Below are 57,671 nucleotides of genomic sequence, written 5' to 3' on the forward strand. Positions count from 1 at the left end.
AGTGTTGTAAGCCCAAAATAGAAATGTCCGCTTTTAGAATGTGCACTTTTGCAATTTCCTTAGCGGACGGTTTGATATGTTGGTGTCTATGTCGGATAAAGAACTTAAACGATTGTCGGTCTTGCAGGAAATCTGCGATCAACGCATAACTCAATCCCAGGCTGCTCAGCTACTTCTACTTCATATTTCAGAATGTCAGGTCAGACGCTTACTGCAGAAATACAAAGTTCAAGGTCCAGCTGTATTAGCCCATACGGGTCGTGGCCAAACCAGCAATTCCAGGCTTTCTGAAGAACTCAGACTCAAGTGCCTCAATATTGTTTCTGATCAACTGCATGGTTTCGGACCAACCTTGGCGCATGAAAAGCTTATTCAACAGGAGTTATGGTTCATTCTGACCAAGGCAGTCAGTACTGTAGTCGTGCTTTTAGAGCGCTATTATTGACGAATAACTTTATTCAAAGTATGTCAGGCAGTCTTGCGCAGTACACTGCTCATGTTGGGACAATGCAGTGACTGAAAGCTTCTTTCATACATTGAAAGGTCATGTAATCCATGGCAGTGTGTTTGCCACTCGAAAAGAAGCGAATGCTGTCCTGTTCGACTATATCGAGATTTATTACAATCGAATCAGAATACATTCTGCAAATGGCTGGTTAAGTCCTGAAGCCTTTGAACAAAAATATTGTAAGAATTTAGAGGGATCGAATGTCCATAATACTGTCTAGGATCAGATAAAGGATTCTGCATCTGAAAAAAAGGCCTTTAGCTTAATTCTGAGCTTCGACTAATGACAAAATATAAGACTTCTACCTCTGAAAATTGTAAAAAATCAATTTTTTTGATCTTTAAAGAATGAGGATATAGTATTTGTAAAATTACTTAGCTGCTTAAAACTTAATTCTAATTGGTTAATAGGTGAAAAATGAAATTAGCAGAAGCTCTCTTACTTCGAAGTGATCAACAAAAAAAAATTATTTCACTAAAACAACGTATCAATGCAAATGTATTGGTACAAGATGGTGATAAACCATCTGAAGATCCAAATGAACTATTGAAACAAGTATTTTCTTTAATTCAAGAATTTCAAAAATTAAGTTATGCAATTCATGAAACTAATGCTTTAACAAAATTAAATGATGGTCGTTCTCTACTTGCTTTATTGACTTTGCGTGATGAATTTGTAGAACAGCACAAAACCCTAACTGCAGCAATAAGTAATACATCTCGTGAATCTGATCGTTATAGTACGCGGGAAATAAAGTGGCATAAAGTTATTCCAGTTTCATCATTACAAAAACAAGCTGATGATATTAGTCTTAAATTACGTGATTTAAATGTGTTAATTCAGTCGAATAATTGGAAAATTGATTTGATTGAAGCCTAATAGTCCTTTAGATATAATCAAGTTGAACATACTGGGCGAGTACAAGATCCCTTACTTCCACAACATAGGATTGTAAATAAAGTGTAGTGGCTTGCAAAGCAAGTGGATAAGCTTAAAATTTTAAGTACAAATCAATCCATCACTTGGCATAACTCAAATCTTTGTGCGAACAAAGTTACACGTTACTTATAACTACCATGTACTGACAGTATGTTCACCTCAATTACTAAAAATAAAGAAATGAGCAAGCATCAGCTCAACTACATTTCTATTTTTAATTCGGTTCGGCTTTGTTGCATAACGAGCTGAAAAACAGATTTTGAAAACAGCAGATTCAAATCACAAGTTGAACCGTACCGGGTTTGTCGGAGACTTTTTTATTTAAGTTAGGCCACCTGACCTAACGGGTTAATCTTGTCATAGTACATTGCTTCAAACTCAAAAGGTGATACAACCCAGTGCACTGTGTACACGCTTTTTATTGAACCAATCTACCCAGTTTAGTGTTGCAAGTTGTACATCTGCTAAACCTTGCCAATCTGCTTTTAGATATTCAATCACCTCTGTTTTGTATAAGCCATTCACCGTTTCAGCCAGAGCATTATCGTATGAATCACCAGTTGTACCGACTGATGCTCGTAAATTTGCAGCTTCTAAACGATTGGTATAGCGAATAGAAAGATATTGAACACCTCTATCGGAATGATGAATCACATTCTTTGGCATGCCTCGATCGTGCAATGCATTGCTCCAATGCATCGAGCACCATATCTGTATTCATTCGTGTAGATACTTTCCATCCAACTATTGCTCGTGAGAACACATCAATAACAAATGCGGTATATACCCAGCCTGAATGAGTTTGAATATAGGTAAAGTCACCCACCCATAGTTGGTTTGGATGATCAGCATTAAAATTACGTTTCACTAAATCATCTGCCCGTTTTTGGTCATCTCGGTTACGGGTGGTTTGTTTATTCTTACCACGCCAAACACCTTGTATACCTAGCTTTTGCATCAATCGAGCAACAGTACAGCGTGCAATAATATAGCCTTCACGTTTCAGTTTTTGCCAGACTTTACGTACACCATACCGACCTGAACTTTCCTTCCAAATTCGTTTAATCTCCTCAGCATGATGCAAGTCATGTAAATCTCGCTTTGCTCGATGTTCTGGATTTTCGCAGAGATCTAGAGTCCGGTAATAGGTTGAAGCTGCGATCGGTAAAATCCTACAAATCGCATCAACACCATATAAGTCTTTATTGTTATGGATGAAATCCACCATTATTTGTGTGGGCGGTCGAGCTCCGCCTGGGCGAGAAAAGCGGCTGCTTTACGTAGAATTTCATTGGCACGCTTTAATTCTTTAATTTCACGTTCCATTTGCTTCATTTTTTCTTGATCAGATATCTGTTGTACTTTAATAGGATTTTGCTGATCTAAATGCTTTTGATGCCAGGCACGAAGTGTTTCAGGAGTACAACCAATCTTAGGCGCAATTGCTGTGATTTCAGCCCAAGTAGAAGGATAATCTTTTTCAGATTCAATCAATAATTGAACCGCTCTTTCTCTGATTTCAGGGGTATATTTTAATTTTGTCATCGGGACACTACGCTTCGCTACGTCTTGCGAAGCAATGCTTCTCATCTCAGAATATTGAGTCTCCGACAAACCCGGTACGGTTCAGCCTTCTGCATGACCACACCATAGCGATTCAGATATGGAACCGTCAGACTTCCACCACCAATACCAAAGATTGCTGATGCAACCCCAATCACACTACCTGCAGCAACTTGTTGACCTGATGAGGGTAACGTTTTCGTTGGGTCAATTGCTTTTTTGGCACCTGTAAACATCGTATATGCGACCCAAATCAGAAATAAGCCAACAATGATTTGTAGATGTAATCCTGATATCAAACCAGCAACACCTGCCCCAAAAAAACAACCAATCGCCATAGGTGGCGCTAGATTTTTAAAAACAGGCCAAATCACAGCACCAGTTTTATGATGCGCCATCAATGAGCTAATCGAGGTTACAACAATGGTTGCCAAAGATGTGCCTAATGCGAGGTGCATAACCACATCGGGGTCATAACCCATTTGAGTAAAGACAATAAAAAGCAGTGGCACAATAATCGTACCACCGCCGACACCAAACAGCCCTGCTGCAAAACCAGCAAAAGCACCGATGACTAAAAAGGTTATAAGTTCCACAATAGACTAACTTTAAAAAATGAAAGGATTAAGGCGTTGAATTAAGCGTGTTCCAACTGACCCACTTGATGATAAGCACGGTTAAAATACACCAGGCTTTCTTCTTGATCGCTTTGTTGAACTTGAAGCACACGACACATGAAAATACTGTGTGTACCCACTTGCTGAATGTCCTGAATTTCACAGTCAAAACTGACCAAGGCATCTTGCAAAATAGGTGAACCAGTTTCCAACGCACTCCACTCACCTAAGTTGAAACGCTCTTCAGAACTGAATTTACTTGAAGCAAAAGCATTTGAAAGCTGTTCATGCTGAGTACTTAGTACGTTTACAGCCAAGACTTTATTTTCAACAAAATGGGCATGTGAACGGGAGGATTGATTCATACAGACCAATAACGTTGGCGGTGTATCCGTCACGCTACATACGGCAGATGCAGTAAATCCATGCATACCTGCTTTACTCGCAGTCGTAATAACATTCACTGCTGTGGTGAGTAAAGACATTGCATTTCTAAAGTCTGTTGCTTCAATCATCTCTTTCATCTCAAATGTACATATCACGTGCTCGTGCTTTAAGTAGAACAAATCATCTTGCAATAATTTGCCCCTGCTTCGCACGAGACTACGTTTGATTAAGCTTCTAGCTCTTTACGAACAATGGCAGCACCTGCGCTTAAAGCCTCAAGCTTGCCACGTGCAACTTGGCGAGAAAGTGGTGTCATACCACAGTTGGTTGAAGGATAGAGTTTATCTGCATCAACAAATTGAAGTGCTTTACGTAAGGTATTCGCCACTTCTTCTGCAGTTTCAACTTTGCTAGTTGCTACATCAATGGCACCCACCATCACTTTCTTACCACGGATCAATTCAATCAAATCCATTGGTACACGTGAGTTTTGGCATTCAAGTGAAATAATATCGAGCTTAGATTGTTGTAGTTTCGGGAATGACTCTTCGTATTGACGCCATTCATTACCTAAAGTTTGTTTCCAATCTGTATTGGCTTTAATGCCGTAACCATAGCAAATATGAACTGCAGTTTCACATTTTAGACCTTCAAGTGCACGTTCTAAGGTTGGTACACCCCAGTCATTCACTTCATCAAAGAATACGTTAAACGCAGGTTCATCAAATTGGATAATGTCTACGCCTGCTGCTTCAAGTTCTAAAGCTTCTTGGTTCAAAATTTTGGCAAATTCCCAAGCCAGTTTTTCACGGCTCTTGTAGTGTCCGTCAAAAAGTGTATCAATCATGGTCATTGGACCAGGCAACGCCCATTTAATTGGCTGACTGGTTTGGCTGCGTAAAAATTTCGCATCGTCTACAAACACTGCTTTTTTACGAGAAACTTCACCCACAACTGAAGGTACACTTGCATCATAACGATTACGAATACGCATGGTTTCACGCTTTTCGAAATCTACACCTTCAAGATGTTCAATAAACGTGGTTACAAAGTGCTGACGGGTTTGCTCACCATCACTCACGATATCGATACCTGCAGTGACTTGCTCATGTAATGATAATTTCAAAGCATCACGTTTAGCTTCTAATAATTCTTCGCCTTCAAGCTTCCATGCAGACCATAATTTTTCAGGTTCAGCTAACCAAGACGGTTTTGGCAAGCTACCCGCAGTTGAAGTTGGGAGTAAAAGTTTCGGTTGTGTAAGCGCCATGTCTAATCTTCTTTGTCTAAATTCGTAAATCTGTTTATCAATTTAATGGATTAAGCAGCTGTTTCGACTTCGAAATTTGCAGCCCATTCATTTAAAATGTCTTGATAAGGCTTAATGAAGTTTTCTTCCGTCCATTTACCTTGTTTAACTGCAAGCTCACCACGTTCCACACGGTCATAGACCACACGTGTAAGTGAATAATCGCCATAGCTTAGACTTGGTTGATACACCACACCTGCAGGAGAGTTGGTGTTGTAAATTTCAGGACGATAGATCCGTTGGAAACTTTCCATGGTCGCAATAGCACTGATCAATTCAAAATCAGTATAATCACGGACTAAATCGCCAGCGAAATAGAATGCTAATGGTGCATTACCACCTTCTGGTTTAAAGTAGCGTACACGTAAACCCATTTTGGCAAAATATTCATCGGTACGTGAATATTCATCATTTTTGTATTCCACACCCAAAATAGGATGTACGTTGGCTGTACGGAAATACGTTTTAGAGGTTGAAACGCTTAAGCAAATGACAGGTTGTTTTTTAAATTCTGCTTTAAATACATCTGAATTGACTAAATGTTGATAAAGCTTGCCATGTAGATTGCCAAAATCTTCAGGTTTTTCACCTACACCACAACCCAATTGTGGCAATACCACGCTGAAGTCGTAATCACGCACATAAGATGAGAAACTATTGCCGATCATGCCTTCAATACGCTCACCTGTTTGATGGTCAATCACAACACTTTTAAGTGTTTCAATAAATGGGAAAGTTTGACCATTACCTTCAATATCAATTTCCGCAGAAATAATGTCAATCTCAAGTGAATAGCGATCACCTTTCGGGTTATCAACGGTTGCCAAGCTATTAAAACGGTTGTTGATCATCGCAAGGGTACGACGCAAGTTTTCTTCACGGCTTTCCCCACGTGCCAAATTGGCAAAGTTTGTGGTTAAACGTGTGCTTTCTGCTGGTGTATAATTCTCATCAAAACGGATACGTTTAATTGAACACTCAAATGCTGTACTCATGGAGATTGCCACCTAAAAATTTTATAAAAAGCTAAATTTCTGAATGGCTATATTTAAACGTGAATAAGAAAGTGAGTAAAACGATATAAATTCAGCTTAAGATGAGAAATACTCATCTTAATAAATTAAAGATGCTGAGGATTTTTAGTTATTCAGTAAGCTAAGCGGCTATCTAAAATCTTTATCTGAAATTGGTAATGTTTTTTGCAACTCTACCAAAGATAATAAATCTCCAACTATCAAGTATGTGTAAATAACATAACGATCAGCTTCTTGCCTAGAAGTAATAATATCATGAGAACCTTTCTGAGCAGCTTTGAAAATAGCATCTAACCGCTCGCCCAAATATTTCATCTGTGAACCAACGATTTCCTCAAATCTTTTAGAGTCTGACTGCTCATCAACATATGCAATAATTCGATTTATATAATTATCCACACCTAATTTAATAATTTTAGTTTTACCATTGTCTAAATTAATAGTCTTATCCTCTCTAGCAGGATAAATCACATCAGCAGTATCTTGTAATATTCGCCTACAACTATGAACAGCATTTGACCAATCCTCTGAATTTTCGGACGTTAAATTCTCATAAACAGATGCAAATTTTTGTGCTGATAATGGTACTAAATCTCCAATTTTTCCGTCTACAAACTTTCTTGTTCTAGAAAAAATATCTGACGTAATTTTTGAATATTTTAGCTCATAATATTTATTAGACACGTATTCGTATACAAAAGCTTGTCGTTTAGTTAGAAATTGAGAGTTCGTGCTAATACCATCTCTTAAACTCTTTCTTTCTAAAAAATTACTAGTGCCACCTGATGAAACAAATTGATTCGGATTAGCTGAACTTATTGAAACATTAGGATCATGTGCAATTTTTAGACTATCCTTCATTGCTTCCAATTCAATCTCCATCGCTCCGATTGACCCTAACTTAGCTTTCTCTACGGTTTTTCCTTCTCCATCTTTATCTATAAAAACTCTTCCAGCTTTTTTACATAAGTCCCATATATCGGGTGTTAAACCATTTGGGCTTGAAGGATAACCACTACTTTCAAAGATAAAAATTCTTTGGTAATCGAATTCATTTAGCAATCTTGCCAATCTACTCGCCTTTAATGCGCAATTAGATAAAGAAGAGGTACTTAACTCAATATTACTAATAATTTCTTCACTTAATTTTAAAGCTTCATTCAATGACTCTTGATTAACTTGCAATGTTCTGATTCCAAAGCATTATTGTAGTTATTCTCTTATATACTTTAGTTCTTATTAAATTTCAATTAGTGAATTTCTTTCATCTTAACCTTAGAAAATATCAGTATATCAAATCCTTACTATCTAATTAAATCGTTAAAATATAGGGTTTAGATTTAAACCCATATAACTATGTCAAACAAACTTGAACGTCAGAAATTGACTCTCCCAGCAGGTCACGACAAGCTTCTGCTTCACTCCTGCTGTGCACCATGCTCGGGTGAAGTGATGGAAACCCTAATTGAATCAGGCATCGACTTTTCGATCTTTTTTTATAATCCCAATATTCACCCTGTCAAGGAATATGAAATCCGTAAGGAAGAAAATATTCGCTTTGCAGAAAAACATAATATTCCTTTTATTGACTGTGATTACGATACAGACAATTGGTTTGCACGTGCCAAAGGCATGGAAAATGAGCCAGAGAAAGGTATTCGCTGTACCATGTGTTTTGATATGCGCTTTGAACGCACTGCCCTTTATGCAGCTGAAAATGGCTTCAGCCTAATTAGTAGCTCATTGGGTATCTCTCGTTGGAAAGATATGAAGCAGATCAATGATTGTGGGCATCGTTCTGCTTCACATTATGAAGGTATCACCTATTGGGACTACAACTGGCGTAAAAATGGTGGTGCTGTTCGTATGCTTGAAATCAGCAAGAAGGAAGAATTCTACCAACAAGAATATTGTGGCTGTGTATACTCCTTACGTGATACCAACCGTTGGCGTATGAGCCAAGGTCGTGATCGCATCAAATTGGGCGTGAAATTTTATTCGAATGCCATGGATGATGAAAGCTAAGCTTCAGTCGCCAGATACCAATTTTTCCAGGAACTGGTTCCACGGACTTCAATGGGTACAGTTGGAATCAGTTTTTCTTTTAGAACGTCAGTCTGTCCCACGGCTTTGGCAAGTCGGGCTTTCACAGAATGAATGCATTCACGATCTCCAAACTCACAGCGATCCAATGTCGTACCACCACAAGGACCATTCGCCAATCCTTTGGGACAAGTTTCAGGGCAAATATATAAAGTATCTCCTAACCTACATTGACCACAACTTTCACAACCCACGATCCCTTGCTTAGAGATAAATTCAGTTTTTAACAATGCTTTTGCTGCAGGCGCATTTTCCCAGAATGAGGCTTTAAAAATAAAATGCCCCACACCTTTGGCAATTTTGGACTCAAATAGAGCCTTGTGCATGAAATGCAATTGCTGATATTTAATAAGCTGGCTAGAGGATAGTTGGCGGGAATAATAAGCTAATTCTGGCACGAGTTCATTTTTAGTCTTCACTTGCCACAGTGCATTCCAGAGTGCTTCGAGTTCCTGTAAACCATAATGTCGATATTGTTCAATATATTTTTCTAAAAGCTTTTGCTCTTCAGGCTTATGGCATGCTGAAAGATGCACACCTGCAAAACCCAAATACTTACACATCAATATTTGTATAGCACAACGTTTATAAGCATTCTCAGTTCGTCCATCCTGTTTTTCCTGAGCCAACACTCGTAACATGTGTGGTGTAATCACAATTCCTGCGACCTTATGTTTCACCATAAAATTGGCACGTGCCAAACTAAGTGGCATAACACAAGCAAGTATATTTTGTGGGTATCGATGACGATTTAAAAAAGCCTTGGCTTGTTTTAAAGCCTCCATATCGTAACCCAACTGGGTAACGATAAAGTCTGCTCCTGCTTTAATCTTTTTGTGAAGTTTTAAATATTGTGCATCACGTTCAGCTTCAGCATATTTAAAGGGATTAAAAGCTACACCAATATGAAATCCACCATAACACTTTGCGGCCATGACCGCATTTACAGACTCTAAATATCGGGTGCGATTCGTTCCATCTTGACCATTTGTATGCCCTTTTAACTTATCACCTGTGAGAAGCAGTAAATTTTTTTGTCCCGAAGCTTGAGTTAATTTTAAGAAGGTCTCAAAATCAGTAATATCCCGACCTTTCCCTGAATAATGGATGATTTTTTCCACTGATGAAGGAAATGTCTTCGCACATTCAAGTGGTGGCAAATCACTATCGGCATGCACTCGATCTGCCAAAGTGATCGCACATGGAAATTCTGCTAAAGACATTGGTACGGCAATGCCCTTAGCAGAACTTAAATATTCCAACAAAATACAAAACTGATTGTGCTTAAAATGAGAAGCAAGCTGTGACATAAAATAAAGTTCAAATAAAAATGATTAAAGCAGGTCGCTATTATATTCGACCTAACAGAATCAGCCCGATTAATCTTAAACAGGCTGATATAGAAAATTTTAGTCAACAATTATGCAATGAATCTATTCACTACATTCAATCAGGCAACTTTCTCATTAGATTCTCGCTCTAATGTGAAATGAAATGCCTATTTTTCAAGAATATTTTGATACGACTTAATGAAGTTCTCTTCTATCCATTTACCTTGCTTAAGATTCAATTGAACACGTTCAACACCGTCATAAACTTTACGAGTTAAGAGAAATCATTATTGTGAACAGACTATTTCTCTAAGGTGATTCATCACAACATGTAATTTATAGCCATAGAACCGGCCCATTGAGCTTTTACCACGAGATGCAATTTTAGATAATGATTTATGGCGGTGAATAGGTTTGTGCAACAAAGCCTATTCTAATTAAAACTTGGATTTCATAACCATTAATTTACAGTACAACTATCAATAAAATCGCCCCACCATTGCATCATTTCCATACGCTGATTAAAATATTCTGCATGATTATAACTTGCACGGGTTTTATTTTTATCAGTATGAGATAGCTGTGCTTCAATCCAATTTGATTGAAATAAACCGGATTCATTTAATATGGTACTAAATGTCGATCGTAACCCATGAGAAGTTAATTCATTTTTAGTATATCCCATTTTTCTGATAATCAAGTTCAGGGTATTAAAATGAATAGGTTTATTATTATTTCGGGGGCTAGAAAACACATATTTCTCGCCATGAGACCAAACGAGTGCTGATTTCACAACTTCAAGTGCTTGATCAGATAGTGGAACAAAAAAATCAGGGATATCATGACCTAAAATAACCTTTCTTCTATATTGTTTAATATGTAAGGCTGGTATTTTCCATATTTTTTTATCTAGATCGAAGTGATGTGGTTCACAAAGCAATAATTCTCCACCACGGACGCCTGTATATAATTTAAATAACAGGGCTTTTTTAATAATAGGATCTGTATTAATCTGATTTAATTTAGCTAAGAAATTAGATAGTTCATCTGAATTCAAATGAGGATAGTTTTTCTTAATCTTATTGTTGACTAATATTTTATGAAGTCCATGTGCAATATTATATTCACAATACCCCATCGCTACCGCATAATCATAAATCTGATTTAAATAACTATAGGCTTTCTTTACAGGTTCTTTTACATTTCTAGATTCTATCTTTTTAATAATCTTAACTAGATCATATCTTTTAATTTCAATAAATGGGATTAGTCCAATATTTGGATAAACATCCTGATCTAAACATTTTTTTGCGAGCTGAATTACACCGCATCGTGGTTCATCTTCAAAGGAATTTTTAATTTTAAATTCTAACCACTCTTCACAAATATCCTGAAAAGTTTTGATGTATTTTTTATGCAGTGGTTTATTTTCATAATTATTAAATTTATATTCATCCCGGACTGATCTGGCCTCTTTCAAGGACATTACAGGATATTCACCCAACTTCATGCGAGGACGTTTATTTGTCCCTGCAAGTGAATAGCGGTAACTCCAAGATTTACGTCCGTTTGGTTCTACCTTCAAACTTAAGCCGTCATCATCTGCCAGAAAATAGATTTTTTCCTTTGATTTAGCTTGACGTACCTTAATTTCAGTAAGACTCATGAATTTTTAACCTAACCACAAATGGCACTGCTCAATTGAATTATAGCAAATTTAAGCGATATTCATATGATGCGTATCATACGCATCACATATTTTTATAAGTAATTGTTAAATAAAATTTATATTTAGATTGGTTATTCCCTAGTAACCAATTAATTAACCATTGATTTTGCAAGTCTTAAATTGGCATTTGAAGTGCAGCCCCATGTTATGACTATTCACATTTCTGCTCTATGATTCATGGTTACTTATTAGTTATGTTATTACGTCAGGAGCGATACAAGAATTAGGGTAACCTTATTATGGAAATAGCGAATACGAAATTACTAGCTGGCGCTTTGATAGCCCTAACTTTAACTATAGTTAGCCCTGTCGTACTTGCAAATGATAACAATGATATACGAAAGACTATTGTAGTTAAATTTGCTAAAAAAGCTCACTCTGCAAATTATTACGGAAGGATAGATGGATACAAGTATGATTCCTACAAATTTTATGCTAAAAAAGGGCAAAAGTTAAAAGTGAAGTTGACTGGAGGAAATGTTGAAGCTTACTTATGGGGTAATCAATTAAAAGACTCCATCAATCTTGGAGAATATTCTCCAGAGCTTGATGATAAGGGTATTTATATTTTACCTGCTTCAGGTGAGTATGAAATTAGAGTATTACAACCTAGATCACAGGCAAGAAAAGATAAAAAACCTCAATACTGGATGAGTATTAACATTAAATAAAGACTTGCTAGATTTTTTTAAGCTTTTATACCAGGGTTCAAAAACTATTGCCAGTTAAACGGGGCGTGATTTTTACGTATATGTTTTTATATTAGTAAAAATGATATAGATACGTAATTCATAGAGATCGTTTCAATTTAGCAATCTCTAAATACATCTTGTAACTGGCATGTTGAATCCGTTCATTTGAGGGGGCGTATTGCTTCTGGACTTCATCTAAGAAAGGAGTTTCTTCACATAATTCAAAGTACCTTTCCATCGGTGTTTTACCTTGCAAAGCTGAATGTGGTCTCATCCAGTTACAGTAATGCTGCCATTCTGCCATTCTGCCAGTTTGCTCTGAATTTCCTCTGAATCGATATCTACAGTAGCGTAGAACTCAGATTTATCAGTCTTTTGTGAGCGCTACCTTGCCATTCAGATGAGGTGAACCCGGTTTATTCGGCCTAAATTTGATCCCATACTGCATCATTTTTTCTGTATTTTTTCAACAAAGAATTCTCGTTCACGATCGGTCTGTATTCGCTGTATGGGAAAAGGCATTTCTTCAATTACACAGTTAAAAAGTCGAGTGTATTCGCAGCTGTTCGGCGTTTATATATCCTTAAAACGCGATATCGTGTGCAGTCATCGATAGATGTGTACTGATATAGTCCAGGACCCAGTTTACAGGTATCCATTTGAATTCTATCGCCTGGTAATGGACGTTCATAACAAATGTAATCTACTTTACGACGGAATTTTTTAATCGGTTTGACTTAATGGGTGGATAGTACTTTATGGATAGTCGCCAAGGACAACGAGACTCCGTGCAGCTCATTAATTCGGTTTGCAAACGTCGAGCACCAAGATTTCTAGCTGAGCGCATTTCCAATATTAAAGCTTCTAGCTCAGCATTGATTTTAGTATTTGGCGATTTTAAGGGACATTTACTATGACTACTTAATCCATCAATACCTTGTTCAGAATATCGTTTCCACCACTTGCGTAAAGTTGGTCTAGAAATGCCACATCTCCGACAAACCAGGCCAGTATTATTGGTCTCTTCAAATAATTTAACCCATACGAGTCTTTGTTGAATTTCTCTGTTCATAGACACCCATTATATTGAAGTGATGTCTATGAATCACACAGATTATCATAAGGCTTTTGAAACTGTCGCACCTCATGTTTGAATTCACCCATTAACAGAGTGCGAATTAGTCCTTGATCATGTTTGACCACATTTCAAGGAATAGTGTCCAACTTTCGGTATGCAGATTATGGTGTGGGGTTCTCTTAAAGTTTAAACCTTATTATTTTACTTCAGTAATGCTGATTGGCTGGTCTTTTACAAATTCAACAACCCCTTCACCACGTTTAAAGTGAATTGAAACTCCATTATTATTAGCTAAACGAATACCACTACCAGCAACTGTTTGCTTTAAACGATATACCATGCCTGAGTTATCAGTCATTAAAGCAGTTTCAAAGTTATCCGATGATTTCAGAAAAATTAATAAACCATTCGGACCAGAAAATTTAAGGACCTGCGTATCAGCTGAAGTATTGCTTGTAGCCTTATCTTGTAAAGTTTCAGTCTTTGGACTCGAAGTACACCCAGTCATTGCTAAAACTAACAAAGTTAAACTTAAAAAATATTTCATTTAACTACCTTTTTTATCTGTAAATCATAGGTGTATTTATACTAATTGTTATAATTTAACAATAAAACAAATATTACTTTTTTTTACATAAAAAAGCCATAAATCGCATTTTGAACCTTACCGGATTTATCGGAGATTTTTTTATTTAAGTTAGGCCACCTGACCTAACGGGTTAATCTTATCATAGTACATTGCCTCAAACTCAAAAGGCGATACATATCCCAGTGCACTGTGTACATACTTTTTATTGAACCAATCTACCCAATTTAATGTCGCTTGAGAAGCAATGCTTCTCATCTCAGGAAAGTTGGTCTCCGACAAACCCGGTACGGTTCAGGCTAAAGCAACAGAACTTTGATAATTTCTTTTGAGCTTGTCATATCGAGTAGCTATTCCTCTAAATTGCTTTAATCTACAAAACATATTTTCAACTAAATGCCTGATTTTATATAAATACCAGTCCATATGGTCATTGTTCGATTGGCTATTCGTTTTCTTTGGTATATTCGCTTTAGTCCCTGTGTTCCTGATCTGTTCACGCAGTGGTTCTGAATCATAGCCTTTATCTGCACATACCACTTTTGTCTCTTTTAAATCTAATGTTGATATTAAATCAGGTGCAACTTTAACATCATGTGTGGTTCCATCGGTAATCATGAAATCAATAGGATTGCCATGTGCATCAACAATCAAATGTATTTTTGAGGAGTTTCCTCCTGCACTTTTAGAAATAGATTGATTCGCTATGCCGGCAGAATGTTGATGAGCACGTACATGAGAGCCATCAATAAAAATCCACTCCATATCGGGGCATGAGGCTAGTAATTTGAATAATCTAAGTAACTTACCGCTGCTTGACCAACGATTAAAACGTTTGAAAATAGAGTTTGAATGACCAAAACAGCAAGGAATATCTCGCCACGGACAGCCTGTTCTAATTCTATAGAGAATAGCTTCAATAAAATTGCGTAAATTTGAGTTGTGGTGAATGGATAAATTACGCAGAATAACTTTCAACTTTTGCCAGTGTTGATCTGTCAGCATGGTACGAGGCATAGCGAATAGTAAAATTGGGTTTGGCGATTTGATTTTACTACTTCGCTATTTTTTTAAGCTAAAAGTGTCAACACACCCTACTTGTTTAATACCCCGAGGAATAATTTAATCTTGCTGTGCGTTAGTCACGTTTCTTTCTTTCAAAAGTTGATTATATCTTTCAACGTAACCGTCGTGATATTCAAGCCCTTTTGATAGGAATTTGCAGTGAAAGAATAGGCGAAACTTGTCTTAAATAATGGTAATTCCTTATCTTTAAAATAGAGAACGCCCGATGAAATTCATTAGGCGTTTACTTTAAATAAGTGTCAGCTTATTTTATAACCAGATGTACTTGTCAATCATGATTCTTTTTCTCAATTGCCTTAAAAAAACAATCTTGCTATTTTTGACTTTTCACACCATTTTGTTCAATTTGTACTGCGGCTTGCCAGCTAGGTAGTTGGCTTAAACCTGCTACGTAACGTTGGATATGGGGATAATTTTCACCTTGTCCCATATGATAAACTAAAGCATGTAGTCCAAAGCCCATCATAAAGTCAGCACCGGTTAAACGGTCTGCCACTAGAAATTCTTTATCTTTTAAATATTCATTTAAATGGCCAAATACTTTATCGAACTCAACTTGAGTATAATTTTCTAGAAATACCAACTTCGTGCCCTGCTTGGTTTCTATCGTATTAAACGTTTTTAACAAAAATGGCAGCATGGCAGAGCTTTCTGAGAAATGAATCCACTGTAAATAATCGACATAGGTAGATTCATCCATATCTGGTGCTAAATGCGGCGCAAGTTTCTGAATTAATAACTCAACGATTGCGCCTGACTCTGCAATAACTTTGCCATCCCATTCCAATACTGGAGATTTCCCTAAAGGGTGAATGGTTTTTAAAGAGTCAGGGGCCAAATGCGTGCTTGAGTCACGATAATAGCGTTTCAGCTCATAGGGCTGCTTGATTTCTTCAAGTAACCACAAAATGCGAAAAGAACGTGATTGATCTAAATGATGTAGTGTGATCATGATAATTCCTATTTTTTTAAATTTTTACAACCACTTTGCCAAAGTTTTCGCCTTTCAACATACCATTGAAAGCATTGATCGTGTTATCTAAACCTTGCACCATATACTCTTTATATTTGATTTTTCCGTCTTTCAACCATTCAGACATTTGCTGATAGAATTCCGGATACTGACTGCCATAATCATCAAAAATAATAAAGCCTTGCATGCGAATACGCTTTTTTAAAAGGGTGGAAATAAAGCCCGGTAAACGGTCTGGCCCTTGTGCTTGCTCGGTAGCGTTATACTGGGAAACCACACCACACACCGGTACACGTGCCGCAGAGTTAAGCAATGGCCATACCGCATCAAACACTTTACCCCCGACATTCTCATAATAAATATCAATACCGTTGGGAGCTGCTTGTTGTAATTGTTCTGCAAAATTTTCATCATGATGATTAATACAAGCATCGAAGCCGAGTTCTTCTACTGCATAACGACATTTTTCAGGCCCACCTGCGATGCCAACCACGCGACAACCTTTAATTTTGCCAATCTGTCCAACCGTAGCACCAACAGGTCCTGTTGCAGCTGCAACGACCAAAGTTTCACCAGCTTTAGGCTGACCAATGTCCAACAACCCCATATAAGCAGTAAATCCTGGCATTCCCAAAATACCCAATGCCCAAGATGGATGTTCAGGTTGCATACCTAAGCTTTGACATGCAGTCCCATTAGAAATTGCGTAGCCCTGCCAGCCATTTCCGGAAAGAACCCACTCGCCTTCTTTGAATTTTGGGTTTTTAGAGGCCACCACTTGACTGACTGTTCCACCGACCATCACTTCGCCGATTTCAACCGGTGCTGCATATGAAGGAGCATCACTCATGCGACCACGCATATAAGGATCGAGTGACAAGTAAATGGTTTTTAACAATATCTCGCCTTGTTTAAGTTCATTGAGTTCAACTTGTTCAATACGAAAATCGCTGTGTTTTGGCTCACCGACTGGCCGTTGAGCTAAAACGATACGTTGATTAATAACTGTTTTCACACATATAACTCCATGTTTTATTTAGAAGTATTTCTATTCACAATCAAAAATTATGATTAAAATTTCTTTACATCCATTGTAGATGAGTTATAATAAAAAACAATACGACTGGTCTATTTTTTACAATAGAGTAAATAATTAATATGAAGCCTACTCCTATTAAAAAGTCTGAAGCGAAGCGCTTACACATTCTTAACACCAGTTCAGACCTGATTTTGCATAAAGGTTTTACTGGCGTAGGATTACAGGAAATTTTACAGAGCTGTGAAATCCCTAAAGGCTCGTTTTATCATTATTTCCAATCCAAGGAAGCTTTCGGGTGTGAATTGGTACAGCATTATGTAGATAATTACCAAGTCCGTTTAAATGATGTATGGCGTAGCGATAAATCCCCTTATCAAAAGCTGATTGAGTATTTTAATTTATGGATAGAAGATCCTGAAACACAGTGTGGTTGGGCGGATAGCTGTTTAATTGTGAAACTTGCCGCAGAAGTTGCCGATCTATCTGAAGATATGCGCTCCATTATGTCCGCTGGCGTCGATGATGTAATCCAACGTATTGCTGCTTTAATTGATTTGGGAAAACAGGATCAGTCTATCCAAGCAGATACTGAGGCCTCAACGTTGGCACAAGTACTTTACCAAATGTGGTTAGGTGCAGCATTACTGAGTAAGTTGCAAAAAGATAAAACGCCATTACATCAAGCTCTGAGAGCAACTAAATTTCTATTAAAAAGTGAAGATTCATAAAAATTAGATTAAATATCAATTACATAATTAATAATTCATGATAGCAGTCCAATGATTACTTATTAATGTGTTGCTATTAGATCAATTTACAATCCATGAGTATAGCGCACAATGAATTCTCCTTCTAAAGCCCTCATGACTCGTATTTTAGTTGGTTATTTAGGCTTATATCCCACACTATTACTGGTTCTCACTTTATTAAAGCCAATTACTGAGCATCAAAGTTTCCCGATGATGGTGTTGATTGAAGTCATAGTATTAGTGCCAGTAACGCAACTGATTTCTTTCCCACTGGCAGGTTGGCTCATTACACAGCTAAAAAATTTTAAGAACTTGTTTTAAGAAGAAATTGTGCTAGCAACAGCAATCTTAAGTCGTTATTTTGCCAACCACAAAGGTTGGCAAAATAACTCATTAAGTCAATATTAATCTGCGTAAGCTGGATAATCAATATAGCCTTTTTCCGTCCCACCATACATAGTGCTTGCATCTACTGCATTCAATGGCCAGCCATTGGCGATGCGATCGGGTAAATCTGGATTCGCAATAAATGGGCGTCCAAATGCAATTAAATCGGCCAGCCCTGCCTCTAAAATTCGAGTTCCTCTTTCTGCCGTATATCGACCTGCATAAATAATCCGACCACTGAAAGTGTCTCTGACATCTTTACGAAAATCATGAGGAAGTTCTGGTGCATTATCCCAATCAGCTTCTGCAATAGATAGATAGGCAATCCCAACTTCTTCAAGTATTTTTATGGCTTCAATATAAGTCACATGTGGATCATCTTCAACCAACCCCATGTAAACACGATCTTCCTCTGTACTTTCAAATAGCGGGGCAAAACGCACTCCTAAACGATCTGCACCAACCACCTCAGCAACGGCCTGTACTACTTCACGTAAAAAACGCAAACGATTGTTTAGTGATCCACCATATTCATCTTCACGGTGGTTACTATGTGCAGAGATAAATTGATTCACCAAATAACCATTTGCACAATGAATTTCAACCCCATCAAAACCAGCAGCCAAGGCATTGCGTGCTGCTTGAGCATAGAGTTGCACTAATTCTTTAACTTCTGCATTGCTTAAAGCACGTGGCATTGAAGGATCAGCCAAGGTCCCTGCATTGGGCCCGGTCTCAATAAACACTTTAACATTACTATCAGCCCTAATAGCCGAGGGTGCGACCGGTGATGCATGATCGGGTTGCAAAGATGTATGTGAAACACGCCCAACATGCCAAAGTTGTGCAAAAATAATGCCTCCTTTAGCATGCACTGCTTCCGTCACTTTACGCCATCCAGCAATCTGTTCAGGGCTGTAAATACCGGGAGTCCAAGCATAGCCTTGACCACGTGGCTCGATTTGCGTACCTTCGGTGACCATAAACCCTGCCCCGGCACGCTGTTGATAATAGGTTGCCATCAGTTCATTTGGAATATTCTCTGGCTGAGTACTGCGCGACCGCGTTAATGGTGGCAATACAATACGGTTTTGCAAAACATAAGGGCCTAAGCTTAAGTTTTGAAAAAGTTTGCTGTCTTTCATTTCATTGTATCCAAGTAACCATGACTTAATTGATCTAAATTAAAAAAAATATCCTTCCTGTATATAGAAAAATAAATAAAGGAAAGCTATTAACTCAGGCCCTTCACCATTAAGTGAGGGTTATTTTGCTTATTGCGCCAGTTGCTCAGAGTCAGAAGTTTATTCACTGCTAAGCACCACAACAGACACTAGCTACTCTTTATTTCAACAATTGAAGTAATGCTGAGGCAGTTGCAGCAGAAGATGCTGGATTTTGTCCAGTAACCAGCAAGCCATCTACTTGAACATGTACTTGCCAATCATCAACTTTAGAATAATGACCACCGTTTTGTTTAAGCATGTCTTCGACTAAAAATGGTACAATTTCAGTCAAACCTACAGCGGCCTCCTCAGTATTGGTGAAACCAGTCACTAATTTACCGCTAACTAAGGGCGCTCCATTACTCGCTTTCACATGACGAAGAACACCCGGGGCATGACACACTGCTGCAACAGGTTTGCCAGACTGAATCGCCTGTTCAATCAGAGAAATTGAAATCGGATCTTCTGCTAAATCCCACAATGGGCCATGCCCGCCTGGATAAAACACTGCATCATAATCAGCTACAGAAATTTCGCTAAGTTTATGTGTCTGTGCCAATGCTTGCATTGCAGTTGGATCTGCTTCAAAACGATGAGTGGTTTCAGTTTGAGCATCGGCTAAATTACTTTTCGGATCTAGTGGTGGCTGCCCACCTTGAGGCGACGCCAGCGTAACTTCAGCACCAGAGTCAATAAAGGTGTAATACGGTGCAGCAAGTTCTTCTAGCCAGAAACCTGTTTTCTTACCAGTATTGCCAAGTTGATCATGTGAAGTTAAAACGATTAAAATTTTCATGTTATTTCTCCGATAATTTTCATGATTGAGGAGCATTGTTACAGGGTCAGAGCATGCCAGATACGCGCATTTAGCTTAGATGCTCATCTCGAGAATTTGGCGACTGATCTCTAATGAAACATTTTTATGTTCGCCTAGCTGTGTAAGATTATGTGATTTAAGTTGCGTAATGATGATCTCAATATCTGTCTCCCCCAGTCCATAATCGCTAAGACGAGTCGGCAATCCAAGTTGCTCAAAGAAGGCTCGAGTACGAGCAATAGCAGTATCAATACGTTGTTCTTCATCACCTTCGACAATCTGCCAGACACGAGCTGCATACTGTAGTAATTTTTCTCGCTTCTCTTGACGACGCACTTGTAGATTGGACGGCAACACAATGGCCAAGGTACGAGCATGATCAATACCATATAAAGCCGTGAGCTCATGTCCAATCAAATGGGTTGACCAATCTTGTGGTACACCAGCTCCAATTAGCCCATTCAGTGCCATGCTAGCAGCCCACATCAAATTCGCACGCGTGTCATAATCTGCTGAATCTTCCAAGATTTTCGGTCCAATCTCAATCAAAGTTTGCAATAGACCTTCGGCAAAACGATCTTGTACGTGTGCATTCACAGGGTGAGTTAAGTACTGTTCCATGACATGAATAAATGCATCGACCACGCCATTAGCCAACTGGCGCGTCGGCAAGCTAAAAGTTTTATTCGGATCAAGTACGGAAAATTGCGGAAAAACATAGGGACTGCTAAATGACAATTTGGCTTGGGTCGATTTTCTGGTTACTACCCCACCGCTATTCATTTCTGAACCAGTTGCCGGAAGGGTGAGTACACTCGCAAAAGGCAAAGCTTGGGTAATTTTATTACCATGGGTTTCTAAAATCTCCCATGTATCCCCTGTATAATTGACTGCTGCTGCAATAAATTTAGTACCGTCGATTACCGATCCACCACCGACAGCCATCAAGAAATCAATCTTTTGTTCACGAATCAGCTCTACAGCTTTCATGAGGGTTTCATAACTCGGATTCGGCTCAATTCCGCCAAATTCATGAATTTCTCTTGCACCTAATGCTTCACGCACTTCAGCTAAAGTACCATTCTTACGTGCACTTTCACCACCAAACAACATTAATACTTTTGCTTCTGTAGGCACATAGTCATTGATTTTAGCTATTGTATCGCCACCAAAAATAATGCGGGTCGGATTATAAAAGTTAAAATTCAGCATATTTTTATCCTAGAATGATCAGTTAATTGATTTGAAAAACCACCGTTATTCATCAAATAAACTTTTAAAAAATCGGACAACACTACGGCTTTTGCCTACACCATGTGCTAACTATACATAAAAATAGACCAGTCGTCTATTTTTATAAAAATTATTTCAGCTTGCAACTTTAGTGATGGTTAAACAAATTCAGGCTTGTTCTATACCGCTTTTATTATTAATGTATTTTCACGAGCGATTGTTGGATGAAAGGTATCAACACGTATGACTACTGACATGGTTGTGAACGCATTGGCTGAAACAGTGAATGGCTCATACAAAATAGCAATGATTAAATATTTTAAAAGCAGATTGGCACGGTTTAGCAGATGTACAAATGTGACAGTAAATTAGATAGATTGGTTCAATATAAAGCATGTAAATAGTTGCATTCGTTTATTTACCCTGTTTTGGATATTGCCCCATTTAAATGATGAGATTAAGCCAATAAATAAAGTAGCCCAACTTGAATAAAAAGCCTATGACAAACCTCAAAGCGTTAAAGTGCTGCCTTTCATTCAAAATTTCAGACAGCACCCTCATACATTTAAGCATCGGTTTAAGCTGGTAGTTTACTCGCCAAAACATCTACTTTTTCAATAGATGGTGGCTCTGAAAATAGCTCTTCGGCCTGAGCCATCAAAGCAGCTGCAACCTTGCCAGATAAATGCGCTTGGCGACCCGCCTCATCAGGAAATGCATCAAAAATACCAAATGTTGTAGGTCCAAGACGTAGGCCAAACCACGCAACTGTCGCAGGTTCTTCCATGACAATAGGTAAACCGGCTTTAAGAAAAGCTTCCACTTCGTCTTCTTTACCCGGTTTAGCTTCAAGACGGACATATAAAGCTGTTTTAAGCATGACTAAAACTCCATAATTGATTATAATTCAAACTGATTCTGACATTGCTAATGTATGCATGTCAGAAAGTTTTGTTGTATAAAAGTTAAAAAAAATTCCCATAGCTGAGCCAAAATTTAGGTTTTTATTTCGACATAATGCTATGAATTTATTCAAGTTAATATCATTAACATTTGAATCAAAAAATCAAGATATGAGATGATTAAATTCAATCTTATTTATATAAGGATCAATTGACTCTACCTTAGATTTATAAGCTGACCTCTTCATCTGGAAATTATATTGCTCAAGAAGCATTCAAGAACAATATTGTACATCCTCATATCTATGAAAGTTATTTAGCTAGGAATTTGCTGTGAAACTCTATATGTTTCTCTATAAAGCTCGCAATAAAGTAATAGCTATGGTCATACCCTTCTCTTAGGTTAAGTGTCAGAGGATATTCTTGTTCCAAACAAATATCACTAAGAAGCTTAGGCCTTAACTGTTCTTCAAGAAAATCATCAGCTGTTCCTTGATCGACTAAAATAGGTAAATGAACTTCAGCGTTTTTGATTAATTCAATCGCATCATAGCTTTTCCATAAAGTTTCGGTTTCACCAAGGTAGTGTGTGAAAGCCTTTTTCCCCCAAGGTACTTGGCTAGGTGCAACAATCGGTGCAAAAGCAGAAATACTTTTATACAGCTCAGGATTTTTTAACCCAATTACTAATGCACCATGACCACCCATGCTATGACCCATAATACTTTGGACTTGATTGGTCGGAAAATTCAGGTCTATCAGATTTCTGAGCTCTTCCACAATATAATCATACATTTTGAAATGCTTTGACCAGGGTGCTTGTGTTGCATTCACATAGAATCCTGCACCTTGGCCTAAATCGTAATCTGCATGATCTGGTACATCTTCTCCACGTGGGCTGGTATCTGGTGCAACAATAATGACTTTATGTTCAGCCGCATACTTTTGTGCTCCGGCTTTAGTAATAAAGTTCTGTTCGTTGCAAGTCAGTCCTGATAACCAATATAAAACTGGCAACTTCTCATCTTTGTCATGAGGTGGCAGATATATTGAGAATTTCATTGAACAGTTTAGTGCTATTGACTGATGGCGATACACTTCTTGCGATCCACCAAAAGAAGCATGTTTCTCAATTATTTCCATAATCAATTACCTATGTTGAGCAAGACCTCATGAGAAATCGAGTAAACAAAGAGTCTGACATTCTCTACAGAGAATAGTCATAAAGATTTAAAATGTAGGCAGGTTTATTGAACCTATACACGATGCCTACACAGATAGATCTGTTTTACAGATGATGTGCCGTTTTAGAGGATTCCATGCATGTCAATCATGATTCACATGCATGGAAAAGTATAAGGTCTGACGGAATTATTCGTAATGAATTACAGTACGAATCGACTTTCCTTCATGCATTAGATCAAAGGCTTCATTGATCTGATCCAAACCCATCGTGTGTGTCACAAATGGTTCTAATTGAATTTTACCTTTCATTGCATCTTCAACCATTCCTGGAAGTTGCGAGCGACCTTTTACGCCACCAAAGGCAGAACCTAGCCATTTACGACCAGTAACCAGTTGGAATGGACGGGTAGAGATTTCCTGACCTGCGCCAGCTACACCAATAATTACGGATTGTCCCCAGCCACGGTGTGCACTTTCAAGGGCTGAACGCATCACATTCACGTTACCAATACATTCAAATGAATGATCTACACCCCAGCCAGTCATTTCGACAATGACTTGCTGGATTGGTTTGTCGTAGTCTTTAGGGTTCAAGAAGTCCGTTGCACCAAACTCTTTTGCCAGCGCAAATTTATCTGGATTCATGTCAACCACAATAATACGTCCTGCTTTAGCTTGACGTGCGGCTTGTACGACTGCCAGACCAATACCACCTAAACCAAAGACCGCAACACTATCACCTTCTTGTACTTTAGCCGTGTTGTGTACTGCACCGATACCCGTTGTGACACCACAACCCAGTAAGCAGACATGTTCGTGATTGGCTTCAGGATTGATTTTAGCCAATGATACTTCTGCCACTACCGTGTATTCACTGAACGTTGAGCAGCCCATATAGTGGTAAATCGGTTGACCATTGTAGGAAAAACGAGTGGTACCATCTGGCATTACGCCTCTACCTTGAGTTTCGCGAACGGAAATACACAAGTTCGATTTTCCAGATTTACAGAATACGCACTCGCCACATTCAGCGGTGTAAAGTGGAATTACATGATCACCTGGTTTGACGCTAGTCACGCCTTCACCAACCTCAACTACAACGCCAGCACCTTCATGTCCGAGAATAGCCGGAAAAACGCCTTCAGGATCATCGCCAGATAAAGTAAATGCGTCTGTATGACACACACCGGTATGGGAAATCTTGATTAATACTTCACCTTTCTTCGGTGGTGCAACATCGACCTCAACAATTTGAAGAGGTTGACCAGGACCAAACGCAACAGCAGCACGTGACTTCATGGAATAATTCCTTATACAGATCTATTTTAAATATGATTTTAGAATCTTGGCGATTTCAGCCAATTCTTCTTTTCGTTGTTGTTCTGTGGTTTCACCTGATACTAAAGTGTCCTTTAAATGAACCTCCAGCATTTCATTCATTAAACCATTAATAGCACCACGCACAGAGCATATTTGTTGCAGAATTGCACCACATTCCACATTGTCTTCTAACGCTTTTTCAATCGCTTGCGTCTGACCTTTGATCCTTCTGACGCGTAGAAGAATCTTTTTTTTGTCTTCAACCTGATTAGGCATCAGACCTCCTTATTTGCTAGCTTTTATACTATAGTACCCCATAGTATAAAAAAAGCAATATTTTTTATAAATCGAAAATCAAAAAGCTCTTTAGCGAAAATTTTCTATCCCTGTTTTTAGTTTTTTTTAAATTAACATCGTAGAGCTGATGCTAAAGTCACAAAGAATGGGACTTTTAGCTCCCATTTTTTATTTTGGCTCATGTTCTTTGTGATGCTGTGACCTTTTAGAATTATGTTTCAAATTTTAGCCACTTTGTAGATATTTTGAACGTTTCAAGCCTTGAAAATACTACCGACAGTTTAGATTAAACTGCCTTTACAGACTGTACTAGAATATTTTTAGTGAGCGGATAATATTTATTATTCATTATTTAGGAATTATCAAATCCTATAAATATCATTTATTGGATTAATTTACTTTGGTACTGTGCATATCATCCCCCAGTTAAGAATAAGGAATAACTATGAATAAGATGATGAATGCTCTTATCTTAGAAAATTTTGGTGATCATGAATTTAAACGTGTAGAACTCCCTATACCTCAACCTGAGGCTGGGCAAGTTCTAGTACGTATTCATGCTAGTGGTGTAAACCCTATTGATTATAAAATTCGTCTTGGTGAAGCACCATATGCTATGCCAGAGCTTCCTGCCGTGTTGGGAACAGATATGGCTGGGGTTGTAACTGCTATTGGTGAAGGTGTCACTCACTTCAACGTCGGAGATGAAGTTTACGGTCTGATTGGTGGCGTTCGTGGTCTTCAAGGATCTTTAGCAGAATATGTTGTAGCAGATGCTGATCTGATCGCATTAAAGCCACGGAATATCTCTATGCGCGAGGCAGCAGTACTACCATTGACGTTCCTCACCGCTTGGGAAGGTTTAGTGGATAATGCTAAGGTCCAACCAGGGCAAACTGTACTGGTTCAGGGTGGTGCTGGTGGCGTTGGTTATATGGTGGTTCAGCTTGCAAAAGCACTTGATGCAAATGTTTGGGCGACTGGTCGTACAGCTGATCAATCACTGATTTCAGAACTCGGTGCAACACCTCTCGATTACACAACAGCATCTTCCGATGACATTATTGCTGCAAGCCCTGAGGGTCAAGGTTTTAACATTGTTTACGACACTGTGGGTGGTCCAGTACTAGAAGCTTCACTTTCAATGACAACTCACTATGGCCACATTACCAGCTGTGCTGCATTTGGTAATCATAATTTAGCGAGTTCATCTCTACGGTGTGCCACACTGTCTGGCGTATTCGTCCTATTGCCGATGTTAACAGGTAATCGCCGTTCTCATCATGGTGATGTCCTTAAGATCGCGACTCGTCTCGTTGAGGAAGGTAAACTGCGTCCTATTGTTGATCCTCGTCATTTTACTCTAGATCAAGCGATTGAGGCTCATGATGCTGTTCAAGATCGCTCTGCCAATATTAAGGTCGTGATTGATGTCATTTAACGCACTTCAGGCCAAGACTTGGCGCTTCAATTCTATTGGAGATACAGATGTTCTGACATTAGAAACACTTCCTGTGGCTTTACCAGCCGCAGGAGAAGTTCTAATCCAGATGAAAACGATCGGACTCAACCGGGCTGATGTGATGTTTCGGCGTGGTACTTATATTCAAAAGGCAGTATTCCCCTCTCGTCTGGGATATGAGGGAGCAGGCGTAGTTCTGGCGATAGGTGAAGGTGTACGCCAATTTTCTCCAGGAGATGCAGTATCGATTCTTCCGACTGACAATCTAGCCAAATATGGGACATATGCGGACAAGCTTCTGATTCCAGAAACTTTTTTAGTTCACAAACCCGATAGTTTAAGCTGGGAAGAAGCTTCCTCAATCTGGATGCAGTATTTGACGGCTTGGGGTGGTGTAATCCATGCTGGTGGAGTTTCGAAAGGAAAAACAATCTTGATCACAGCAGCTTCAAGTAGCGTAGGACTAGCTGCGATACAGATAGCTGAAGCAGCGGGTGCTAAGGTCATTGCAAGTACACAGACGATAGAGAAAAAGCAACGTTTACTGGATCTCGGTGTTAAAAATGTTATAGCCAGTGAAGATGAACCAGATTTGTATGAGGCGCTTGTTTTACGTTTAGGTGGAGAACATCTTGATGTCGCCTTCGATGCTGTAGGAGGGCCACATATTGAACAGATTGCAAAAGCGATGTCTGTAGGAGGAACTATGGTTATGCATGGTGCACTTAGCCCTGAGATCACACCATTTCCTCTTAAAGTTGCATTACGCAAGAGCTTAACCATGCGAGGTTTTTTGTTCCTTGAGGTTCTCCATGACCCTGTTTTAAGGGAGCAAGCCAGACGATTTATTCTTAGCAGTATAGGTGCAGGATATCTTCGCCCAGTGATCGACCGTTGCTTTGACTTTGAGGACATGCATGACGCTCAGCGCTATCTTGAATCAAATCAGCAAATAGGAAAAATTGTAGTTACTCTAGATACATGATGGTCTTATCTGATTCAGGTTTCTATATGGCCCAGCACTTCCACTAAGTAATCAAACAATGCTCGGATTCGCAAAGGTGTCGGGCCCCGCTGTGGACGATATAAATACAGGCGCCAAACGGGAGAGGTTTCCTCATGAAGTATCTGAATGAGCTTACCACTCCTAAGCCACGGCAAAACTAGAAATCCAGGCATGTGTCCGAATCCAACTCCAGCGAGAATAGCTTGAAATTCAGCTTCTAGATCATCTGTAATAAAACGAGGCTTTGATGGCGTGAAGCTTCGACTTTCGGTGAATGTCCATGGCCAGTAACGCCCTGTTTTATGATCGAATAGTGCTGTTAGAGGGTATTTATCTAAGTCAATAATTTTTTTAGGCATTCCAACCTTATCAATTAACTCTGGCGTACCCACAGAATAAAAGTTCACTTTAGCCAATTCCCTTGCCACATATCGATTGTCCGGCAAAAATCCAAATCTGATCCCGATATCTATCCGCTCATCGATCACATCCGAGTGTGAATCTGTTAGCACACAATCCACGACAATATCTGGATAACGTGTGGCAAATTCTGCTAGTGCGGGTACTACCAATTTGCGCCCTAACACAGACGACACAGTAAGACGGACGGTCCCACGCATTTCATCTCGTTTTTCCTTGGTGTCTTTTACAAACAGAGCATCAATGGATCCTACCGCAAAATGTGCTTGCTTTGCCAGACGCTCACCATCAGCGGTAATTTTAATTTGTCGAGTACTCCTGTAAAACAGAATCTCTCCGCGCTGCTCTTCTAGCTCTTTTATTGCCCGTGTCACTACCTGCGGGGAAATACCCAGCTGAGTGGCTGCCTCTTTAAAATTTCGAGACTCTGCTGCGACACAAAAGATACGCATCATTTCCAATTTGTTCTGCATGTCCAATCCTGTGTTATGGTAATTATTCCGTAAATAGGAATTCTGAAAGATAATATTATTCATTTATTATACCTAACAAGGCTGTAATACTTAATCCATCAAATATGATTGACAGATAAGTTGAAGGTTACTTGTATGAATAATATAGAAAATAAAGTTATTGTTATCACAGGTGCAAGTAGTGGTTTAGGTGAAGCTACTGCTCGCTTACTTGCTAAAAAAGGTGCAAAGGTTGTACTTGGTGCTAGACGTACTGAAAAATTACAGGCTATTGTTCACGACATTCGTGCTGAAGGTGGTCAAGCTGAATTTATTGGTATGGATATAACCAAACCACATGAAGTACAAGCACTTATTGAAAAGGCATTAAGCGCATTTGGTCAAATCGATGTATTGGTAAACAATGCTGGATTAATGTCTATTGCACCATTAAGTGAGCTAAAAGTTGATGAATGGGATCGTATGATCGACATTAATATTAAAGGTGTTCTTTATGGTATAGCAGCTACACTGCCTGTTTTCCAAAAACAAAACTTTGGACACTTTATTAATCTCGCATCTGTTGCAGGGTTAAAAGTATTTAGTCCAGGAGGTACTGTTTATAGCGGTACTAAGTTTGCTGTAAGAGCCATCTCTGAAGGCCTTCGTCATGAAGTTGGGGGAACAATTAGAACGACGACTATTGAGCCTGGTGCAATTGAGTCAGAACTAAAATTCGGTTCTTCTCATAAAGAAAGTTCAGAGTTTGTTACTGATTTCTACAAACAAGCCATACCAGCTGACTCAGTCGCTCGAGCAATTGCTTATGCAATTGAACAGCCTGCGGATGTAGATATTAATGAAATTGTTTTGCGCCCAACGAGCCAAGAGTTTTAATGATTGAATAACATAAAATGGGAGCACTTCGCTCCTATTTTTACTATATTTTTTTAAAGTTAAGGACAAATCTATGAAAGCCGTATCGTATGTTATCAATAACCATGATGATTTTAAAAATTCATTGGTAGATATTGAAAAAGCGAAGCCTACGCTTAAGGAGCGTGATGTACTGGTAAAAGTTCAGGCAATCTCTGTGAATCCAGTTGATACCAAAGTGAGAAAAAATTCGTCTGAAGCAAATAATCGTATTTTAGGTTGGGATGCCGTTGGGGAAATTATTGAAGTTGGCTCAAAAGTTACCGCGTTTAAAGTAGGAGATTCTGTTTGGTATGCTGGCGATTTAACCCGAGATGGTAGTAATGCTGAGTTTCAAGCAGTCGATGAACGAATTATCAGTCTTAAACCAATTACAGTATCTAATGCAGAAGCAGCAGCATTGCCATTAACTGCAATAACGGCATGGGAAATGCTGTTTGATCGATTTCAAATTTCAGAAACAGAAGTTGGCAGTATTTTAATTATTGGTGGTGCAGGCGGTGTAGGATCAATTGCTATCCAACTCCTAAAAGCAAAAACAAATCTGACCGTTATAGCAACAGCTTCACGGGAAGAAACGAAATCTTGGGTGGAATCACTTGGTGCCGACCATGTCATTGATCATAGCAAAGATTTAAATGCACAAATCGAGACACTAGGCATTGAAAAACCAAAATATGTATTCTCTACAAATCATACAGAAACGTATATCAAGCAAATAGTTTCTCTGATTGCACCACAAGCCAAGCTTGGATTGATCGATGATCCACAAACATTTGATATTATGCCATTTAAGACTAAATCTATTTCTATCCATTGGGAGTTGATGTTCACCCGTTCAATGTATGAAACCGATGATATTGAAAAGCAAGGTGATCTATTGCAACAGGTTGCTCAATTAGTTGACCAGCAAAAAATTAGAAGTACCCTCAACCAAAATCTAGGCAAAATTAACGCTGCAAACTTGGAGAAGGCGCATAAGTTACTTGAATCAGGTAAGTCAAAAGGCAAAATTGTACTAGAAAACTTCTAAAACAAATTAAAGGTGAAATAATGACTATTTCAGTAATTGCGAACTTTAAGGCAAAGTCAGATCAAAAAGAGACGTTAGAAGCGCTTTTAAAAAGTGTAATAGAGCCTACGCTTCACGAAGAAGGATGCTTGAAATATGAGCTTTATATTAGCGAAAATGACTCGAGTAGATATTTCTTCTTAGAAGAATGGCGTAGCAGGGAGGATTTAGATATCCATATAGCGTCTGATTATATTCAAAGTTTATTTGGTAATATCCAATCGCTCATTGAATCCAGTGATATTGTAGAAATCAAAAAAATATAGCTGTATTCGGACATTATGATGAAGTATTCTTCAAAGTAACATAGGGACTTAGAAAGTTAATATAAAAATGGGAGCTCTAAGCTCCTATTTTTTAATTTTTTAGTAGTAACCTAGGCTTCAACAAATTATGCCCCTAAGGGGAGCCACCAATACCCTGCATTTTGACAACAATGTCATCGTTTAGAGGCAGCAAATTTACGAGCATCAGTCGGTACAACTGGTGATTCATATGATATTGCTTTGGCTGAAACGGTGAATGGCTTATACAAAACAGAGGTTATTGAATATTTAAAAGCAGATTGGCTTACTCTCAAGCCTTTGATTTTATGTGAAAGCATATAAACTGAAAAAACAATAAATGTTCATACTGGAACTTTAGATATGAATCCATGAAACATTTATGAGTAATAAAGTTTCATACTAGCTTATGACCCTTACACGTTTGCCATAGGTACGCCTACCTGTACCAGAACAAACTGGACACCATGAGTTATTGTGAAATAAGTTTTGAAAAGTAGGATTCCATTTATGCTTCTTTTCACATTGCACATCAAGCTTCTGACGTACATTGATGTATTCTGTAGAAAATAAAACACCGCCTTTACTTTCTATAAATTCCTTAACAAATTCATAGGTATGCGCAACATCTCTATTGCTACATTCATTACACCAAGATTTTTTATGTATATGAACGGCAGGAGTGGCATAAAATTCATGGCCTTTTTCACATCTATATAGGAGTTTAACAGTCCTACCTAGATATTCTTTTGAAAGACATTCTCCTTTATGCTGTTTCGCATAGTTTTGACACCATTCAAGATTGTATTTAGGTAAGGCCATAGATAAATCCTTTGAGCAATCTAGTATGAGAATTTATTGCTCAGTATGATACTTTAATACTTAGTATGAAACTTTTTTACTGCCCCACATAGGCTTTTTGATGTGGAAAGGTGCAGGCACAACTGGCTTAGACTTTGCAAACTTTACTAAATCCTTTTTAGGCATTATTGGTGTAGGTGCGGCTTTATAATTCGCAATAAAATTTAGTCTGCCTAAAGCATTTGTGTTTCCCGCAATCGCTATTTTATTGGTTGCTTGCTTGTTCCCCGCATTAAATTATTATGCTCTTGAAGCATCTGAAAAGTCATTTAACCAAACAACCAATTTTTTAAGTCAGCCAGTACATAAGTTTTCAGCAAATAAAATAACTGTACTTTGGGGCATGTGGTACATGAAAGCCCTATATTTAGCCATAGCAGGTTTAATTGGCTTTGGCATAGCTAAAGCTTTATATCCTGAAGTGATTTAAAAAAATTGGATATTTTTATTTAGAAATTACATTGTATGTTTACAACATAAATTGAGATATATAAAGATGACCCATTGAAATGGGATTAAAAAAAATACTTTATTTTTAATATTATAATTATATGTAGTTCAACTAATGGTGTGATAGGTTTTAGTTATAAACTTATTCATTCAGGAATTATATTGCTGAATGAATAAGTCTAATTGATTTATTTATGCAACCCAACTATTCATTTGATTCATTTGATTCATTTGATTCATTTGATTCATTTGATTCATTATTTTTAACTTGTTTTTGTTTAGAATTTTCAACTTTAGAAGCTTTTAAATTCTTTTCAAGAAATAACAAGCCGCCATCTGCATAACTAAAACTTGCGATACTAAAGAATGCACTAATTAACAGTAATTTAGTACAAAATTTATTTTTGAATAGCATGTTTATTTACTCTCATTTAATACTTGTTAGATATTCTAACTTTAAAGAATTAACACCCAGAGGACTCATAAATTACATTCTTGTAATTTTAAAATGTCTCAGGATGGTGTTTAAAGTGCGTGTGATAAATAGAAGTGTAATACAGGAAAATGGTAAGGTTTATCAGCCTAGTCATCTGTCCATTATGTAGAAAGAGCAGCACTTTAATGTTTATGCTGTTCCAATGTATTACATTCCTTACTTTCTATTTGTAACGTAATTTCAGTAATACTATGATTATGTTTTAGAACGTCTAAGGCCTTTTGATAGAGCTGATCTGGATCGCTATTAGGAGCAACCAAATGAGCAGTTAAATGAATGTTTTTTGAAGATATAGCCCAGACTTTCAACTGATGAATCCCTTCAACACCCTCTAGCATCAATAAATCATTTCTTAACGACTCAATATCAATCTCATCAGGAACCCCTTCAAGCAAAATATGGATACTTTGTTTTAATAAAACCCAAGTTCGAGGTAAAACCCAGAAGCCAATTAACACAGCGATTACGGTATCTACCCACATCCACTGGGTAAAATAAATGACCACTCCTCCGATAATCACGCCTATCGATCCCAGTGCATCACTAAGGACTTCTAAATATGCGCCTTTCACATTTAGACTTTCTTGAGCACTCGCAGAAAGGATTTTCATTGAAATCAAATTTATGACCAAACCAATGACTGCGACAATCATCATTCCAACACTTTGAATTTCAGCAGGATGCGTAAAGCGTTGGTAAGCTTCATAGACAATATATATCGCCACCACAAAAAGCATCACTGCATTAAACAGAGCCGCTAAAATTTCGAATCGCTGATAGCCAAAAGTTCTTTTATCATCTGCGGCTTTTTTACCAATTTTGATAGCAGCAAGAGCAATAGCTAATGCGGCTACATCAGTAAACATGTGAGCGGCATCAGACAGTAATGCTAAACTTTGGGTAATAAAAGCAGCGACAACTTCTACTATTAAAAAAGTAGTCGTTAAACCCAAAGCAAACATTAATTTCTTACTATTTCCTTCAGTAACAACCGCATGGCTATGATCATGATGTTCTGACATAAAATTTTCCTTATTCAATCCATGATTAGCAGAGATACTTGAGACAGGCTCAATATCTCTGCTAAAAATTGCTTAATCTAATGGATTAAGAAGCTTTCTTTTCATTCATCCAGCGGTACAGTACGGGCAATAAAACCAATGTAAGCAGGGTAGAGGAGATAATTCCTCCAATAACCACTGTTGCTAAAGGTCTCTGTACTTCTGCCCCAGTTCCGGTTGCCAAAGCCATCGGGACAAACCCAAGGGACGCCACACAAGCTGTCATCAGCACAGGTCTAAGACGCAAAATTGCACCCTGCCACGTTGCATAATAAAGGTCATATTGTTGTCGCAACTCTTTGATAAAGGTAAGCATGACTAAGCCATTCAGTACAGCCACCCCCGATAGTGCAATGAAGCCAACCCCTGCTGACATGGATAATGGAATGTCACGCAACCACAACGCGATTAAGCCTCCACATAAGGCAAACGGTACACCACTAAAGACCAGTAAGCTTTCTTTGATATTATGGAATACAGCCATCAATAAAATAAAGATCGTCAACAATGCGAGCGGAACCACCAATTGCATACGCGCTTTTGCAGACATCAGATTTTGAAATTGACCGCCATAATCTATCCAATAACCGCTTGGTAATTCCTGTTTGGATAACGTGCTCTGAAGCTCTGTTACGAATGAGCCTAAATCACGTCCTTCTACATTTGCAGTAATAACCACTCGACGTTTACCATTTTCACGGCTGACCTGATTAATACCCAGGATATTTTCAACGCGTGCCACATCTTGCAGTTGGACTAAACCACCATTCGGCAATTGAATAGGAAGTACCGCTAACTGTTCAGGACTACGCTGGGATTCATCTAGACGGATGACAAAATCAAAACGCTTGTCTCCCTGTAAAATTGTTCCAACATTCTGGCCACCGACACTTGTAGCTACCAGATCCTGAATTGCTCTTACCGACAAGCCATATTGTGCAGCTCTGGACTTATCCACCTCTACATTCAACAAGGGTAAGCCACTGGTCTGTTCTACATTAACGGCTGTCGCGCCTGAAATTGAGTTAATTTTTTGAGAAATTTTATTCGCTTCGCGATTTAGAATCTCCATGTCATCACCAAATAATTTGACACCCACATCACTTCGCACCCCTGAAATTAACTCGTTAAAGCGCAGTTCAATGGGTTGCGAGAACTCACTGTTATTTCCCGGCAATGTCGCTAAGAAAGTAATCATTCTTTGGCGAAGCTCATCAATCGTTTGTTTTGGATCAGGCCATTCATCATGAGGTTTTAACAGTACCACGCCATCTGAAATGTTGGGTGGCATAACATCTGTGGCCACTTCTGCTGTACCGGTACGAGCAAAGATCGCTTTAATTTCAGGAAATTCTTTCAACAGTAACTTTTCAGTATTTTCCTGCATTCTCAGTGACTGTTCTAACCCTGTACTTGGGGAACGCATTTGCTGAACAGCAAAATCACCTTCACCCAGTTGAGGTGCAAACTCGCTACCTGTTTGAGTGGCTAGCACGCCCGTAAGCACTAAAATACAGGCAGCCACAATAGTCACAAATAAACGAAGCTCATAGGCTTTATCTAAAAGCAGTTCATATTTGGTTTTAAGCCAATGCATCCAGCGACTTTCGGTTTCCTTGACTTCTCCAGTGACAAATAGGGCAACTGCGGCTGGCACAAAAGTGACAGATAAAATCATGGCCCCAATTAAAGCCAGTACAACAGTCATTGCCATAGGATGGAAAAGTTTGGCTTCTACACCCGTCAGGGTAAAGATAGGTAGATAAACCACCAAAATAATTAACTGTCCAAAAATCAGAGGACGACGCGCCTGTTTTGCAGCCAAGAAGACTTCTTTAAATCTTTCAGAACGGCTAAGTAAACCACCTTTCAGCTTCTGAGCTTCTGCTAGCCGACGGATACAGTTTTCTACAATAACCACTGCACCATCAATAATAATACCGAAGTCCAGTGCCCCTAAACTCATCAGATTTGCACTAATCTTCTGCTCTGCCATTCCCGTCAAGGTAAACAGCATTGACAGTGGAATAACGCAAGCCGTGATCAGCGCAGCACGGAAATTACCTAGAAAGAGAAATAAAATAACAATGACGAGGATTGCACCCTCAATCAAATTTTTCTGAACGGTTTTGATCGCCCGATCAACCAAATGCGTACGGTCATACACAGTCTCAATCACCACACCTTTAGGTAGCGATTGCTGGATCGATTGCACCTTTTCATCAATGGCTTGAGCAACGGTACGGCTATTTTCTCCCATCATCATCATGGCAATACCCAATACAGTTTCTTCACCATTATAGGTTGCAGCCCCTGTTCTCAAGTCATGACCAATTGAGACATTGGCGACATCTGCCACCCGAATCGGATAGCCGTTTTTATTGGCAATACTGATGTTCTGGATATCTTCAATCGTGTTTAAAGTGCCGGGAACACGAACCGTTAGCTGTTGTCCATTTTTCTCAATATAGCCAGCACCACGGTTTTCATTATTCTCTGTTAAGGCAGTTTGTAAATCAGACAAAGGAATTTGCAATTGTTGCAATCGGTTCAGATCCGGGGCAACCACATAGGTTTTATTAAAGCCACCAATGCTGTTGATCTCCGCAACGCCTTTTACGCGCTGTAATTGTGGCCTTACAATCCAATCCTGAATTTCACGTAAATCCATAGCCGAATAAGCGGTCCCATCCGGTTTTTTAGCATTTGGTTCGGCTTTAATCACCCATTGATAGATTTCACCTAAACCTGTCGAAATAGGTGACATGTTAGGTTGCACATCTTCAGGCATTTCTCCCATTGCTTCTTGCAAGCGCTGGTTGATAAGCTGTCTGGCCCAGTAAATATCCGTGCCATCTTCAAAAATGATGGTCACTTGCGATAAGCCGTAGCGTGAAATAGAACGGGTTTGTTCCATTTTCGGCATGCCTGACATGGCATTCTCGATTGGATATGTAATCCGCTGTTCCATTTCTAAAGCCGTAAAACCATTGGCTGAAGTGTTAATCTGCACCTGAGTATTGGTAATATCTGGTACAGCATCAATCGGTAACTTTTGATAACTATAAATACCAATAGCAATCCAAGCCGCAATAAACAGCATGACCCAGATTGCGTTATGGATAGAAAACTGGATCAGTCGATCAAACAGTCCTTCAGGTTTTACCGATTCGTGGTCTGGAATTTGAGGAGTTTCAGTGCTCATGTGAAGCCTCTCCTTTTTCCAGCTCGGATTTCAGTAAAAAACTGCCTTGAGCGGCATATTTTTGTCCCTGACTAAGCCCACTCACCACTTCAATCCATTGGCTCTCCCCAGATGATTGCCCTAATTTCACAGGTTGCGGACTGAATTCAACTTTTTGTCCATGCTGAGTGGCGACAAAAACCACATCTTTTCCATCGACATTCTGAACTGCGGACTTAAGTACCCGTAATGCGGTACTTTCACTCCGTTGTTGCAACTGTACGTTCACCATCAAGTTTGGACGTAATTCGGTTGCATTCGATTCAACTTTTGCTCGCACCTGAAGACGACCTGTTTGAATATCCGCTTCAGTATTTAAAGTCTGAATAACAGCTTGATAAACCTTTTCTGTTTGCAAGGATTTAAATTCGATCTTTTGATTCGGGGCTAAGCCCATAATTTCAGAATTTGGAACAATAAACTCAAGCCAGAGTTGATCTAACCGGTCTATCGTAAAGAGTTGATCGGCTAACTGAACATTTTCCCCGAGAACCAAATCCTTTTTACTGATCACGCCAGAAATAGGAGCTTTCAAAATATAGCGTCCGTTACTGGCATTCACTGCACCAAATGCACTTAAACGTGATTGGGCCGCTTGAACCTGAATTTGTGCCCGTTTATAGCTGTTATAAGCACGTTGATAGTCCTGTTTTGCTGAAATGCCCTGTGACCAAAGCTGACGCTCACGATCATAGTCTTGTTTCGCCAGTTCAAGGTTGGTTTGTTCAATTTTAAGATTGGCCTGCTGATCAACTAGATCAGGAACAAGCAACGCAGCCAAAGGCTGTCCTTTCTGAACTTTTTGACCGAGTTCTACATAGACATTTTCTACATGACCACTAAAACTCGGTGAGACGTGCGCTTGCTGGTCAGTATTCACATTCAGTTTGGCAGGATAAGAACTTAATTTAACCACCGGGCCTTGATCGACCGCTGATAATTGTATGCCCTGTTCCACCAGTTGCTTGGCAGTCAGGCTCACACCTTCTGCATGCTCTTCGGTTTCACCGCCATGTTCTTCTCCGCTTTCTTCCTCTGCATGTTCATCTGATGTTTCCGATTTATTCTTACCAGTTAAGATCAAAAAAATACTGAGGAGTACGGTAGCGCCGATAACCAAACTAATCAGTAGAGGTTGAGAGATTTTTCCGCTCTGTTTTTTTAAGCTGTTTTTAAGATCGAACATGTTAATTTCCCCCACCAATGACAGGCATGGCCTGTATGTCTTGCCATAAGTTTTGATTGATTTGTGCAATAGCATCTTTCGACATGACTTCACTTGGGCTAATGCCTAAGCTCAAACTTTCTGCTTCAATGGCCTTTTGCCAGCCATCCCGTAACAACTGGACTTTACGCAGACGGATGTCTTGTAATTGAAGCGTGGCTTGCTGAACATCGGTTAAAGCAAACTTGCCTGCCAAGAAACCTTGTAGCGTCTTACTTTGAACTTGAGTCGCCAAAGGAATTTGAGTCTCGTCAACGACTTTGAATTGCAGCTCTAAACCCTGCAACTCGGTTAAAATTGTGCCTATTTGCAGCGCATTTTGCTTCAGATAAAACTCTTTCTGACGCTCTAATAAGTTCATTTTTTCTTGCGCGATTTTTATGCCATTTTGCTGACGATCGAAAATATTAAGCGGTACACTGACTCCGACTACTAATTGATTTTGTGTGGAGTTTTCCAAGGATTGGGTGCGGTTGACACCTAGGTTTAAAGTGGGGTTAGGACGTGCCTTTGCCCTTAGTTGATCAACCGTTGCTTGAGACTCTAATACCAGTAAAGCTCGATATTTCTCAACGTAGTTTTCCGCTAAATATTCTTGAACCTGTTCATGAGTCGATTTTGGCCAGAGCTTTTGTGAAGAGAGGTTTACCTGCAATGACTTATCAGACGTACCCCATAAATTTGATAATTGTTGGGTGGCCACTTGTACCTGTAAGTCTGCCTGTCTAAAAAGACGGATATTTTCAGCATGGCTTAAACGTGCGCGATTTACATCTACTTGGGCAATACTGCCTGCATTAAAGCGCTTTTCGATTGCTTGAAGGTTTTCTTGGCTCACCCGAAGTTGTTCATTGACAATGTTTTTTTCAAGTTCAGCAATGGCCAGTTGTGACCATACATATTTCACTGCAAGCTCAATTTGTGCTTGATAAATCTTCTGTTTCAGCGCTGTTTTATCTGTAGAGAGACTGGCTAATTTTTGGTTTGCTCTTCGCTCACCAAAAATATCCAAGGGTTGTGATATGCCAATGGTAAGCTCTTTTTCATTATTTGAACCAAATCCCGTTTGTTCAACTGACAGTTCAGGATTTTTAAACAGCTTACTTTGCTGAAGATTCGTGGCATTAATGCTGTTTTGCGTTTCCCAGAAATTTTGGGACGCTTGATATTGGTTAACCTGCTCAATAGCTTGCTGCAGCGTTAAATCTTGAGTACTGGCGACTACGGAAGTACTGAAGCTGATCATTGCAGATAGCAAGATACCGCTACCTAAGGCTGACCAGGATAAATTCAGGATGGAGGTATCCTGATGTAATTTGTTTTTTGACATGAAAATGCCCCACGCATAATGAAATTAGGAGTGGTGGGCTTTTATAAGACTACCCCACCAATAGTAGGGGCAAATCGGGAGGCGGGGTTAATTGATCCAGATAAGGGGGTTTATAAAAAGTTATTCCCAAATAAGTTGGGGTAATGCCGGTCTCAAAATTAGCTTTAAGCTTCAGATCATCGGGTGGGTCAATCTGAATCACGATTGTATTTGAGAAATGACTGCACTTTTCGTTAAAACAAACCTTCTGACAATAGTCATAGATTTCTTTATAGTTTTCTAGGGAATAAAGTGCTTGACGAGGACTATCACTCTTTTCGTCTAAATCGATTGGATTAGAGAGTATTGAATTGGGTATGTTTGGCATTTCATGCAGACAAGCAGCCTCTGCCACACTCCAAATATTCTGGAATGTGAATAAGAGTACCAATATCTGGATTAGAAATGTTTTTCTCTTCATACACAAATCTGTATTTAAAACACCAATCGGAAGCTAACCAAAGCTATCTAAGATCTGATCACAAAATTTAAGTCACCTTAATCTTTTTGCAGCCTTAAGTAAAGATATACAGAGTTTTTGAAAAAGCATAGGTCTAGATAATCAAGCTAGATTTTTTAGAACTCCACATTGGTCAATTGTACATAAACCATCACAAGTACCTCTTAAATCAGATAATTGTTCAATAAGCTTTTGTTGCTTGATTATATTTTCTCTGATAGCACTGACATGTAAGTCAATTAATTCATTCACATCTGAACAATTTTTCTTGGGATTATCTTTATAGGTGAGTAATTGACGAATTTCATTCAAACTCATATTTAAAGTTCGGCAATTCAAAATAAACTTAATTCGCTCAACATAGCCTATATCGTAAAGGCGGTAATTTCCTTCCGTTCTTTCGGGTTCCGGAATTAAACCTTCCTTTTCATAAAACCTAATTGTTAATACTGAACATGAGGTTTTTTTAGAGAGTTCACCAATTTTTAAATGCATTGAGTTAGTATTTCCAAAGATTCTTGACTCTATAGTAACTATAGGGATTCTAATATTCAAAGTTTATAATTTTTTTAATGGGTATAATTATGAGTGGTTGTGGATGTAGTAAAGAAACACCATGCAAAGATAAGAAATCTCAACAAGAAAATCATCCATCAATTGCAGAAGCAAACAATTCAAAGAATTGTAATAATACGCTTAGCTGTTGTGGTGAAGAGGAAGAAGAAAAATCTTCATCTCCTTGCTGTAACACTTCAAACAGTTGTGAAGATACCGCTCAATCCTGTTGTGGTTCTGATCCCAAAGAAAATTTAAGCACTGAAGACGTTTTAAAAAATTCGCACTACATGAGTGAATACTTAGTTCCCAAAATGGATTGTTCTGCGGAAGAACAGATGGTTCGTATGGCGCTATCTTCAATTGATGGTGTTCAAAAACTCATCTTTGATTTACCTAACCGGTCTTTAAAGGTTCTACATAATCAAAAAGATGAAAATATAACTACCAAACTTGAAGCTTTGGGTTTTGGTGCAAAGCTTGTGAAGACTGAAACTTATATAAGCAATCAACAGGCTAAGCAAACAAGTACCTATACCATTCCTAAAATGGATTGCTCTGCTGAAGAGCAAATGGTCCGTATGGCTCTTGCAGATATTGAAGCAGTTAAAGGTCTTACTTTTGATCTTCCCAATCGAAAACTGAAAGTCTTCCATAATGAAGGGATTCAGCAAATTACGGCCAAACTTGAAGGACTGGGTTTTGGGGCGAAACTTGATGAAACACAGCTTTCTTCAGGCGATATACCTAATGAACCTGATCCTGTGAGACAAGCTAAAGTACTTAAACTGTTATTAGGCATTAATGCTCTACTTTTCTTTATAGAATTCATCAGCGGAATTATTGCTGCGTCTACAGGATTGATTGCTGATTCTCTAGATATGTTTGCCGATGCAGCCGTTTATGGTATTGCGCTATATGCCGTCGGAAAAGCTGCGAAATATCAAATAAAAGCAGCCCATTTCGCAGGTTGGATTCAGTTATTACTTGCTGTTATCGTGATTGTTGATGTCATTAGACGATTCATGTTTGGAAGCGAGCCAGAATCAACGCTCATGATTGTTATTGGCCTGCTCGCACTTATAGCTAACGTGACATGCTTATATCTTATTTCTGGTCATCGAGAAGATGGCGCACATATGAAAGCCAGTTGGATTTTCTCGGCGAATGACGTTGTCGTAAATATGGGCGTTATATTTGCCGGTGTACTCGTGGCGTGGACGGGATCAGCTTATCCAGACTTAATCATTGGCATACTGGTTTCTTTATTCGTACTTAATGGTGCCCGAAAAATTTTGGCTTTGAAGTAAGGGCACTGTTGCAAATAACCACGAATGGTAAGCTGAAGACTGTTTTAGCTAAAGGTGCAGCATATGAATCCTTTCCATGGTCGGCATTTTCAGGGCGAAATCATTCTTTGGGCTGTGCGCTGGTATTGTAAATATGGCATTAGCTATCGTGAACTGCAGGAAATGCTGGCCGAACGGGGTGTGAATGTTGATCACACGACTATTTACCGTTGGGTTCAACGTTATACGAATCTAAAAATGGGAGCCTATAGCTCCCATTTTTATTGTTAAACTTTGAATCCTATATGTTTTCCTGTTGGAAGCTCTACATCAATACGGAGCTTCCCACCCATTGCCTCAACATACTTTTTCATGGTTGAAATCTTAAGATCATTGCCACGATTTTCTATTGCTGAAAGCGATGGCTGTTTTATTCCCAAAGTTTCAGCAAGCTCTTTTTGAGAAATTTCGAGTTCTTCACGAATAAGATGAAGCTGATTTTCTAGCAGTAATTCATCAGCCATTTTTTGAATACGGGCTTGGCTCTCTGGAGAGCGGCTAGCTAACAATTCTTGCAGAGTCTTAGCCATTAGATTTATCTCCTAGGGTAGTGAGATGAAGTTGGTATTGTTCATCTGCAATATCCAGCATGTCTTTATAAAAACGCTTTTTACCGCCCTTATCAGCAATACATAGAACAATAGCCTGTCGTAAGGGATCAAATGCGAAGAAAGCTCTTAAGGGTCTACCGCGATGTTGAACACGCAGTTCTTTCATATTGGTAAATTTAGACTCATACACAGTATCTACTAAAGGACGGCCTAAACTCGGTCCCTGCTGCTGTAGAACAACCAGGGCAGTTAGGACCTTCTCTTGTGTAGGTTCATCTTGCTGTTCAAGCCACTGATTAAATAGATCTGTCGTAATGACTGTCCACATACCACAATATAGATTATAGTCTATATTTTAGGGGCATTATGTTTGTTTTGCAAATGAGAAAGGATAGGCAATAAAAAAGCCCGACATTCTGTCGGGCTTTTTCATATTGGGTGTTTAGGTATAACTCCTGTCGTACCTCACGTCCTGGTGTTGCACTTATCATTATTGTTTTATGTGTTGGAACATCCTGTTCTCTATGTACCCATCATAAGAAAATTCCAGTATGCCGGATAGCCGCAAAGGGCCGAGATTGATGTGAGCTAAAGCGTACAAAATAGCCTAAATTTTATCCACAAAAAATGTGGATAATTTTGGACATTGAGGCATTGATAAAATTTGAAAAACCTCAAAATTGATTACTTTTAAACAAATTTATTGGCAAGAACTATCAAAACCGCTCATAAAAAAGCCGACTTGTTTCAAAATCGGCTTTTTGCGGTTTTTAAGATCAGGATGAATTTTTAAGTTATTGATATTTATATTAATATACAAGTGTATTGCGTATAAGCGCCATTATGTTAAATGGGGGGATTTATGAATTCTGAATATATCTTTATATGTAATAAATATTGACAAGTATTATTGATAATGAGTATATCTTCTCATATAAGCACAAGTATAAGCAGAGGAAAACTATGGACGTTCTATTTTCCAATTTTTTAGATAAACCTGTTTGGATGTGGATTTTCTTTATCCTTATTGTACTTGTCCTGCTTATTCTAGATCTTGGAGTATTTCATCGTAAGGTAAGAGAGATTGGTGTTAAAGAAAGCTTAGCACTATCAGCATTTTATATTACATTAGGTTTACTTTTCGGCGCATGGGTGTGGTGGTATCTCGGACCCACGGCAGGGATTAACTATGTAACCGGTTTTGTAATTGAAAAATCATTAGCGATGGATAATATCTTTGTCATTGCAATGATTTTTTCATATTTCTCGATACCAAGAATTTATCAGCATAGAGTCTTATTTTGGGGAATTATAGGTGTAATTTTTCTAAGAGCTATCATGATTGGCGTGGGCGCAACACTGGTCAGCCAATTTTCATGGGTTCTTTATATATTTGCAGCCTTTCTTATTTTTACAGGGATAAAAATGTGGCTAAGTGTTGATAAAGAATATGAAGTCGGAAATTCTCCTATTTTGAACTTTATTAAAAAAAGATTTCGTGTCACTGAGCAGCTTCATGCAGAGAAGTTCTGGGTGAAAAAGATTGATCCAAAAACTAACCAATTAACCTGGTTTATGACACCACTTTTTCTAGCCTTGATCATGATTGAATTTGTAGATCTGATCTTTGCAATAGATAGTGTTCCTGCGATTTTTGCGATTACGACAGATCCATTTATTGTTTATACTTCAAATATTTTCGCAATTTTGGGATTACGTGCTTTATATTTTGCCCTATCAGCAATGGTCGACCGCTTCCATTATTTGAAGTACGCATTAGCAGTATTGTTAGTCTTTATTGGATCAAAAATTTTTATAGCTGATGGATTAGGTATAGCAAAAATTCCACCGCCAGTCTCCCTTTCGATCACGTTCATCATCTTGTTTACAGGAATTCTATACTCTCTTTGGAAAACAAAAGATCAAAGTACTCATAGGTAAAAATTACAATCCTTTAAATAATTAATAGCTACCAATAAAACAGTGGCTGTTAATTATTCTGATTATAAGTTTTCCTAAAATTAACATAATACACCTTATACGAAAGGTGTTCTAATTTTCCTTAGAAATCAATGCTGTAGTTTCTAGTTTATAGCCCAATCACACCCGATTGGGCTTTTTTTATGATTTTTCATGTTTCACGATCAAAAAACAATCAATGTTCCACGGTTTTATTTAGCTTTGGCGAATAATCAATGGATGCCATTGAAGCCTTTTAGGTCTTCCGTTTTCTCAAAAATGAAGTCTCTACGATCCAGGATTAGGCAGTTTTTATGGCACTGTTGCAAATAGGCTGACATGATAAGCTAAATATCTTATTTATTTCGAGATACAGCAGATGAATCCCTTCCATGGTCGGCACTTTCAAGGTGAAATCATTCTTTGGGCTGTTCGTTGGTATTGTAAATATGGCATCAGCTATCGTGAACTTCAAGAAATGCTCGCTGAACGAGGTGTGAATGTTGACCACACCACAATTTATCGTTGGGTTCAGCGTTATGCTCCAAAAATGGAAAAACGCTTACGCTGGTATTGGCGTAATCCTACAGATTTACATTCATGGCATATGGATGAGACTTATATCAAAGTGAAGGGGCGATGGACTTACCTGTATCGTGCAGTTGATCAACATGGTCATACGATTGACTTTTACCTTTCCGCTAGACGGAACAGAAAACAGCCTATTGTTTTTTAGGAAAGATCTTCAATACGGTGAAAAAATGGCAAATTCCACGGGTCATCAATACAGATAAAGCAGCGACCTATGGCCATGCTTTATCACGGTTAAAGCGAGAAGGAAAATGTCCAGTAGATATTGAGCACAGGCAGATTAAGTATAAAAATAATGTCATTGAATGTGATCATGGTAAGTTAAAGCGGATCATCAGGGCCACATTAGGATTCAAATCTATGAAGACGGCTTATGCCACAATTAAAGGTATTGAAGTCATGCGTGCACTACGTAAAGGACAAGCATCGTCATTTTATTATGGTCAGCCTCAGGGTGAAGTGTGTCTAATCAACAGGGTTTTCGGTCTCTAAGTACTTTTTAAAGGGAACATCATCGACTCAAATCTCTATTTGCAACAGTGCCCTAAAAATTACGCTTCTCAACTTGAGTGATACAATTTTGTGATACATTATTGTATATACAAATTTGAATGTTTTTTATGGAACAGTATTTCGAATGGGATGAGGCAAAGAATCGAAAGAATCAGAAAAAACACGATGTCTCTTTCGAAACGGCAAGCCTTTTTTTTGAAGATCCACTGAGGATCTCAATCCAAGACAGACATACCGATGGTGAAGAACGTTGGCAAACCATTGGAAAAGTAAAAGGCGTACTAATGCTGTTAGTAGCTCACACCATCTTTGATGAAGATGACTGTGAAATCATACGAATCATTAGTGCAAGACAGGTAACTAAAGCGGAGCGAGATAAATATGAGCATGGTTAGATACTCACGCAAAGAACTGAATGAAAAATTCAGCGACAAGCAAGATGCTGAAATTGAACGCTTGCTTGCTAAGGGAACGGTTCCTGACGATCAGCTAGATCTCTCAGATATTCCTGAAGTTGCCGACTGGAGTAATGGTGTACGCCAAAATCAATTCTATCGTCCAGTGAAGCAACAGACTTCCATCCGTTTAGATGCTGATGTACTTGCATGGTTTAAAGCTCAAGGCAAAGGCTATCAAACACGAATGAATGAAATTTTACGGGATGCCATGCTAAAAGAATTAAAAAATCATCAATAAAAATGGGAGCTTAGGCTCCCATTTTTGACTGCGTATAAGGTGTATTATGTTAATTTTAGAGAAACTACTAAATTATATTGAGTTGTAAATAGTTGAAATTCCGTTAAGATATATTGGATTAAATTCTATTCCTAGATAGCATTCGTGTTGACTCATCTCTCCAAAAAACTTTGGTTTTGTTTTCTTATGGTTTTTGCCATAGGATGGAGTAGTGTGTCTGTTGCATCAGTAAAGATAATGCATATCAATATGCAAACTGAAATGAGCCAAGATCATTGGTTAGATCAAGCACAGCAAGTCACTCAACATGGTATTAATCACGAAGTACAGACGAATACCGATTGCCATAATCATTTAGCTATTAATCAGAATATAGATCACAAAAAGTGTCAGGAATGTTCTAGCTTATCCTGCCAGACACAGATCTCATGTCTTCATTCTTTGCAAAGCTCGCTAGATCCCCTAGATACCTTCTATTCTATAGATCAGCCTAATTTTTATTACCTCAACCAATATCTAAATGGGTATTGGCAAGAAATTTCACGTCCTCCTAAAACTTAACCAATTTTTTTAAAATTTATTTATTTTTCAAAAATTAAGGTTAAGTTATGTCTCATAAAATTAGTTCGTACCTATTAGCAGGTATTTGTTTTGCATCGTCGCCTTTGGTTTTTGCCGAAGTGCGTGAATATCAGCTTGTTATTGATGAAGCAGTGGTCAGCCCAACTGGAAAGCCTGTAAAGCGCATTACCGTAAATGGTCAATTTCCTGCGCCTTTGCTTGAGTTTGAAGAGGGTGATGAAGCCATCATTCGCGTGAAAAATAATTTAAAAAACCAAGATTCTTCTATTCATTGGCACGGACTGTTGTTGCCGGGCATTATGGATGGTGTACCAGGATTTAATGGTTTTAACGGTATTAAGCCTCAAAGCGAGTATGTTTATAAATTCAAGATTCGCCAAAGCGGGACTTATTGGTATCATGCTCATTCTAAAGGACAGGAACAAGACGGCTTATATGGTTCTTTTGTGATTTATCCAAAAGGTAAAACACCATTGGCAGCACATGAAAAAGCTGAACGTGACTATGTGGTGATGTTGTCAGATTTTCATGAAAAAACCAGTGATCAAATTCAGAAAGATCTTAAAATTTCAGCTGAATATTATCAAGATCAGCGTGAAACCTTGGGTGATGTTTGGAAGCAGGTTAAACGTGATGGCATAAAAGCGACATGGTCTGACCGCAAAATGTGGAATCAGATGCGTATGCTAAAAACCGACATGTCGGATGTTACAGGTTATACCTTCCTCATTAATGGCAAAACACCTGAACAAAATTGGACAGGAATGTTTAAACCGAATGAAAAAATTCGCCTACGTTTTGTGAATGCATCTGCGATGTCTTTCTACGATGTCCGTATTCCTAACTTGAAAATGACTGTGGTTAGTGCTGATGGTCAGCCTGTGAAACCCATTTCTGTAGATGAATTCCGTATTGGTACGGCTGAAACTTATGATGTGATTGTGGAGCCAAAAGGTGGACATTATCAAATTGAAGCTGAGTCAATTGACCGTTCAGGTTATGCGATTGGTACGCTACACAATGAACTAAATCCTGTGACACACGGCATTCATATGCCTCAGCCACGTCCACGCTCGCTTTTGACTATGGAAGATATGGGACATGGTGGTGGTGATCATTCAGGAATGGATCATTCGAAAATGAACCATGGCGATATGAAAGGCACGGATCATTCACAGCATAGCGCAGTAAAACCGACTATGGAAGATATGGGACATGGTGGTGGTGATCATTCGAAAATGAACCATGGCGATATGAAAGGCACGGATCATTCACAGCATAGCGCAGTAAAACCGCAAAAAAATGATCAAGTGGTTTATGGTTGGGCAAATGCCTCTACACCTGCAGGTAATAAAGCCTTGCAATATAGCGATTTAAAATCATTAGAGCCGCAAAAAGATACTCGTGAAGCCAGCAGTGAATTGGTCGTGCGTTTGGGCGGTACTATGGAACGTTATATTTGGACCATTAACGGTAAAAAATTTAGTGATGCTGAGCCGTTAAAAGTGAAATATGGCGAGCGTATCCGTATCAAATTTATTAATGACAGTATGATGGCGCACCCGATGCATTTACATGGCATGTTTATGCAGTTGGAGAATGGTCAAGAGTCGGTAGATATGCCGAATAAACACACATTGATTGTACCACCGGGTAAAACAGTGACTGCTTTATTAACTGCGGATGAGTTGGGCGAATGGGCAATCCATTGTCATTTGTTGTATCACATGAGTGCGGGGATGATGAACAAGTTAATCGTGGCGAATGTTAGCGATGAACAAGTATCTACAATGCCAATTCAAGGTACAAATTCGACTCAAACTCAACAAGTAACTGAGCAAAAAGGAGCTGAACATGCACATCACTAATTTTGTATTGAAAGCGATTTTTTCTGTTGCGGTATTGAGTTTAACGACCTTAAGTGTGGCGCACGAAGGGCATCATTCAACTACTCAGAATAATGGGAAAAATATGCCATCAATGAATCATCAAGCCATGTCTGAGATGAATCATTCACAACATTCTGCACAAGAGCATGCACAACACATGCAGATGATGGGGAAAATGAACCATGGTCAGATGAATCATGCACAACATCAGGCAACATCTACGGTTAATCATTTACATCATGTACCAGATGCGAATACTCAGCAGAGTTCGCATTATGATCATCGCTCAGAACACGGTGCGCAAATTTATGCGATTACGACGGTGGATAATAAGTGGTTTGTCAATGAAGATGGCACAGGCGGTTTAAAGTCAGAGTTTGAAACCCGTATTGGCACAGATGAAAATAAGGTTTTTATTAAAGTTCATGCCGATAAAGAAGAATCGCATGATGCACATTATGATGCCAAACTTTTATATAGCCGTATGATTTCAGACTTTTGGGATGCACAGATTGGTGCACGTTATCGCAGTGAAAAAGTTGAACTCGATGATCATCGCAAAGACACCGAAGAAAATGTTGATGCAGTGATTGGCTTACATGGTATGGCACCATATTTCTTTGAAACTGATGCTTATCTCTATGCAGGAGAAGACAGTTATGCGGGCTTTAGCCTAGAAACGGAACGTGATTTTCTGATTACGCAAAAGTTGATTATTCAAACTTATTTAGAGTTGGATGCGATCTTTAGTGATGACTCTAAATATGCGAAAAAAACTGGTTTAAGCAGAGCAACCGCAGGGCTTGAAACTCGCTATGAAATCAGTAAAAAGATCATGCCGTATATCGACATTGCCTATGAGTATTCAAAAGGTAATGATGAAACGTCGTGGCAAATAGAATCAAACTCTGAGAAAGGTTGGTTATATGGAGCTGGTGTTAGATTTAGATTTTAATTAATTTAATGATTACTAAATAGCTTTATTTAAATAAAACTCTAGCTTAATGTGACCGGAAGCAAAATGTTAACTTATTTTGCTCCCTCCCTCCCATTTAACATAATAGAGCTTATACGAAATGCTTTTGTTAGAACCCATTCAAAATGTCTATATTCTCACCAATAAAAATGTCCACTTTTAGAATATGCGCTTTTGCGATTTTCTTATCGGACGGTTTAATATGTTGGTGTCTATATCGGATAAACTAATATTCTTTGCATTACGTCTACTGATAAAAATATGTATAACGTTCATCCAAGTGAAAAACTAATTCACGCTTTCCGCCAAAAACCTTATCAGGGATGTTGTCCTACTCAAGCAGAGTTTTTATTTATTGGCTTAGATGCCAATTACGCTCCCAATATTGAAGAACAAAAAATATTTTCTAAAATCATTGAATATCATGAGGATGCTATTTCATTTTGGCAGAAATACAATGTACATCATCCTTTTTTATTAGATGGATATAAAGGAGATGGGCGAAAATATCATAAAGAATTTTCAAAAATTAGACTTTCTTGCAAAGATGCTTCTCGTATTTCATTTATCGAGCTTCTTCATCTTCCCACAACTGGTAGAAATGATTTGAAAAGCTCTGATCTTGATAAAAATCATCTACAATACATTCATAAAGCCATTTTTTCAGAACACACTAAAGCTGTATTTATCTCTGATGCTGTTTTTAAATTAATGAAAAAAACATCTATATTTTCATGGATGAATGATGCTAAACAAATAGAAGGACATACTCTTAAAGTTTTTCATGAAAAAAAACCTTTAATCTATAAGCATTTACATTTTTCAACTTATGGAAAGTTTCAAGCTCAAAAAGAGGAAGAGATAAAAGCAATTCATAATATTATTCTAAAATCAAACATCAGTGATTTAACATAAAATCTCTTATATGAAATTTAGAACTTATCCCTTAAAAAGATCATTAAAAAGCTCTTTATCTTTCTGTCTATTTTCTTCTGTCTTACTTTCCGCACTTAAAAACTGCTCAAAATCAGCCCATTGATGTTTAAAAGATTCATCATTTTTAAATTTATTCAAAACCCAAGCGCCAAGCAAAATTTTCCGTCTAGTTTCATTTTTCCGTTCTTGAGCTTTGGCTTCACTTAAAAGTTTTTGCTGCTTAAGTTTAAGCTCATTCTGTTTCTGTTTTGCCTGTTCTAAGATCTGCTCTTGTTCTTTTTTCAAATACTCAATTTGCTCTTGTAGAGATAACTTCTTCTGCTGTGCTTTAGTGAGCTTCTTTAAAACTGCATCTTTCTTTTCTTGAATATCTGACATAGTATTAAACCGTGATGATCAATAATCAAACATCATCATAGAGTCAAAAAACAAAGCGAGCAATATCAAACGTAGCGAAGCGGAGTTTTCCCGGAATGAAATGAAGGGCGCACTTACCCACTTTTCATCTTCGATAGAAAAGTGGACGTTGCGACAGGGGAAACCCCTGTACCCCATGACCTCGCTTTAGCATGGTCAGCAACTTTTTCAAAGTTGCAAAAATCAAAACCACGGTATGCAGAAATTTAGGTTTTTAAAGTGGCAATTTTTCATTTGAATGAAAGCAACATCTCACGAAGTGACGGACGTTCAGCCGTTGCTTGTGCTGCTTATCGTGCCTGTGAAAAACTAGAGGATCTGACTTTTGGAAAGACTCAGGACTACACTAAAAAAAAGGGACTTGAATACAAAAATATTTATGCACCAGAACATACCAATACAAAACTTTTAGACCGTCAAACACTTTGGAATACAGTAGAAAAAAAAGAATTCAATGCCAATGGCTCAATGAAAGCCAATGCACGACTCGCCAAAGAATATATCTGTGCTTTACCACATGAATTAACAGATGCAGAACGCATAAAAATCGTTGATGACTTTTGCCGAGACTTTGTGAACAAGCACAATGTTATTGTCGATGCCTGCATCCATGCACCACATGAACATAACGATGAAACCAATAATAAAAACTATCACGTACACATGATGTTCACTACCAGACTCATCAATGAAAAAGGCGAATTAGGAAAGAAACAAAGAATCTTCAACGACCATGGTCCCGAGATCCTGAAGGACAGCCGAGCAACTTTTGCCAATGTTGTAAATACAGTATTGGAAAATGCCGGGCTAGACGAACGCATCGACCACCGGAGTTACAAGGATCAGGGCTTAGACTTTCTTGAACCCACTCATCATGAAGGGCATGAAGCTACAGCACTTCGCAGACAATATGACGAGGAACAAAAAAGACCGCTTGAAGAACGTAACACTGAAATTGTGCTACCAAGAATTGCACTTGAAAATGATGCAATCAAAGCCAAAAATTTAGATGCTGCACGAGAATACCAACAGATCATCAAGGGCCTTGATCAAGAAATTATTGTTCCAAGTCGATTAGAAGATCAGATTACCCAGCTGGAAAACGAACTTCAGTTAACCGAAGCAGAAGAAAAAGAGCTTTTAGCAGAATTAGTAAATCTCAACCTAGAAGAAGAACGCCTGCAAGAACAACAGGTTCAACAGATCGACAACGCATATGATGACTTCATTCGGTGCCAGGATATTTATGCAGAATTTGCCAATCAGTTTTACACCATTCAAAGCAATGCTGCTGATAATCAAAAGCAGATTGAATCAAATCTCACCAAGACAAAACGATGGTTAGCAGAAAACAAAAGCGATTTTTACCTACATACCAATAATTTGTTTTATGACTCTTATCATCATACTTACAGAGATATAAAAAAACCTGATTTTTATGCGACTGAAAAATCAGTAGAACAGGCAAAAAATGAGAACTGGAGAGAATACGCAACCGAGGTCGAACAACTTGCTAAAGAATACGATATTGAGAATGTTGTCCAGCGCTTAGGCCAATGCTCAGAGATACTGGAAAATAATGGGATTGAACGACCAACGATAAAACCCTCGTTTTGGCAGAAGCTAAAACGAGAGTACGTTCATTCATTCGATACCCTACATGATTTTAATGATGATATGAGTCCCCTCCTTAAAGCAAAACGGGCAGATGATCTCAAAATTGAACAAGAAAGAATGCAGCAAGTACGCCAAGCGGAAGTAGATCGCCAACGAAGAATTGAAAATGATCGCAGAGAAAGTGAATTTAGAGAGCAATTACGTAAAGAACGAGAGCAAAAAGAACAACGCTATGAACAAGAAAGACACGAACGAGAACATTTGGCATTTTTAAAACGCCAAGAATTGGAAAAACAGCAGAAAAATGAGCCTAAAAAACCAGAAAATGAAAATAACAACGATTACCGACCTTGATGAATGCTGTTTAAACGCAAAAAAATAGGGTTTTTAGCGATGTTTTGCTAAACCACAGTAGATTTTATAGTTGAGTTAAGAAAAAACTCTTAAATCGCAAATGAGAGCATTTAGCGAGTGTCTACGAGCGAACTACAGGGATCTAAATTTTCTCACCTTTTTTTCCCTGATTACAGGCTCCCCTGTGTATCAAGAACTCAGAATCAGAGCATCCCGAATGGGTGCGAACTGATTACGGTGGCTTTATGTCGAGCGAAGCGAGTGAAAAAGTTCTATGAGCGAAGCGAATTCCTAGTTGCTTTTCTTTTTTAAAAAGTCACGAAATTTTAAGCCAAAAATTGCCCCTACGAACTGAGCGAAAGCGAAGTTCAATAGAGTTTGAGCGTAGCGAAAACATAGGGCAATTTTTCCTTGCCTGGGCTTTTAATTATTTTAAAGTTTTTAAATGCTTTTAGGTAAGCTGAAAGCCTTGTAAATAAAGGCTTCTAGACTTCATATGACACCGTTTACCTTGCAATATGACACCGTTTACCTTGCAATATGACACCGTTTACCTTGCAATATGACACCGTTTACCTTGCTTATAGCACTAAAATTAATTAAGGTGTCATAGCATAATAAATAATACTGGTGCTTCATGAGAGAGTTAGTTGTAAAAGACAATGCCTTAATTAATGCAAGTTATAACTTAGATTTAGTAGAACAACGTTTAATTTTATTAGCTATTGTTGAGGCAAGAGAAAGTGGGAAAGGGATTAATGCTAATGATCCCTTAACTGTCCATGCAGAAAGCTATATCAATCAATTTGGCGTACATCGCAATACCGCTTATCAGGCATTAAAAGATGCCTGTAATGATTTATTCGCAAGACAATTCAGCTATCAAAAAATAAATGAAAGAGGGAATATTGAGAACTATAGATCCCGTTGGGTTAGTGAAATTGGATATGTAGATAATGAAGCAGTGGTTAAGCTTATTTTTGCCCCTGCCATAGTTCCATTAATTACGCGCTTAGAAGAGCATTTTACTAAATACGAATTGCAGCAAGTTAGTAATCTCAGTAGTGCTTATGCTGTTCGTTTATATGAGTTATTAATTGCTTGGAGAAGTACGGGCTCTACTCCAATTATAGAGCTAAGTGATTTCCGTCAAAGAATTGGCGTACTCGATACTGAGTACAAGCGTATGGAACGCTTTAAAACTAGTGTACTTGAGCTCGCTATTAAACAAATTAACGAACATACAGATATCACAGTGAAGTATGAACAACACAAAAGAGGTCGATCAATTTCAGGATTTTCTTTTAACTTTAAACAGAAAAAGAAGGACAGCCCATCAATAGAAAGAGATCCGGATACTTTGGGTCTTTCTTCAAAGATGACCGATGCTCAACGGCATATGTTTGCAAATAAACTTTCCGAACTTCCTGAAATGGGTCGTTATTCCCAGGGAACTGAAAGCTATCCGCAATTTGCTATTCGTATTGCTGAGATGCTGCAAGACCCTGACCGAATAAAAGAACTATACCCATACCTAAAAAAAGTGGGATATATGCCATCAAATAAAAAGGACACCGTAAATGGCTAAGTTATCACTAAGTGAAGTATCTAAAAAATTTCATGTGGATAGATCAACCATTTACAGAGCTGTACGTAATGGACGTTTATCACGCTCCAGTGATGGACAATTCGATCTAGCAGAGGTCATCCGATGCTTTGGAGAACCTGAGCAAACATCTCAAAAAATTGAATCATCTAAGCAAGAAGGTGATGAATCTACAAAAAAACTTATTGCCCATTTAGAAAATGAAGTCAAAAAATACCAAGAACGTGAAGAACGGTTAATGCAACAAATTGACCGTATGCAAACACTCATTGAGCTGAAAAGTGTTGCTCCTGCCACAGCAGCACCACAACAAGATGCTACGGCATGCGACACCGACCTACCACAGCATGCGACAACACAACAAGACAATGATAATAAAAAGAATAATGAATTAAATATTGCAGAAAATGTGGCAGTGCCACAGCAAGAAACTACGGCATACCACACCCAAACGCTACAGCATGCCACGTTGCAAAATGTGGCAGTGCCACAACACAAAAAACGTGGCTTATTTGGCCGTGTACTGAATGCTGTTTTTGATCATGACTGAGCAATCAAGGGAGAGAGCTCATGCCGAAACTGAAAGATATTGCCCTGGGCATTATTGTGGCTCCGCTGCTGATCCCGATTATGCTGATTGCATCGTACCAGGATAAAAAGGCACTGAAGAAAGAGCTGGATGAACGCCAAAAAGAAAAAGACCAGGCATCCTGATTATTCAATTGAGCTAATCAAAAGCGTGGAACATTGATTAAAGATTAAGCGTGGAACGGTAGTATTCAACAAAAAAGCCGAACTCAGCTGAGTTCGGCTTTATGATATCAATTAACACATTGAATTATATAGATATAAAAAGAGCATTTCGTATAAGGTGTATTATGTTAATTTTAGAAAAATTAATAAAAATGATGTTAATTACTAGTAATAACCCGAGCTTTAAAATCATCAATATTTTTGCTCTCATCAAAAATTTTGAAAAAATTTAAAGCGATTTGTCTTGCTTCATTTGAAGATGCTCTCCAATGGGCAGGATGAGGCATTCGAAGTACTAGAGTTTCATTATTCCAGATACGCATATTAAATTTATCTATATGTTCTCCAGCAGTTATTTTTTCATTGCTTAATAGTTCTAAGCTTTTTTCTAGTTTAGGAAAATTATTATGATATTGACCAGTGAAAAAAATAACTTTAGGTTTTAAACGTTTTATTTGTTCAGATAAATTTTGAATAGATAATTTTTCTAGATATGAGGAAATTTTTTCATATTCAGATTTTTTTCTGAGCCCATTAAAAGACTTTTTCTTATAGTCAAATAAGTAAAAATTTAACCACTGTACTGGTTCATTATGATTAACAGAGATGGTCCCACTTGTTTGAACAACTAAAAGCTTATTTATAAGTGATATTCTGCTCTAGTTAAGCTACCTTATTTTGTTGTGGTAGCTGGTCATAGTAAAACTCATCTGGAGTCATTTTGTCCAGACTCGAATGAGGTCGTTTCAAATTATAAAATTCAAAATAGGCATTTAATTGCTTTTTCGCATCAAAAACATTGCTGTAGGCTTTGAGATAAACCTCCTCGTATTTAACGCTCCGCCATAATCGTTCAATCATCACATTATCAACCCAACGACCTTTACCATCCATGCTGATTTGGATGTCATTTGATTTTAACACTTCAATAAATGCATCACTGGTAAATTGACTGCCTTGGTCTGTATTAAAGATTTCAGGTCGGCCATATTTTTCAATAGCTTCATTTAATGTTTCTATACAAAATGCAACCTCCATACTAATCGATACGCTATGGGCAAGCACCTTACGGCTGTGCCAATCAATCACAGCACATAAGTAGACAAAGCCTTTTGCCATAGGGATATACGTTATATCCGTTGCCCACACTTGATTACTCCGTTGAATATTCAATCCTTTGAGCAGATATGGATATTTACGGTGAGCTTGATTGGCCTGACTTAGATTTGGTTTACGATATAACGCATTAATGCCCATTTTCTTCATTAAAGTACGTGTATGACGTCGTCCTATATGATGTCCTTGACGGTTCAATAAATCACGCATCATACGGCTACCTGCAAAAGGGTATTGCATATGTAATTCATCAATACAGCGCATCAGCTTCAGATCTGATGCACTCACAGGTTTTGGGCGATAGTAATAACAACCACGGGAGACTTTCAGTAGCTTAGCTTGCTTAGATACTGAAATCTGAAGTGAGTCGTCGATTAACTTTTGTGGTTGAAGCGGCCCAGTTTCTTCAACACACCTTCTAAAAAATCAATTTCTAATGCCTGTTCACCGATTTTTGCATGTAGTTTTTTTAGATCAATGGGCGGTTCTGCTGGAGCTTTTGATTGATCGAAGGCTTGCGAGGAAGCTGAAAGCAATTGATTTTTCCAGTCGATAATTTGGTTTTGATGAACATCAAATTCAGCACTCAATTCAGCAAGTGTTTTTTCTGCTTTAATCGCAGCAAGCGCTACCTTAGCTTTAAAGTCATTTGAATGATTTCTTCTTGGTCTACGTGCCATAAAATACTCCATATATCGATGTTTATAACATCATTTGGGGAGCAAAATATCACTTATAGGAGTTGTTCAAATTTACGGAGCCATCTCTTAATTGCGGAGGTAACGAATATCTTGTTTTTGTTGATCATTGAAATTAGGTGCTTGAGGGACTTGCTCATCCGCAAAATATCTATTGATCCATGCATAAATACAGGAAAGACGATGTGCCCCATCAATAATGTAAATATTGCCGTGTATATCTTTCCAATACAAAATGCATAAATTGATGTTTTGATCTTCTGTGCAATCCTCAATAAAGTTTGCAATTTCTTGCACATTCCAACATTCCGTAGAACGCTGGTTATCCGCTTTAAATAAACATTTGATGATGGAATGTTTTTCAAAATCAGTCAGTGCTACTTCAAAATTGTCACGCTGCATTGAAGGTGACATTTCTTCTGGCAACATAACTTTACGCTGAATAATATTGGTCAATAATCGTGTTGGACCCATTTTTATTTTCTCCAGACAACACTGTCCTACTTTCGCTCAAGTACGAAATTTGAAAGTGTATATAGTTCGATTTGGTTAAAGCGATGAATTAAATGACCGTCAATATTCAGTCAGCGCTAACAAAAGAAACCTAAGAGAAATGGGTACTTTT

Annotated in this window: 53 protein-coding genes, 13 pseudogenes and 1 other annotated feature; of the genes and pseudogenes, 28 read left to right on the forward strand and 38 right to left on the reverse strand. The window is 38.3% G+C overall.

Translation table 11 applies throughout. From position 1 onward, the window contains the following. Positions 1-88: 88 nt before the first annotated feature. The 3 genes and pseudogenes from I6L24_RS15255 to I6L24_RS15265 form a co-directional block, all read left to right on the forward strand. Positions 89-370, forward strand: a pseudogene (locus I6L24_RS15255) (ISNCY family transposase); the annotation flags it as partial. Further along, positions 364-728, forward strand: a pseudogene (locus I6L24_RS15260) (IS3 family transposase); the annotation flags it as partial. The pseudogenes I6L24_RS15255 and I6L24_RS15260, both read left to right, overlap by 7 nt. A gap of 197 nt (positions 729-925) precedes the next feature. Next, positions 926-1,387, forward strand: coding sequence for a DIP1984 family protein (locus I6L24_RS15265; RefSeq protein WP_004647839.1), 462 nt, complete (start codon positions 926-928; stop codon positions 1,385-1,387). 386 nt (positions 1,388-1,773) lie between these two features. Here the strand turns inward: I6L24_RS15265 and I6L24_RS15270 are convergent. From I6L24_RS15270 to I6L24_RS15295, 6 genes and pseudogenes are all read right to left on the reverse strand, one after another. Then, positions 1,774-2,992 (reverse strand): annotated as a pseudogene (locus I6L24_RS15270) (IS3 family transposase). Continuing rightward, positions 2,601-2,717: a sequence feature (AL1L pseudoknot), on the reverse strand. (Overlaps the previous pseudogene by 117 nt.) Positions 2,993-3,075: 83 nt before the next feature. Then, positions 3,076-3,606: pseudogene (locus I6L24_RS15275) on the reverse strand (sulfite exporter TauE/SafE family protein); the annotation flags it as partial. 41 nt (positions 3,607-3,647) lie between these two features. Continuing rightward, entirely contained in the window at positions 3,648-4,142 is a 495-nt protein-coding gene (locus I6L24_RS15280; RefSeq protein ID WP_005093807.1) for a flavin reductase, read from the reverse strand. Between the two features lie 98 nt (positions 4,143-4,240). Continuing rightward, positions 4,241-5,284, reverse strand: coding sequence for a methionine synthase (locus I6L24_RS15285; protein WP_004733166.1), 1,044 nt, complete (start codon positions 5,282-5,284; stop codon positions 4,241-4,243). A 50-nt stretch (positions 5,285-5,334) separates the two neighbouring features. After that, positions 5,335-6,318 carry a putative oxygenase MesX gene (locus I6L24_RS15290; protein ID WP_004733167.1) on the reverse strand — a complete coding sequence of 328 codons (984 nt, stop codon included), beginning with the start codon at positions 6,316-6,318 and terminating at the stop codon, positions 5,335-5,337. Between the two features lie 168 nt (positions 6,319-6,486). Further along, positions 6,487-7,542, reverse strand: coding sequence for an AbiTii domain-containing protein (locus tag I6L24_RS15295; RefSeq protein ID WP_004733168.1), 1,056 nt, complete (start codon positions 7,540-7,542; stop codon positions 6,487-6,489). A 171-nt stretch (positions 7,543-7,713) separates the two neighbouring features. On the opposite strand from I6L24_RS15295, the gene I6L24_RS15300 reads away from it, so the two are divergent. Beyond that, the gene (locus I6L24_RS15300) at positions 7,714-8,382 is read left to right on the forward strand and encodes an epoxyqueuosine reductase QueH (RefSeq protein WP_004647714.1); all 669 of its coding nucleotides are present in this window, start codon (positions 7,714-7,716) and stop codon (positions 8,380-8,382) included. On the opposite strand, the gene I6L24_RS15305 is transcribed toward I6L24_RS15300, so the two are convergent. The 4 genes and pseudogenes from I6L24_RS15305 to I6L24_RS15320 form a co-directional block, all read right to left on the reverse strand. Beyond that, on the reverse strand, positions 8,379-9,770 hold the full coding sequence (locus tag I6L24_RS15305; RefSeq protein WP_004733169.1) for a methylenetetrahydrofolate reductase C-terminal domain-containing protein: 1,392 nt from the start codon (positions 9,768-9,770) through the stop codon (positions 8,379-8,381). The two genes, I6L24_RS15300 and I6L24_RS15305, sit on opposite strands and share 4 nt — an antisense overlap. Before the next feature lie 188 nt (positions 9,771-9,958). Continuing rightward, a pseudogene (locus I6L24_RS15310) lies at positions 9,959-10,060 on the reverse strand (putative oxygenase MesX); the annotation flags it as partial. A gap of 24 nt (positions 10,061-10,084) precedes the next feature. Further along, positions 10,085-10,201, reverse strand: a pseudogene (locus tag I6L24_RS15315) (transposase); the annotation flags it as partial. 50 nt (positions 10,202-10,251) lie between these two features. Beyond that, positions 10,252-11,457, reverse strand: a complete 1,206-nt coding sequence (locus I6L24_RS15320; protein WP_216986647.1) for a tyrosine-type recombinase/integrase — start codon at positions 11,455-11,457, stop codon at positions 10,252-10,254. Between the two features lie 302 nt (positions 11,458-11,759). Here I6L24_RS15320 and I6L24_RS15325 point away from each other — a divergent pair, with 302 nt between their 5' ends. After that, positions 11,760-12,191, forward strand: coding sequence for a PPC domain-containing protein (locus I6L24_RS15325; protein ID WP_004281816.1), 432 nt, complete (start codon positions 11,760-11,762; stop codon positions 12,189-12,191). Between the two features lie 118 nt (positions 12,192-12,309). On the opposite strand, the pseudogene I6L24_RS15330 reads toward I6L24_RS15325, so the two are convergent. The 6 genes and pseudogenes from I6L24_RS15330 to I6L24_RS15350 form a co-directional block, all read right to left on the reverse strand. Next, a pseudogene (locus tag I6L24_RS15330) lies at positions 12,310-13,284 on the reverse strand (IS481 family transposase). 202 nt (positions 13,285-13,486) lie between these two features. Continuing rightward, on the reverse strand, positions 13,487-13,837 hold the full coding sequence (locus I6L24_RS15335; protein ID WP_004281821.1) for a hypothetical protein: 351 nt from the start codon (positions 13,835-13,837) through the stop codon (positions 13,487-13,489). 150 nt (positions 13,838-13,987) lie between these two features. Next, positions 13,988-14,113: pseudogene (locus I6L24_RS16790) on the reverse strand (IS3 family transposase); the annotation flags it as partial. A 57-nt stretch (positions 14,114-14,170) separates the two neighbouring features. Continuing rightward, the gene (locus I6L24_RS15340; RefSeq protein WP_216986648.1) at positions 14,171-14,893 is read right to left on the reverse strand and encodes an IS5-like element ISAba31 family transposase; all 723 of its coding nucleotides are present in this window, start codon (positions 14,891-14,893) and stop codon (positions 14,171-14,173) included. 382 nt (positions 14,894-15,275) lie between these two features. Next, a complete protein-coding gene (locus I6L24_RS15345; RefSeq protein ID WP_004281825.1) occupies positions 15,276-15,914 on the reverse strand; it encodes a glutathione S-transferase family protein in 639 nt (212 codons plus the stop codon). Between the two features lie 16 nt (positions 15,915-15,930). After that, positions 15,931-16,950 (reverse strand): NADP-dependent oxidoreductase, encoded by a 1,020-nt coding sequence (locus I6L24_RS15350; protein WP_004281827.1) that lies wholly within the window; start codon positions 16,948-16,950, stop codon positions 15,931-15,933. Positions 16,951-17,093: 143 nt separating this feature from the next. On the opposite strand from I6L24_RS15350, the gene I6L24_RS15355 reads away from it, so the two are divergent. Together I6L24_RS15355 and I6L24_RS15360 are read left to right on the forward strand one after the other, a co-directional pair. Continuing rightward, positions 17,094-17,702 (forward strand): TetR/AcrR family transcriptional regulator, encoded by a 609-nt coding sequence (locus I6L24_RS15355; RefSeq protein WP_004281836.1) that lies wholly within the window; start codon positions 17,094-17,096, stop codon positions 17,700-17,702. A gap of 111 nt (positions 17,703-17,813) precedes the next feature. After that, entirely contained in the window at positions 17,814-18,044 is a 231-nt protein-coding gene (locus I6L24_RS15360) for a hypothetical protein (protein ID WP_004281837.1), read from the forward strand. 83 nt (positions 18,045-18,127) lie between these two features. On the opposite strand, the gene I6L24_RS15365 is transcribed toward I6L24_RS15360, so the two are convergent. From I6L24_RS15365 to I6L24_RS15375, 3 genes are all read right to left on the reverse strand, one after another. Next, positions 18,128-19,255, reverse strand: a complete 1,128-nt coding sequence (locus I6L24_RS15365; protein ID WP_004281838.1) for an alkene reductase — start codon at positions 19,253-19,255, stop codon at positions 18,128-18,130. 199 nt (positions 19,256-19,454) lie between these two features. Then, positions 19,455-20,132: a type 1 glutamine amidotransferase domain-containing protein gene (locus tag I6L24_RS15370; protein ID WP_004647734.1), complete on the reverse strand. Its 678-nt coding sequence runs from the start codon at positions 20,130-20,132 to the stop codon at positions 19,455-19,457. 75 nt (positions 20,133-20,207) lie between these two features. Then, entirely contained in the window at positions 20,208-21,365 is a 1,158-nt protein-coding gene (locus I6L24_RS15375) for an iron-containing alcohol dehydrogenase (protein ID WP_004281840.1), read from the reverse strand. Positions 21,366-21,548: 183 nt separating this feature from the next. Here I6L24_RS15375 and I6L24_RS16865 point away from each other — a divergent pair. Then, positions 21,549-21,878, forward strand: a pseudogene (locus tag I6L24_RS16865) (IS3 family transposase); the annotation flags it as partial. 85 nt (positions 21,879-21,963) lie between these two features. Here I6L24_RS16865 and I6L24_RS15385 read toward each other — a convergent pair. The 4 genes from I6L24_RS15385 to I6L24_RS15400 all read right to left on the reverse strand — a co-directional run bounded on the left by I6L24_RS15385 (position 21,964) and on the right by I6L24_RS15400 (position 25,069). Further along, the gene (locus tag I6L24_RS15385; RefSeq protein ID WP_000920558.1) at positions 21,964-22,266 is read right to left on the reverse strand and encodes a putative quinol monooxygenase; all 303 of its coding nucleotides are present in this window, start codon (positions 22,264-22,266) and stop codon (positions 21,964-21,966) included. 334 nt (positions 22,267-22,600) lie between these two features. Then, complete coding sequence (gene fghA / locus I6L24_RS15390) at positions 22,601-23,431, reverse strand: S-formylglutathione hydrolase (protein WP_004281841.1); 831 nt, start codon at positions 23,429-23,431, stop codon at positions 22,601-22,603. A 228-nt stretch (positions 23,432-23,659) separates the two neighbouring features. Then, positions 23,660-24,772: an S-(hydroxymethyl)glutathione dehydrogenase/class III alcohol dehydrogenase gene (locus I6L24_RS15395; protein WP_004281842.1), complete on the reverse strand. Its 1,113-nt coding sequence runs from the start codon at positions 24,770-24,772 to the stop codon at positions 23,660-23,662. Positions 24,773-24,793: 21 nt separating this feature from the next. Then, positions 24,794-25,069 (reverse strand): metal/formaldehyde-sensitive transcriptional repressor, encoded by a 276-nt coding sequence (locus I6L24_RS15400; RefSeq protein ID WP_001133625.1) that lies wholly within the window; start codon positions 25,067-25,069, stop codon positions 24,794-24,796. A gap of 466 nt (positions 25,070-25,535) precedes the next feature. Between I6L24_RS15400 and I6L24_RS15405 the strand changes: the two genes are divergently transcribed. After that, positions 25,536-26,531: a zinc-dependent alcohol dehydrogenase family protein gene (locus I6L24_RS15405; protein ID WP_004281843.1), complete on the forward strand. Its 996-nt coding sequence runs from the start codon at positions 25,536-25,538 to the stop codon at positions 26,529-26,531. Next, on the forward strand, positions 26,521-27,537 hold the full coding sequence (locus I6L24_RS15410) for a zinc-dependent alcohol dehydrogenase family protein (RefSeq protein WP_004281844.1): 1,017 nt from the start codon (positions 26,521-26,523) through the stop codon (positions 27,535-27,537). Before I6L24_RS15405 ends, I6L24_RS15410 begins: the two co-directional genes overlap by 11 nt. Before the next feature lie 14 nt (positions 27,538-27,551). On the opposite strand, the gene I6L24_RS15415 is transcribed toward I6L24_RS15410, so the two are convergent. Further along, a complete protein-coding gene (locus I6L24_RS15415) occupies positions 27,552-28,451 on the reverse strand; it encodes a LysR family transcriptional regulator (RefSeq protein WP_004733180.1) in 900 nt (299 codons plus the stop codon). A gap of 135 nt (positions 28,452-28,586) precedes the next feature. Here I6L24_RS15415 and I6L24_RS15420 point away from each other — a divergent pair, with 135 nt between their 5' ends. From I6L24_RS15420 to I6L24_RS15435, 4 genes and pseudogenes are all read left to right on the forward strand, one after another. Next, on the forward strand, positions 28,587-29,327 hold the full coding sequence (locus I6L24_RS15420) for an SDR family oxidoreductase (RefSeq protein ID WP_001059480.1): 741 nt from the start codon (positions 28,587-28,589) through the stop codon (positions 29,325-29,327). Between the two features lie 73 nt (positions 29,328-29,400). Then, a complete protein-coding gene (locus I6L24_RS15425; protein WP_004281847.1) occupies positions 29,401-30,399 on the forward strand; it encodes a zinc-binding alcohol dehydrogenase family protein in 999 nt (332 codons plus the stop codon). 20 nt (positions 30,400-30,419) lie between these two features. Continuing rightward, positions 30,420-30,704, forward strand: coding sequence for a putative quinol monooxygenase (locus I6L24_RS15430; RefSeq protein WP_004281848.1), 285 nt, complete (start codon positions 30,420-30,422; stop codon positions 30,702-30,704). Positions 30,705-30,878: 174 nt separating this feature from the next. Further along, a pseudogene (locus tag I6L24_RS15435) lies at positions 30,879-31,007 on the forward strand (IS3 family transposase); the annotation flags it as partial. Positions 31,008-31,124: 117 nt separating this feature from the next. Here the strand turns inward: I6L24_RS15435 and I6L24_RS15440 are convergent. Further along, positions 31,125-31,544, reverse strand: coding sequence for a hypothetical protein (locus I6L24_RS15440; protein WP_004281849.1), 420 nt, complete (start codon positions 31,542-31,544; stop codon positions 31,125-31,127). 259 nt (positions 31,545-31,803) lie between these two features. Between I6L24_RS15440 and I6L24_RS15445 the strand changes: the two genes are divergently transcribed. After that, positions 31,804-32,013, forward strand: a complete 210-nt coding sequence (locus tag I6L24_RS15445; RefSeq protein ID WP_228127370.1) for a hypothetical protein — start codon at positions 31,804-31,806, stop codon at positions 32,011-32,013. 225 nt (positions 32,014-32,238) lie between these two features. Here the strand turns inward: I6L24_RS15445 and I6L24_RS15450 are convergent, their stop codons facing one another. From I6L24_RS15450 to cadR, 7 genes are all read right to left on the reverse strand, one after another. Further along, a complete protein-coding gene (locus I6L24_RS15450) occupies positions 32,239-32,448 on the reverse strand; it encodes a hypothetical protein (RefSeq protein WP_106439075.1) in 210 nt (69 codons plus the stop codon). Between the two features lie 203 nt (positions 32,449-32,651). Next, on the reverse strand, positions 32,652-33,551 hold the full coding sequence (locus I6L24_RS15455) for a cation diffusion facilitator family transporter (protein WP_004665978.1): 900 nt from the start codon (positions 33,549-33,551) through the stop codon (positions 32,652-32,654). Between the two features lie 85 nt (positions 33,552-33,636). Further along, complete coding sequence (locus I6L24_RS15460; RefSeq protein WP_004281852.1) at positions 33,637-36,795, reverse strand: efflux RND transporter permease subunit; 3,159 nt, start codon at positions 36,793-36,795, stop codon at positions 33,637-33,639. Then, on the reverse strand, positions 36,785-38,020 hold the full coding sequence (locus I6L24_RS15465; protein ID WP_004281853.1) for an efflux RND transporter periplasmic adaptor subunit: 1,236 nt from the start codon (positions 38,018-38,020) through the stop codon (positions 36,785-36,787). Before I6L24_RS15465 ends, I6L24_RS15460 begins: the two co-directional genes overlap by 11 nt. Before the next feature lies 1 nt (position 38,021). Then, the gene (locus tag I6L24_RS15470) at positions 38,022-39,389 is read right to left on the reverse strand and encodes a TolC family protein (protein WP_004281854.1); all 1,368 of its coding nucleotides are present in this window, start codon (positions 39,387-39,389) and stop codon (positions 38,022-38,024) included. 49 nt (positions 39,390-39,438) lie between these two features. Next, a complete protein-coding gene (locus tag I6L24_RS15475; RefSeq protein WP_004733191.1) occupies positions 39,439-39,849 on the reverse strand; it encodes a hypothetical protein in 411 nt (136 codons plus the stop codon). Between the two features lie 141 nt (positions 39,850-39,990). Then, entirely contained in the window at positions 39,991-40,383 is a 393-nt protein-coding gene (gene cadR / locus I6L24_RS15480; protein WP_004281856.1) for a Cd(II)/Pb(II)-responsive transcriptional regulator, read from the reverse strand. 89 nt (positions 40,384-40,472) lie between these two features. Between cadR and I6L24_RS15485 the strand changes: the two genes are divergently transcribed. Together I6L24_RS15485 and I6L24_RS15490 are read left to right on the forward strand one after the other, a co-directional pair. Then, entirely contained in the window at positions 40,473-41,753 is a 1,281-nt protein-coding gene (locus tag I6L24_RS15485) for a cation transporter (protein WP_184413650.1), read from the forward strand. A gap of 63 nt (positions 41,754-41,816) precedes the next feature. Beyond that, positions 41,817-41,978, forward strand: a pseudogene (locus I6L24_RS15490) (IS6 family transposase); the annotation flags it as partial. Positions 41,979-42,019: 41 nt separating this feature from the next. Here I6L24_RS15490 and I6L24_RS15495 read toward each other — a convergent pair. Both I6L24_RS15495 and I6L24_RS15500 read right to left on the reverse strand, forming a co-directional pair. Continuing rightward, positions 42,020-42,322 carry a helix-turn-helix domain-containing protein gene (locus tag I6L24_RS15495; RefSeq protein WP_096902776.1) on the reverse strand — a complete coding sequence of 101 codons (303 nt, stop codon included), beginning with the start codon at positions 42,320-42,322 and terminating at the stop codon, positions 42,020-42,022. Then, positions 42,315-42,671 carry a type II toxin-antitoxin system RelE/ParE family toxin gene (locus I6L24_RS15500; RefSeq protein WP_216986649.1) on the reverse strand — a complete coding sequence of 119 codons (357 nt, stop codon included), beginning with the start codon at positions 42,669-42,671 and terminating at the stop codon, positions 42,315-42,317. Before I6L24_RS15500 ends, I6L24_RS15495 begins: the two co-directional genes overlap by 8 nt. A gap of 635 nt (positions 42,672-43,306) precedes the next feature. On the opposite strand from I6L24_RS15500, the gene I6L24_RS15505 reads away from it, so the two are divergent. From I6L24_RS15505 to I6L24_RS15535, 7 genes and pseudogenes are all read left to right on the forward strand, one after another. Further along, positions 43,307-44,284 (forward strand): TerC family protein, encoded by a 978-nt coding sequence (locus I6L24_RS15505; RefSeq protein ID WP_004761028.1) that lies wholly within the window; start codon positions 43,307-43,309, stop codon positions 44,282-44,284. A 397-nt stretch (positions 44,285-44,681) separates the two neighbouring features. Continuing rightward, a pseudogene (locus tag I6L24_RS15510) lies at positions 44,682-45,385 on the forward strand (IS6-like element IS1008 family transposase). Between the two features lie 128 nt (positions 45,386-45,513). After that, on the forward strand, positions 45,514-45,801 hold the full coding sequence (locus tag I6L24_RS15515) for a BrnT family toxin (RefSeq protein ID WP_216986650.1): 288 nt from the start codon (positions 45,514-45,516) through the stop codon (positions 45,799-45,801). Continuing rightward, entirely contained in the window at positions 45,788-46,102 is a 315-nt protein-coding gene (locus tag I6L24_RS15520; protein ID WP_216986651.1) for a BrnA antitoxin family protein, read from the forward strand. Before I6L24_RS15515 ends, I6L24_RS15520 begins: the two co-directional genes overlap by 14 nt. A 608-nt stretch (positions 46,103-46,710) precedes the next feature. Then, a complete protein-coding gene (locus tag I6L24_RS15525; protein WP_216986652.1) occupies positions 46,711-48,552 on the forward strand; it encodes a copper resistance system multicopper oxidase in 1,842 nt (613 codons plus the stop codon). After that, positions 48,539-49,528, forward strand: coding sequence for a copper resistance protein B (locus I6L24_RS15530; RefSeq protein ID WP_216986653.1), 990 nt, complete (start codon positions 48,539-48,541; stop codon positions 49,526-49,528). The genes I6L24_RS15525 and I6L24_RS15530 overlap by 14 nt, the downstream gene beginning before the upstream one ends. Positions 49,529-49,810: 282 nt before the next feature. Further along, positions 49,811-50,464: a hypothetical protein gene (locus tag I6L24_RS15535; protein WP_005086345.1), complete on the forward strand. Its 654-nt coding sequence runs from the start codon at positions 49,811-49,813 to the stop codon at positions 50,462-50,464. 24 nt (positions 50,465-50,488) lie between these two features. Here the strand turns inward: I6L24_RS15535 and I6L24_RS15540 are convergent, their stop codons facing one another. Next, positions 50,489-50,863 (reverse strand): hypothetical protein, encoded by a 375-nt coding sequence (locus tag I6L24_RS15540; RefSeq protein WP_086322809.1) that lies wholly within the window; start codon positions 50,861-50,863, stop codon positions 50,489-50,491. Positions 50,864-51,121: 258 nt separating this feature from the next. Here I6L24_RS15540 and mobQ point away from each other — a divergent pair, with 258 nt between their 5' ends. From mobQ to I6L24_RS15560, 4 genes are all read left to right on the forward strand, one after another. Beyond that, a complete protein-coding gene (mobQ, locus tag I6L24_RS15545; RefSeq protein ID WP_228200239.1) occupies positions 51,122-52,873 on the forward strand; it encodes a MobQ family relaxase in 1,752 nt (583 codons plus the stop codon). A gap of 637 nt (positions 52,874-53,510) precedes the next feature. Further along, positions 53,511-54,461, forward strand: coding sequence for a replication initiation protein RepM (repM, locus tag I6L24_RS15550; RefSeq protein WP_002011663.1), 951 nt, complete (start codon positions 53,511-53,513; stop codon positions 54,459-54,461). Next, positions 54,454-55,029 (forward strand): plasmid replication DNA-binding protein, encoded by a 576-nt coding sequence (locus tag I6L24_RS15555; protein WP_002011656.1) that lies wholly within the window; start codon positions 54,454-54,456, stop codon positions 55,027-55,029. The genes repM and I6L24_RS15555 overlap by 8 nt, the downstream gene beginning before the upstream one ends. Positions 55,030-55,049: 20 nt before the next feature. Further along, the gene (locus I6L24_RS15560; protein ID WP_001125247.1) at positions 55,050-55,193 is read left to right on the forward strand and encodes a hypothetical protein; all 144 of its coding nucleotides are present in this window, start codon (positions 55,050-55,052) and stop codon (positions 55,191-55,193) included. Between the two features lie 197 nt (positions 55,194-55,390). Here the strand turns inward: I6L24_RS15560 and I6L24_RS16795 are convergent, their stop codons facing one another. The 3 genes and pseudogenes from I6L24_RS16795 to I6L24_RS15575 all read right to left on the reverse strand — a co-directional run. Further along, on the reverse strand, positions 55,391-55,519 hold the full coding sequence (locus I6L24_RS16795; protein ID WP_267460049.1) for a hypothetical protein: 129 nt from the start codon (positions 55,517-55,519) through the stop codon (positions 55,391-55,393). A gap of 376 nt (positions 55,520-55,895) precedes the next feature. Beyond that, a protein-coding gene (locus I6L24_RS15570; protein ID WP_223287772.1) for an IS3 family transposase occupies positions 55,896-57,028 on the reverse strand; the annotation gives its coding sequence in 2 pieces (ribosomal slippage) (positions 55,896-56,776 and positions 56,776-57,028; 1,134 coding nt in all). Positions 57,029-57,118: 90 nt separating this feature from the next. Beyond that, positions 57,119-57,520 (reverse strand): annotated as a pseudogene (locus tag I6L24_RS15575) (hypothetical protein); the annotation flags it as partial. Between the last annotated feature and the right edge of the window lie 151 nt (positions 57,521-57,671).

The organism is Acinetobacter lwoffii (assembly GCF_019048525.1).
GTDB classification, from domain to species: Bacteria; Pseudomonadota; Gammaproteobacteria; order Pseudomonadales; family Moraxellaceae; genus Acinetobacter; species Acinetobacter lwoffii_K.

What these genes read in the sequence shown, in the direction of transcription:
- I6L24_RS15265 (WP_004647839.1), top strand. Translation starts at nt 926, where the DNA reads ATGAAATTAGCAGAAGCTCTCTTACTTCGAAGTGATCAACAAAAAAAA.
- I6L24_RS15280 (WP_005093807.1), bottom strand. Translation starts at nt 4,142, where the DNA reads ATGATTGAAGCAACAGACTTTAGAAATGCAATGTCTTTACTCACCACA.
- I6L24_RS15285 (WP_004733166.1), bottom strand. Translation starts at nt 5,284, where the DNA reads ATGGCGCTTACACAACCGAAACTTTTACTCCCAACTTCAACTGCGGGT.
- I6L24_RS15290 (WP_004733167.1), bottom strand. Translation starts at nt 6,318, where the DNA reads ATGAGTACAGCATTTGAGTGTTCAATTAAACGTATCCGTTTTGATGAG.
- I6L24_RS15300 (WP_004647714.1), top strand. Translation starts at nt 7,714, where the DNA reads ATGTCAAACAAACTTGAACGTCAGAAATTGACTCTCCCAGCAGGTCAC.
- I6L24_RS15305 (WP_004733169.1), bottom strand. Translation starts at nt 9,770, where the DNA reads ATGTCACAGCTTGCTTCTCATTTTAAGCACAATCAGTTTTGTATTTTG.
- I6L24_RS15320 (WP_216986647.1), bottom strand. Translation starts at nt 11,457, where the DNA reads ATGAGTCTTACTGAAATTAAGGTACGTCAAGCTAAATCAAAGGAAAAA.
- I6L24_RS15325 (WP_004281816.1), top strand. Translation starts at nt 11,760, where the DNA reads ATGGAAATAGCGAATACGAAATTACTAGCTGGCGCTTTGATAGCCCTA.
- I6L24_RS15335 (WP_004281821.1), bottom strand. Translation starts at nt 13,837, where the DNA reads ATGAAATATTTTTTAAGTTTAACTTTGTTAGTTTTAGCAATGACTGGG.
- I6L24_RS15340 (WP_216986648.1), bottom strand. Translation starts at nt 14,893, where the DNA reads ATGCCTCGTACCATGCTGACAGATCAACACTGGCAAAAGTTGAAAGTT.
- I6L24_RS15345 (WP_004281825.1), bottom strand. Translation starts at nt 15,914, where the DNA reads ATGATCACACTACATCATTTAGATCAATCACGTTCTTTTCGCATTTTG.
- I6L24_RS15355 (WP_004281836.1), top strand. Translation starts at nt 17,094, where the DNA reads ATGAAGCCTACTCCTATTAAAAAGTCTGAAGCGAAGCGCTTACACATT.
- I6L24_RS15360 (WP_004281837.1), top strand. Translation starts at nt 17,814, where the DNA reads ATGAATTCTCCTTCTAAAGCCCTCATGACTCGTATTTTAGTTGGTTAT.
- I6L24_RS15365 (WP_004281838.1), bottom strand. Translation starts at nt 19,255, where the DNA reads ATGAAAGACAGCAAACTTTTTCAAAACTTAAGCTTAGGCCCTTATGTT.
- I6L24_RS15370 (WP_004647734.1), bottom strand. Translation starts at nt 20,132, where the DNA reads ATGAAAATTTTAATCGTTTTAACTTCACATGATCAACTTGGCAATACT.
- I6L24_RS15375 (WP_004281840.1), bottom strand. Translation starts at nt 21,365, where the DNA reads ATGCTGAATTTTAACTTTTATAATCCGACCCGCATTATTTTTGGTGGC.
- I6L24_RS15385 (WP_000920558.1), bottom strand. Translation starts at nt 22,266, where the DNA reads ATGCTTAAAACAGCTTTATATGTCCGTCTTGAAGCTAAACCGGGTAAA.
- fghA (WP_004281841.1), bottom strand. Translation starts at nt 23,431, where the DNA reads ATGGAAATAATTGAGAAACATGCTTCTTTTGGTGGATCGCAAGAAGTG.
- I6L24_RS15395 (WP_004281842.1), bottom strand. Translation starts at nt 24,772, where the DNA reads ATGAAGTCACGTGCTGCTGTTGCGTTTGGTCCTGGTCAACCTCTTCAA.
- I6L24_RS15400 (WP_001133625.1), bottom strand. Translation starts at nt 25,069, where the DNA reads ATGCCTAATCAGGTTGAAGACAAAAAAAAGATTCTTCTACGCGTCAGA.
- I6L24_RS15405 (WP_004281843.1), top strand. Translation starts at nt 25,536, where the DNA reads ATGAATAAGATGATGAATGCTCTTATCTTAGAAAATTTTGGTGATCAT.
- I6L24_RS15410 (WP_004281844.1), top strand. Translation starts at nt 26,521, where the DNA reads ATGTCATTTAACGCACTTCAGGCCAAGACTTGGCGCTTCAATTCTATT.
- I6L24_RS15415 (WP_004733180.1), bottom strand. Translation starts at nt 28,451, where the DNA reads ATGCAGAACAAATTGGAAATGATGCGTATCTTTTGTGTCGCAGCAGAG.
- I6L24_RS15420 (WP_001059480.1), top strand. Translation starts at nt 28,587, where the DNA reads ATGAATAATATAGAAAATAAAGTTATTGTTATCACAGGTGCAAGTAGT.
- I6L24_RS15425 (WP_004281847.1), top strand. Translation starts at nt 29,401, where the DNA reads ATGAAAGCCGTATCGTATGTTATCAATAACCATGATGATTTTAAAAAT.
- I6L24_RS15430 (WP_004281848.1), top strand. Translation starts at nt 30,420, where the DNA reads ATGACTATTTCAGTAATTGCGAACTTTAAGGCAAAGTCAGATCAAAAA.
- I6L24_RS15440 (WP_004281849.1), bottom strand. Translation starts at nt 31,544, where the DNA reads ATGGCCTTACCTAAATACAATCTTGAATGGTGTCAAAACTATGCGAAA.
- I6L24_RS15450 (WP_106439075.1), bottom strand. Translation starts at nt 32,448, where the DNA reads ATGCTATTCAAAAATAAATTTTGTACTAAATTACTGTTAATTAGTGCA.
- I6L24_RS15455 (WP_004665978.1), bottom strand. Translation starts at nt 33,551, where the DNA reads ATGTCAGAACATCATGATCATAGCCATGCGGTTGTTACTGAAGGAAAT.
- I6L24_RS15460 (WP_004281852.1), bottom strand. Translation starts at nt 36,795, where the DNA reads ATGAGCACTGAAACTCCTCAAATTCCAGACCACGAATCGGTAAAACCT.
- I6L24_RS15465 (WP_004281853.1), bottom strand. Translation starts at nt 38,020, where the DNA reads ATGTTCGATCTTAAAAACAGCTTAAAAAAACAGAGCGGAAAAATCTCT.
- I6L24_RS15470 (WP_004281854.1), bottom strand. Translation starts at nt 39,389, where the DNA reads ATGTCAAAAAACAAATTACATCAGGATACCTCCATCCTGAATTTATCC.
- I6L24_RS15475 (WP_004733191.1), bottom strand. Translation starts at nt 39,849, where the DNA reads ATGAAGAGAAAAACATTTCTAATCCAGATATTGGTACTCTTATTCACA.
- cadR (WP_004281856.1), bottom strand. Translation starts at nt 40,383, where the DNA reads ATGCATTTAAAAATTGGTGAACTCTCTAAAAAAACCTCATGTTCAGTA.
- I6L24_RS15485 (WP_184413650.1), top strand. Translation starts at nt 40,473, where the DNA reads ATGAGTGGTTGTGGATGTAGTAAAGAAACACCATGCAAAGATAAGAAA.
- I6L24_RS15495 (WP_096902776.1), bottom strand. Translation starts at nt 42,322, where the DNA reads ATGGCTAAGACTCTGCAAGAATTGTTAGCTAGCCGCTCTCCAGAGAGC.
- I6L24_RS15500 (WP_216986649.1), bottom strand. Translation starts at nt 42,671, where the DNA reads ATGTGGACAGTCATTACGACAGATCTATTTAATCAGTGGCTTGAACAG.
- I6L24_RS15505 (WP_004761028.1), top strand. Translation starts at nt 43,307, where the DNA reads ATGGACGTTCTATTTTCCAATTTTTTAGATAAACCTGTTTGGATGTGG.
- I6L24_RS15515 (WP_216986650.1), top strand. Translation starts at nt 45,514, where the DNA reads ATGGAACAGTATTTCGAATGGGATGAGGCAAAGAATCGAAAGAATCAG.
- I6L24_RS15520 (WP_216986651.1), top strand. Translation starts at nt 45,788, where the DNA reads ATGAGCATGGTTAGATACTCACGCAAAGAACTGAATGAAAAATTCAGC.
- I6L24_RS15525 (WP_216986652.1), top strand. Translation starts at nt 46,711, where the DNA reads ATGTCTCATAAAATTAGTTCGTACCTATTAGCAGGTATTTGTTTTGCA.
- I6L24_RS15530 (WP_216986653.1), top strand. Translation starts at nt 48,539, where the DNA reads ATGCACATCACTAATTTTGTATTGAAAGCGATTTTTTCTGTTGCGGTA.
- I6L24_RS15535 (WP_005086345.1), top strand. Translation starts at nt 49,811, where the DNA reads ATGTATAACGTTCATCCAAGTGAAAAACTAATTCACGCTTTCCGCCAA.
- I6L24_RS15540 (WP_086322809.1), bottom strand. Translation starts at nt 50,863, where the DNA reads ATGTCAGATATTCAAGAAAAGAAAGATGCAGTTTTAAAGAAGCTCACT.
- repM (WP_002011663.1), top strand. Translation starts at nt 53,511, where the DNA reads ATGAGAGAGTTAGTTGTAAAAGACAATGCCTTAATTAATGCAAGTTAT.
- I6L24_RS15555 (WP_002011656.1), top strand. Translation starts at nt 54,454, where the DNA reads ATGGCTAAGTTATCACTAAGTGAAGTATCTAAAAAATTTCATGTGGAT.
- I6L24_RS15560 (WP_001125247.1), top strand. Translation starts at nt 55,050, where the DNA reads ATGCCGAAACTGAAAGATATTGCCCTGGGCATTATTGTGGCTCCGCTG.
- I6L24_RS16795 (WP_267460049.1), bottom strand. Translation starts at nt 55,519, where the DNA reads ATGCCTCATCCTGCCCATTGGAGAGCATCTTCAAATGAAGCAAGACAA.